A 57,229-nucleotide genomic window follows, 5' to 3' on the forward strand; every position below is an offset into this window, starting at 1 on the left:
AGGTGGATCTGGCCTCCCGGCCGGCCCAGGCGATCGAGGGGATCGCCTACTTCACGGTCTCCGAGCTGTTGCAGAACGTGAGCAAGCACGCACGGGCGACCCGCGCCTCGGTCGACGTGTGGCGGGCGGCTGACCGGCTGATGCTCCAGGTCACCGACGACGGACGCGGCGGCGCCGACGCGGCGGCGGGCAGCGGGCTCGCCGGGCTGACCGAGCGGCTGGACGCGGTGGACGGCGTGCTGGTCGTGGACTCCCCGCAGGGCGGTCCGACACGGATCACGGCCGAGCTGCCGTGGCGTGGCTGAGGACGGCCGGAATCCACAGGCAGGGAGACCGGAATCCACAGCGCGGGGAGAGAAAGTCCGCCCCCGGACGGGTGCGGACCGCGCGACGACACGCGGACTCCGGGTGACGGGCGGTCTCCGACCGTGAGATCCACCTGGGGGCGGGCAGGATCCACCCATGAAGTCCACCCGGCGGCCGAGGACACCGCACCGCCGATGCTGGGATGCTGGAGAGCGTACGGGCGGGACCAGCAAACAGTGGGGGAAACAGCTTCATGGTGGAGGACAGGGTGCGAGTAGTCATCGCCGAGGATTCGGTGCTGCTCCGGGAAGGGCTCACCCGGCTGCTGACCGATCTCGGGCATGACGTCGTCGCCGGAGTCGGTGACGCCGAGGCGCTGATCAAGACGGTGAGTGACCTGGCGGGGCAGGGCGAGCTGCCCGATGTGGTGGTCGCCGATGTGCGGATGCCTCCGACCCACACCGACGAGGGTGTCCGGGCGGCGGTGCGGCTGCGGAAGGACTACCCCGGGATAGGGGTCCTGGTCCTTTCGCAGTACGTCGAGGAGCAGTACGCGACCGAGCTGCTGGCCGGGTCCAGCCGGGGCGTGGGATACCTGCTGAAGGACCGGGTCGCCGAGGTCAGGGAGTTCGTGGACGCGGTGGTCCGGGTGGCTCAGGGCGGTACGGCGCTGGACCCGGAGGTGGTGGCTCAGCTGCTGGGCCGCAGCCGTAAGCAGGACGTCCTGGCCGGGCTGACCCCGCGCGAGCGCGAGGTGCTCGGCCTGATGGCGGAGGGGCGGACGAACTCTGCGGTGGCCAGGCAGCTGGTGGTGAGCGACGGTGCCGTGGAGAAGCACGTCAGCAACATCTTCCTGAAGCTGGGGCTGTCACCCAGTGACGGGGATCACCGCCGGGTACTGGCCGTATTGACCTACCTGAACTCCTGACGAACTGACACCCTGTCAGATATCTGATCGAGGTCGCCTCGGGAGCCGGTGACGGCTGTCGCGGCTGTCGCGGCGACCAGGTCCGGGGGTGGGTACACCCCCGGACCGGAGAGCACGGCCTAGCACCAAAGGATGAGTGCACAGCGTCTTCATCGAACGACTGGGGGGCTTGCAAAACATGACAAACCAGTATCAAATCGCGTCCCAAAATGGCGTCCACCATGTGATCGGTCCAGGGAAGGCGACCCTTACCGACGTAGGGTGGGCAGTGGGACCGTCGGCGGGCCGGCGGGACCAGAGCCGCCGCCCCGAGGGAGGTCCAGTTCAGTGACCAGCCAGGTCAGTAGCCCAGCCGAACAGGCCGATGAGGCCAGCGAGGCGCTCGTCGGGGGACAGCGTGCCCCCCGCTCCGATCATGCGGGCGCCGGCGAGAAGGAGATCCGTCGTCTGGACCGGGTGATCATCCGCTTCGCGGGTGATTCCGGGGACGGTATGCAGCTCACCGGTGACCGTTTCACTTCGGAGACCGCGTCGTTCGGGAACGATCTGTCCACGCTGCCGAACTTCCCGGCCGAGATCCGCGCCCCCGCAGGGACCCTGCCGGGGGTTTCTTCGTTCCAGCTGCATTTCGCGGACCATGACATCCTCACGCCGGGTGACGCGCCGAACGTGCTGGTCGCGATGAACCCGGCCGCACTGAAGGCGAACATCGGTGATGTGCCGCGTGGTGCGGAAATCATCGTGAACACCGATGAGTTCACCAAGCGGCCGATGGCGAAGGTCGGTTATGCGACCAGTCCGCTGGAGGACGGGTCGCTTCAGGCCTACAGCGTGCATCCGGTACCGCTGACGACGCTGACGATCGAGGCGCTGAAGGAGTTCGGGCTCTCCCGCAAGGAGGCCGAGCGGTCGAAGAACATGTTCGCGCTGGGTCTGCTGTCGTGGATGTATCACCGGCCGACCGAGGGGACCGAGGCGTTCCTGCGGGCGAAGTTCGCGAAGAAGCCGCAGATCGCCGAGGCGAACGTGGCGGCGTTCCGGGCGGGGTGGAATTTCGGGGAGACGACGGAGGATTTCGCCGTCTCCTACGAGGTGGCGCCGGCCTCGCAGGCTTTCCCGGCGGGCAGGTACCGCAATATCTCGGGGAACCTGGCGTTGTCGTACGGGCTGATCGCGGCGTCGCGGCAGGCGGACCTGCCGCTGTATCTGGGCTCCTACCCGATCACTCCGGCCTCCGACATCCTGCACGAGCTGTCCCGGCACAAGAATTTCGGTGTGCGGACGTTCCAGGCCGAGGACGAGATCGCGGGGATCGGGGCGGCGCTGGGTGCGGCGTTCGGGGGTTCCCTCGCGGTGACGACGACGTCCGGGCCGGGGGTGGCGCTGAAGTCGGAGACGATCGGGCTGGCCGTCTCCCTGGAACTCCCGCTCCTGGTGATCGACATCCAGCGCGGCGGCCCGTCCACGGGCCTGCCGACCAAGACCGAGCAGGCCGACCTCCTCCAGGCGATGTACGGGCGCAACGGTGAGGCCCCGGTCCCGGTCGTGGCGCCCCGCACCCCGGCGGACTGCTTCGACGCCGCACTCGACGCGGCACGGATCGCGCTGACGTACCGCACGCCCGTCTTCCTGCTCTCCGACGGGTATCTCGCCAACGGCTCCGAGCCGTGGAAGATCCCCCAGGCCGAGGAACTGCCCGATCTCCGGGTCCGGTTCGCCACCGGCCCCAACCACGAACTGGCCGACGGCACCGCCGTGTTCTGGCCCTACAAACGCGACCCGCACACCCTGGCCCGGCCCTGGGCGGTGCCCGGCACGCCCGGTCTCGAACACCGTATCGGCGGGATCGAGAAGCAGGACGGCAGCGGCAACATCTCCTACGACCCCGCCAACCACGACCTCATGGTCCGCACCCGCCAGGCCAAGATCGACGGCATCGAGGTCCCCGACCTCGAAGTCGACGACCCGGACGGAGCACGCACCCTCGTGCTCGGCTGGGGCTCCACCTACGGCCCCATCACCGCCGCCGTCCGCCGGCTGCGCGCCTCCGGACAGCCCATCGCCCAGGCCCACCTGCGCAACCTCAACCCCTTCCCGAAGAACCTCGGCGAAGTCCTCGGCCACTACGACAAGGTCATCGTCCCCGAGATGAACCTCGGCCAGCTCGCCACCCTCATCCGGGCCAAATACCTCGTCGACGCACACAGCTACAACCAGGTCAACGGCATGCCGTTCAAGGCCGAACAGCTCGCAACGGCACTCAAGGAGGCCATCGATGCCTGACACCAACGAGCTCCTGCACCTGGTGCCCAAGGCCGAGGCCAAGCAGTCCATGAAGGACTTCAAGTCCGACCAGGAAGTCCGCTGGTGTCCGGGTTGCGGTGACTACGCCGTCCTCGCGGCCGTGCAGGGCTTCATGCCCGAACTCGGCCTGGCGAAGGAGAACATCGTCTTCGTCTCCGGGATCGGCTGCTCCTCCCGCTTCCCGTACTACATGAACACCTACGGGATGCACTCCATCCACGGCCGCGCCCCCGCCATCGCCACCGGACTCGCCTCCTCCCGCCGCGACCTGTCCGTCTGGGTCGTCACCGGCGACGGCGACGCCCTCTCCATCGGCGGCAACCACCTCATCCACGCCCTGCGCCGCAACGTGAACCTCAAGATCCTCCTGTTCAACAACCGGATCTACGGCCTCACCAAGGGCCAGTACTCCCCCACCTCCGAAGTCGGCAAGATCACCAAATCCACGCCGATGGGCTCACTGGACGCGCCGTTCAACCCGGTCTCCCTCGCCATCGGAGCCGAGGCATCCTTCGTCGCCCGCACCATCGACTCCGACCGCAAACACCTCACCAGCGTGCTCCGCGCCGCCGCCGACCACCCCGGCACCGCACTCGTGGAGATCTACCAGAACTGCAACATCTTCAACGACGGCGCCTTCGAAGCCCTCAAGGACAAGGAACGCGCCCAGGACGCGGTCATCCGCCTCGAACACGGACAGCCCATCCTCTTCGGCACCGACCACACCAAGGGCGTCGTCCGCGACCCCGACACCGGCGACCTCCAGGTCGTGACCGTCACCGACGACAACCGCTCCCGCGTCCTCGTCCACGACGCCCACAACCCCTCACCCACCACCGCCTTCGCCCTCTCCCGCCTCGCCGACCCCGACACCCTCCACCAGACCCCCATCGGCGTACTGCGCGACATCGACCGCCCCGTCTACGACACCCTCATGGCCGAACAACTCGACACCGCCGTCGAACAACACGGCAAGGGCGACCTCGCCGCACTCCTCGCCGGCAACGACACCTGGACCGTCACCGGCTAGAGCCTGTCCGAGGGACCGGGCCGGATCGCACAAGCGCCGGACGGGCTGAATTTCGGCCCGTCCGGCGCTTGCGTCCCGGGCGGGCGGCCGACCGCCGCGCACGATGTGCCCATGACCCTGGACCGTCCCGCGTACCGCATCAAGAGGCATCTGCTCGGCAAGCCGCTCACCACCGAGCGCATCAGCGAGGAGAAGCTGAACAACCGGACGGCGCTCGGGGTGCTCGCCTCCGACTGCATCAGCTCGTCCGCGTACGGCTCCGAGGAGATGCTCCGGGTTCTCGTGCCCGTCGTCGGGGCCGCCGCCTTCACCCTGCTGATGCCGGTGACCGGCGCGATCCTGCTGGTGCTGCTGCTTCTGACGCTCTGTTACAGCGATGTCGTCATGATCTACACCCGGGCGGGCGGCTCCTACGTCGTCGCGCGGGAGAACTTCGGCCCGGACATCGCGCAGATCGCCGCCGTGGCGCTGCTCGTCGACTACATCGTCACCGTCGCCGTCCAGGTCTCGGCGGGCACCAACGCCCTGATCTCGCTGGCCCATCTGGTCGGCGGCGACTTCACCGGCCTCGACCACCTCCAGATCCCGGTCTCCGTCGGGGTCATCGTGCTGCTCGCGTACGGGAATCTGCGCGGGATCCGCGAGGCGGGCCGGGCCTTCGCGCTGCCCGCCTACCTCTTCATGGCCGCCGTCGGTCTCGTCCTCCTCGTCGCCGCGGTGCGCGGGCTCACCGGCGAGCTGCCGCACGCCGACCTGCACGCCGCCGGGGTCGTTCCGCTCGGCACCCCGGGCAACGGCTGGCTGTACGGCGCCTCGCTCTTCATCGTGCTGCGCTCGTTCGCCAACGGCGGCTCGTCCCTCACCGGGCTCGAAGCGATCTCCAACGGCATCTCCGCGTTCCGCGAACCGCAGGGCCGCAATGCCCGCCGCACCCTGATCACGATGAGCTGTGTGCTCGGCGTGCTGGTGCTCGGCGTCTCCACGCTGGCGCACTTCACCCATGCCGTCCCCTACGCCGACGGCACCCCGACGGTCATCGCGCAGGAGGCCCATCTGGCCTTCGGCGGCGGGATGCTCGGGACCGCCGGTCTGGTCTTCGTACAGCTGGCCACCGCGCTGGTCCTCTACACCGGGGCCAACACGCCGTTCACCGGCTTCCCGTTCCTCGCCAGTTTCGTCGCCGAGGACCGGTTCCTGCCGCGGCTGCTGACCCGGCGCGGGCACCGCCTCGCCTTCTCCAACGGCATCATCGCGCTGACCGTCGTCTCGCTGGCGCTGCTGCTGGTCACCGGAGCCAGCGTGGACAAGTTGGTGGCGCTGTACGCGATCGGCGTGTTCACCGCCTTCACCATGGCCGGGGCCGGTCTCACCGCGTACCACCTACGACGCCGCGAGCCGTACCGCCGGGTGAAGATCGCGGTCAACGGGCTCGCCGCGGTGATCTCGGCCGCCGTCGTGCTGATCTTCGCGGTCACCAAGTTCACCGAGGGGGCCTGGCTGGTCGTGGTGGTCTTCCCGCTCGGGGTGTGGGCGCTGATCCGGATCAACCGCGAGTACCGGCGCGAGGCGGCGGCGCTGCAGAGCCTCCAGCCGCCGGGGGCCGACCGGCCCCGGGACCTGCGCCATCTGGTCTTCGTCCTCGTCGAGACGCTGGACCTGGCGACGATCAAGGCGCTGCGGTACGCGCACGAGCTGCGCCCGGACGAGATCCGGGCCGTGCACTTCGCGATCGACGAGGCGTACGGCAGGCGGCTGGCCGCCCGGTGGGAGGCGACGGCCGCCACGTCCGTGTCCCTGGAGCTGGTGGAGTGCCCGGACCGGCGGCTGCGCCATGCGATGAAGGAGCTGGCCGCCCGCACCACCGAGGACGGCAGGACCTCGCTGACGGTGCTGGTGCCGCGGCGGATGTACACCAACGTGCTGGGCAAACTGCTGCACCGGGGGACGGGCGAGCAGATGGCGAAGGCGCTGGGGCAGCTGCCGCACGTGGCGGTGACGATCCTGCCGTTCGACGTGTCGCGTGCGCTGCGCGCGCTGGAGGAGGGCCGCGCGCCTCAGCCGGACTGACGGCGCGGTCGCTACGGGGTGTGCGCCTCCCGGGCGTCGTACGACTCACGCGCCGTGTGCACCGCCTCCAGGCGCCGCTCGGTCCAGCGGGCCAGCGCCCACACCTGTTCGCCGGCCTCCCGGCCGAGTTCGGTGAGCGAGTAGTCGACCCTCGGCGGGATCACCGGCTTGGCGTCCCGGTGCACGAAACCGTCGCGCTCCAGCGTCCGCAGGGTCTGGGCCAGCATCTTCTCGCTGACTCCGCCCACCTCGCGGCGCAGTTCGCTGAAGCGGTACGAGCGGTCCAGCAGGGCGGCCAGGACCAGGACGCCCCAGCGGCTGGTGACGTGCTCCAGCACCAGCCGGGACGGGCACATCGGCCGGTTCACGTCGGGCCGTCGATTCACGTCGGGCCGCCGGTTCACATCGGGCTGCGGGCCCGGGGCACTCACGTTCATGCCAGTACCTTACTTCAAAGTGGGTACTTTCGATTGGTTAGTGCACCCCCTACAGTGAGTCGTACGAGCCCGAACGCGAACAACTGTCACAAGTGCCACAAGCACCACAAGTGCCACCCAGGAGGAGAAACCCCATGAGCATCGTCGTCACCGGAGCCACCGGAGCACTCGGCCGTCTCGTCATCGAGGAGCTGCTGGCCACCGTGCCCGCGAGCGGGATCGCCGCCGTCGTGCGCGACGAGGCGAAGGCCGCCCCGCTCGCCGCCCGCGGCATCGAGCTGCGCGTCGCGGACTACGACCGCCCGGAGTCCCTCAAGGACGCCTTCCGGGCCGGCGACCGGGTCCTGCTCGTCTCCGGGAGCGAGGTCGGCCGGCGCGTGCCGCAGCACACCGCGGTCATCGACGCGGCGAAGGCGGCCGGCGTCGCCCAGCTCGCGTACACCGGCGTACTGGGCGGCCCCGACGCCGACTTCCAGCTGGCCGCCGAGCACAAGGTCACCGAGCAGCTGATCCTCGACTCCGGGCTGCCCCACACCTTCCTGCGCAACGGCTGGTACACCGAGAACTACACGGCGAACCTCGCCCCGGTCCTGGAGCACGGCGCCGTCGTCGCCAACGCGGGCGACGGCCGGGTCGCCTCCGCCACCCGGGCCGACTACGCCGCCGCGGCCGCCGCCGTACTGACCGGCGAGGGCCACATCGGCGCGGTCTACGAGCTGAGCGGCGATGTCGCCTGGTCGTTCGCCGAGTACGCGGCCGCGGTCGCCGCCGCCACCGGCAAGGAGATCGAGTACAAGAACGTCCCGGCCGCCGTGCACCAGGAGATCCTGGTCGGCGCCGGCCTGCCCGAGGGCTTCGCGGCGATCCTCGTCGACGTCGACGAGGCGATCGAGCGCGGTCTGCTCGGCACCACGAGCGGCGATCTGGCCCGGCTGATCGGCCGCCCGACGACGCCGCTCGCCGAGACGGTGGCCGCCGCGGTGGCAGCGGCGTAACACCGTCCCCTCCCGCCCCGGGGACCCCGTGTCATGACCGTATTGCGATACGGGCATGACACGGGGCCCTACCTGGAGCTACCTTCATGCAGTTGACACAGACATGCCTGGAGGGCCCGTGAAGGGGATCGACGAACAGCGGGCGGGACTTCTGTCCGGCATCGGCGCGTACGGACTGTGGGGACTCGTCCCGCTCTTCTGGCCCCTGCTGAAGCCCGCCGGCGCGATCGAGATCCTCGCGCACCGCATGGCCTGGTCCCTCGTGGTCGTCGCCATCGCGCTGCTGGCACTGCGCCGCTGGTCCTGGATCGGCGAGCTGATCCGGCAGCCGAGGAAGCTCGGTCTGATATCGGTGGCCGCGGCCACGATCACGGTCAACTGGGGTCTGTACATCTGGTCCGTGAACAACGGCCATGTCGTCGAGGCGTCGCTCGGCTACTTCATCAACCCGCTGGTCACCATCGCCATGGGCGTCCTGCTCCTGGGTGAGCGGCTGCGCCCCGTGCAGTGGGTGGCGGTCGGCACCGGCTTCGCGGCGGTGCTGGTGCTGGCGATCGGTTACGGACGGCCGCCGTGGATCTCGCTGGTCCTGGCGTTCTCCTTCGCGACGTACGGGCTGATGAAGAAGAAGGTCAACATGAGCGGCCTGGAGTCGCTCACCGCCGAGACCGCGGTGCAGTTCCTGCCCGCGCTCGGCTATCTGCTGTGGCTGGGCGCCCGGGGCGAGTCGACGTTCACCTCCGGCGGCGCCGGCCACGCGGCACTGCTCGCCTCGACGGGCCTCGTCACGGCCGTCCCGCTCGTGCTGTTCGGCGCGGCGGCGATCCGGGTGCCGCTCTCCACCCTGGGCCTGTTGCAGTACCTGGCGCCGGTCTTCCAGTTCGTCCTCGGCATCGTCTACTTCCACGAGGCGATGCCGCCGGAGCGGTGGGCCGGTTTCGCGCTGGTGTGGCTGGCGCTCACGCTGCTGACGTGGGACGCGTTGCGGACGGCGCGGCGGTCGAGCATCCAGGTGCGCGAAGCCCGCCGGGCGGCGCTGCGACAGGCACCGCGCCCGAATCCGTCGACCGACGAACCCGCCCCGCACGCACAGATTTAGTTACCCAGTTGCTTTTTTGACTTGGTTGCGTTTTCCTGGGAGCCCACGGAACCGCGACCGAGGAGCCCGCATGCCCGCAACACCGCCTGTCACCACGCCTGTCACCACGCCTGTCGCCACGCCCGTGCTGATCGTCGGCTCGGGCCCGACCGGTCTGACGCTCGCCTGCGATCTGGCGCGCCGTTCCATCGGCGTGCGGATCATCGACAAGTCCGCCGATTTCCCGCGCAGCTCACGGGCGAAGGGCCCGAACCCCCGCTCCCTGGAGGTACTGGAGGACCTGGGCGTCGTGGACAGGGTGCTGGCCGCCGGATCGGGACCGCTGCCCATGCGCAAGTACCGGAACGGGCAGGCGATCGCCGACACCGACCCGTTCGAGTCCGCGCACCCGACGCCGGACACCCCGTACGCCCACGGCCGGCTGATCGCCCAGTGGCAGCTGGAGGAGATCCTGCGGGACCGCCTCGCGGAGTACGGCGTGCGGGTGGAGCTCGGCTCCGAGGCGGTCGCCCTGTCGGAGGGCCCCGACTCCGTGACCGTCGCGCTCGCCGACGGCCGGAGCATCGAGGCGCGGTACGTGGTGGGCTGCGACGGCGGCCACAGCCCGGTACGCAAGATGCTCGGCGTCCCGTTCGAGGGGAAGACCGCCGAGGAGCAGTCGATGGTCTGCGGGGACGTGGAGGCGGACGGCCTCGACCGCGGGATCTGGCACCAGTGGTTCGACGAGGACGGCGCCGTGATGATGTGCCCGATCCCGGGGACACCTTCGGGCTGGTGGTTCCAGGCAGGGCCGGAGCGCGGCGCGGCGGGGGCCCTCGTACCGCCCTCCCTGGAGAGCTTCCGGCGGCTGTTCGCCAAGCACACCCGGCTGCCGGCCGGACTGCTGACGCGGGCCACGCTGCTGTCGACGTACCGGGTCAACGAGCGCATGGCCGACCGCTACCGGGTGGGCCGCGTGTTCCTGGCCGGGGACGCCGCGCATGTGCACTCCATCGCGGGCGGGCTGGGCATGAACACCGGTATCCAGGACGCGTACAACCTGGGCTGGAAGCTCGCCCGGGTGGTCGACGGCCGCTCGGACCCCGGCCTGCTGGACACCTACGAGGAGGAGCGGCTGCCCGTGGCCTCCTGGACCCTGGACATCACCGCCGAGCGGCTGCGGGAGACCCTGGACGCGATCCGGCGGCCGGGCGGCGGCCTGGACTCGGCGATGTCCGCCGACACGACGGGCCTGGGCCTCGGCCACCCCTGGAGTTCCCTTTCCGCCCCCGGCTCCACCCCCCGGCTGCGGGCGGGCGACCGGGCCCCCGACGCCCCCTGCCGCGACACCGCGACGGGCGCGCCGACCCGCCTGTTCGAGGCGTTCGCGGGCCCGCACTTCACCCTCCTGGGGTTCGGCCCGGACACAGCGGAGGCGCTACGGGCGACGGAGGCGGCGTACGGCGACACGGTGCGGGCGTACGGCGTGGACGCCGGCGGCCCTCACGACCTGACCGACGACGCGGGCCACGCCCACACGGCGTACGGGGTCACCCCCGCCACCGCCCTCCTCGTCCTGATCCGCCCCGACAACCACGTGGCCCTGATCGCCCCGGCGGCGGAGAGCGGCGCGATCGGCGACTACCTCGACCGCCTGGCCGGTACGGCCTGACGGCGGGGCGCCCCTACGGCCGCGGGCGCTGCGCGGGCTCCGGGTCGGTGGCCGGCCGGGCGTGCAGCTCGACGTCGTACCGCACACCGTCGTACGCGAGTTTCTGCCGCTGGAGCCCCTCCACCGCGAACCCCGCCGCGCGGGCGACCCGGCACGACGCCGGGTTGTCCGTACGGTGCCCCAGCTCCAGCCGGAACAGGCCCAGTTCCCGGAAGGCCCAGGGGACCAGGGCCCGCAGACCACCCGTCGCCGCACCCCGGCCCCGGGCCGGGGCCGTCGTCCAGTACGAGACCCAGCCCGTGCCGTGCGTACGGTCGAGCGCCGCCACCTGGACGTTGCCCAGCACCGCGCCATCGGCGCCGACCACGGCGAACGCGAAGGACGAGCCCGCCGCGCGGCTCGCCTCCCGTTCCTCCAGCCAGCGCTCCGCGTCGGCCGCCGATCCGACCGGCCGGGCCGCCTGACGCCGCATCACGGGCTCCGCGAACGCATTGAGCACCGCCGTCACGTCACGCGCGCACCACGGCCGCAGCAGCAGCCCCGAAGAAGTCTCGATCCGGTCCCTCACGCCACGAGTCTTCCAGCCGGTCCGCGTCGGTCCCGCAGGCATCACGCCTCCTTCGGGGCGTGCCGGGCGCGGTGCGCCCGTACCTTGTGGAGGTTGCCGCAGTGCTCCATCGCGCACCAGCGCCGCCTGCCCGGCCGGGAGGTGTCGACGAAGAGCAACTTGCAGCTGTCGGAGCCGCATTCGCGGATGCGGTCGGCGTACGGGCCGGTGAAGAGCTCCACCGCGTCACGGGCGACCGTCGAGAGCAGAGCCGTTCCGGTGGCGTCCGGGGCCACGGCGAGAGACCCGCTGCCGGGGTCGATACGGGGGACGAGCGGCGGCTCGGCCGCCACGGCGTTCACCACGGCGATATCGGACCGGGCGAGGGCGCGGCCGTGCGCCCGGTCGCCGGTCAGATTCCACAGCGCGGCGCGCAACTCGTGTGCCCGCGCCAGCTCTTCCTCGCTCACCACCGGCGACAGACCGTCCGGCAGCCGGCTCTCCCCCGCCCAGCGCACCAGGTCCTCGGGGGTGTGCAGCACCTCGTACGCCGCGTATCGCGCGTACCCGCCGGTGGGCAGCAGCTCCAGGCACAGGGCCCCGGGATCGAAGCGGTAGGGGCGGCCCTCCCGCGTGCGAAGGACCAGCCCCGGCGTGCCCGTTGACGGCTCACTCATGTAACCACTATAAACGGTTTCCATGACTCTGGACTGGAAAGTCGTCATCGACTCGACCGACCCGCACGCCCAGGCCACCTTCTGGGGCGAGGCCCTCGGCTACCTCGTCGAGGACCACAGCGTCCTGATCGAGCGACTGCTCGGCTTCGGCGCGGTGCCCGAGGACGTCACCCTCGTCGCGCACGACCGCCGCGCCTGGCGCGACCTCGCGGGGGTCCGGCACCCCGACGACCCCTACGACAAGGACAGCGGGGCGGGCCTCGGGCGCCGGTTCCTGTTCCAGCGCGTACCGGAGGCCAAGACGGTGAAGAACCGGCTCCACCTGGACGTGCACGCGGGCCCGGAGCGCCGCGAGGCCGAGGTGGAGCGCCTGGTGGGGCTGGGCGCGACGGTGCTCCGCGAGGTGGCGGAGCAGGGCGGCACGTGGGTGGTGCTCACCGACCCGGAAGGCAATGAGTTCTGCGTGCAGTGACGCCGACAAGCGCGCGGGCGGGCCCCGGCGGACGGGGCACGTGGCTCGTCGATCAGGCGGTCGGCCTCGCCGGGACCGAGAGCCCGGACGGCGAGGCCGTGCGCTCCGCGCTGCGCCGCGAGTGAACCCGGCCGCTCCCCGCGTCCGCGGCGGGCGGCCCGGCGCGGTGCGCACCCGGTCGGTCACTTCCCCACCACGCCCTGCGGATACCAGCGCGTCTCGACGGCGTTGCCGCCCGGGCCCCGGACGTACACGGACTGCGCCTCGCTCCGGGTGCCCGAGCGTTCTGCGTGGTCCCTGCGGTATCAGCCGGTGGCCGGGTAGACCGTCAGGTCCATGTCCAAGCCGCCGTATTCGTTCACTACGGCCGGACGGCCCGCGTCAAAGGTCGCGCGGTCCTTTCCGGTTGTCGCGTCGAGGAGGACGCCACCGCGGCCGGGTACGCCGCCGTAGACGACTCCGTGCCAGGCCGTGTAGAGGCTGGGCACCTCGCGCGCCGGATCGTCCTCGTCGAGCGTCCACAGCACCTTGTGCGTGCGGGCGTCCAGTGCGGCGAGTTCGCCGTCCACGCCGCACACGATGACCGAACGTTCGTCGTAGGAGCACGAACGGCCGGCGAAGGAGAAGGCCGCGGCGCTGTCCGCCGTCATTCCGGCCGGACGCCTGCCGGCCGCGCTGTCGAGGAGTTCATAGTCAGGGCGGTTCTCCTTGAACTCCAGGTTGATGCGGGCCGAGAACAGGCCGGCGCCCACGGTCTCGATCTTCAGCCCGAACAGGTCGCGGGGGTCCTTCCAGCTCACGGCCCCGTCCTTCACGGACCGGCCGGTGAGTGCGATGCCGCCCTCATCGGCGAACCACCGCTCGGAGTCGATCTCCGCGCCCTCGGGGAGCTGCGCTCCGACAACCACGCCGCCGGAGAGCATCCGCGCCCCGAAGCCGTCCGCCTGCCAGTCGACGTGGCGGGTGGTGAGGTTCACCCCGTAGGTGACCGCGCTTCTGACTCCGTCGGTTCCGTCCTCGGGAGCGGTGCGCAGGGTGACCACGGCCGTGTCGCCCTCGACGCCGACCACGGTCGGGCTGGAGTCGTCCCCGACGCCCATCCCCTTGGGGGTGGGCAGCGTGGCGGTCCAGACCTCCTTGCCGTCGGCCGCGTCCACCGCCCGCAGGTGCGAGGTCGACACGTCCTTGGCCGTGCCCTCCCCCTGCTGGTACTTCTGGAGCGCGAACAGCACGAGGGTCCGGCCGCCCTGCTTCGTCGCGGTCGGCGCCGTGGTCTCCCACACCCGCGCACGCTCCTCCACGCCGGTGGACATCCCATGGTCCCGCGAGGTCCACTGCCTGCCCCCGCCCCGGATGTCGTACGCCGCGAGACCGGTCTCCGTCAGGACATACGCGGTGGTCCCGCGCAGCGCGACCTCCGTCCGGTCGTCGTCCTCGACGGCCAGCCGCACCCCGCCCTCTCCGAACCTGAGCGGCGGGTCGTACGCCTTCGGCGCGGAGGCCGAGGCCTCCTCCCGTACCGGGCGCCCGTCGTCCGCACGCGGCGAGTCGTCACTTGAACAACCCGTGACCAGCGTCAGAGCCGCTGTCACGGTAACCACCAGACCTACGGCAGATTGCTGCGCTGTACGCACGAAAGAGCCCCCGCTTTCCGACGCGAATCCAAACACCATCAACTGTTCGATACCGCAATGTAGTTCATGTGTTTGACCTTCGCTTTGAAGATCAGCAGAACCGTGGAGCCGCCTCCACAGCGCGGGCGTATACGACAGGAAGGCCCGAGACCGCGCACCGCCCGACTCGACTTCACCCGATCGTGTACGCGATCCGTGACGTGTCCTGCTCGATGAACTCCGCCGCTCATGATCGGTGAGCGACCGGCGCCGCCCGAGGACGTGCCCCGTGTCCTTCCGCAGCCCGGCCGCCGGCCCTGTCCGCTCAAGAGAGATGGCTCATCGTGCATTTGACTCCGCATGAGCAGGAGCGCCTGCTGATCCATGTGGCGGCCGACGTGGCGCAGCGGCGCCGCAGCAGCGGGCTGCTTCTCAACTACCCCGAAGTGATGGCCCTGCTGACGGTGCACGTCTTCGAGCAGGCGCGGGCCGGCCGGACCGTCAGTGACGTCATGGACTCGGGCCGGCAGTTGCTGAGCCGGGACGAGGTGATGGACGGCGTCCCGGAGATGATCAAGAACGTTCAGGTGGAGGCCACTTTTCCGGACGGCACCAAGCTGGTCACCATCCACGATCCCTTCCCGGAGGCGGCGGAGGAGCCCGAGGTCCACCCGGGCAAGGTCGAGCACCCCCGGCCGCCCCGCAAGCCGGACTGCCCGGTCGACTGCGACGGCGGCGGTGGCGACGGTTCGCCGTCGTGCTGTGACAGGTGCCGGGACGCGGAGTCCTGGTACGAGGCGATCGCGTTCAACGCGGACCTGCAGGAGGACGCCACCACGCTGCCGGGTGCGGGCAGGACGAGGATCAGGGTGAGGAACATGTCGGACCGCCCCGTCCAGGTCGGTTCCCACTATCACTTCGCCGACGTCAACCCGGGGCTGAAGGTCCTCAAGGTCGAGGTCCCCGCCGGTCCGGAGCTGGAGTCGCCCCAGGAACTCAGGGACTGCGAGGCGGCGCGGATGCGGCGGCTGAACATCGCCGCGGGTACGTCCGTGCGCTTCGAGCCCGGCGACGAGTGCTGCGTCGAGCTGGTGGAGATCCAGGGCGATCGGCAGGTCAAGGGAGCGCGTGAGGTGGCACACCGGTGAGCGACGACAAATCCACCCCGCCGGGCAATGTGCTGAAGCGAGCCGATTACGCCGCTCTGTACGGGCCCACCGCCAAGGACCGCGTCCGCCTGGCCGACACCGCCCTGACCGTCGAGATCGAGGCGGACTGGAGCGGCGGCCCGAAGCACAGCGGCAACGAGATGATCTTCGGTGGCGGAAAGGTGATCCGGGAATCGATGGGGATGTCCCACATCCCCAGAGACGGGGACGCCGAAGGCCGCACGCCGGTGGACACGGTCGTCACCGGTGCGCTGATCCTCGACTGGTGGGGTGTCGTCAAGGCCGACGTCGGGCTCCGCGACGGTTCGATCGCCGCGATCGGCAAGGCGTACAACCCCGAGACGATGGACCCGGTCCCGGACGACGAGTTCGAGATGCCGGACCGTACGCCCCTGGGCGACGAGCTGCCGGAGACGGTGCGGCCGACGAACTTCGTGGTCGGGCCGAGCACCGAGGTCATCTCCGGCAACGGGCGGATCCTCACCGCCGGGGGCGTGGACACCCACGTCCACTTCATCTGCCCGGAGCAGATCCACGAGGCCCTCGCCTCGGGCGTGACCACGCTCATCGGCGGCGGCACCGGCCCCGCCGAGGGCAGCACGGCCACCACCGTGACCCCGGGCGCGTGGCACATCACCCGGGCCTTCGAGAGCCTGGACGCGTACCCGGTCAACATCGGCCTGCTCGGCAAGGGCAGCACGGTGAACACGGACGCCCTGAACGAACAGGTCGACGCAGGCGTCATCGGGTTCAAGGTCCACGAGGACTGGGGAGCCACGCCCGCCGTGATCGACGCGGCGCTGGACGTGTGCGAGAGCCGTCAGGTCCAACTGGCCCTGCATGCCGACTCACTGAACGAATCCGGCTTCCTGGACAGCACCCGCGACGCCTTCACGAGAGACGGCAAGAAGCGTTCCGTCCATATCTTCCACGTCGAGGGCGCGGGCGGTGGCCACGCCCCGGACATGATCGAACTGGTCAAGGAGAGCAATGTGCTGCCCGCTTCGACCAACCCGACCCGCCCCCTGACGGTGAACACCGTCAAGGAGCACGTCGACATGATGGTGGTCTGCCACCACCTCAATCCGGACATTCCAGCGGACATGGCCTTCGCCGACTCCCGCATCCGGCCGTCCACCATGGCCGCGGAGGACCTCCTCCACGACATGGGCGCCATCTCGATGATGTCCTCCGACGCCCAGGCGATGGGACGCATCGGCGAGATGGTCATGCGTACCTGGCAGACCGCACACGTCATGAAGTCCCGGTACGGCCCTCTGAAGGAGGACCTCGCCAACGCGAAGGTCCGCCCGATCGCCGACGACGCCGACCACTCCCACAACGCGGAGAGGCTGATCCCGAACGACAACTACCGGGCGCGCCGCTACGTCGCCAAGTACACGATCAACCCCGCGATCACTCACGGCATCGACGGTCATGTCGGTTCCGTGGAGACCGGGAAACTCGCCGACCTGGTGCTCTGGGAACCGAAGTTCTTCGGCGTCAAGATGCACATGGTCCTCAAGGGCGGGCAGCTCGCCTACGCGCAGGTGGGCGACGCCAACGCGTCGATCACGACCCCGCAGCCCTTCCTGCCGCGAGCGGTCTGGGGCTCCACCGGCCTTTCCCCCCGGAGCAACTCGTACAACTTCGTGGCACCGGGCGTGGCCGACGCGCTGAACCCGCGCGTCGTCACCGTCCAGGACAGCGGCGGGAACGCCACCGGGGTGGCGACCGGTGGGCTCGGCCTCGGCAAGAAGTTCATGGACATCTCGACGAGCATCCGGGACGTCACCAAGGCCGACATGAAGCTGAACGACACGGTGCCGGAGAGCCTCCACGTCGACCACAACAGCTTCGAGGTCACCATCGGCGGTGCCACCACGGGGGACGCCCGCACGGAACTCAACGGAATGACCGTGCCGCGGTCCTACGTCAACGAAGTCCCCATGGCTCAGCGGTACTTCCTCTTCTGACCGGCCTCCGTCCGGACGGCGAAGCCGTCACCGCAGCGGTGGTCCGGGCAGGCCCCCGTGCCTGCCCGGACCACCGCACCATCCGACCCCGCGAAAGGCAGCCGGATCGCCCATGAGCCGTGCCGCACTGCTCCTGCTGGCCGACGGACGCTTCCCCGCCGGCGGGTACGCCCACTCCGGCGGCGTCGAAGCCGCGGTCGCCCACAACGCCGTACACGACATCCACAGCCTCGAAGCCTTCTGCCGCGGGCGCCTGCACACCACCGGTCTGACCACGGCCGGCCTGGCTGCCGCGGCCGCCGCCGGATGCGACCCCCTGCTGCTGGACGACGCCGCCGACGCACGGACCCCCGTCCCCGCGCTGCGCGCCGTGGCCCGCAAACTCGGGCGGCAGATGATGCGCGCGGCACGCGCCACCTTCCCGTCCGCCGAACTCGACCGCCTGGCCGCCGAGCGACCCCAGGGCGCCCATCAGCCCATTGTCCAGGGCGTCGCCGCCCGGGCCGCCGGACTCACCCCTCGGGACGCCGCGTGTGCCGCGGCGTACGAGGCCGTCGGCGGTCCGGCCACCGCAGCGGTGCGCCTGCTCAGCCTCGATCCGCTCGCCGCCTCGTGGCTGCTGGCACGCCTGAGCACGGAGGCCGACGCCGTCGCTGCGAACGCCGCCGGGGCGGCGGCCCGCGTGGAGACCGAAGGTCCTGACGCCCTGCCGTCGGCGTCCTCTCCGCTGCTGGACATCACCGCGGAACAGCACGCCGCCTGGACCGTGCGGCTCTTCGCCTCCTGAACCCACCCCTGCCCCTGGAGCTCCCATGCACCTCGATCACCCCGTGACGATGCCCCACCGCCACACCTACAGCGCCGAGCCGCTGCGCGCGGACGGCAGCCCTCGCGCCTTCCGCGTCGGCCTGGGCGGTCCCGTCGGTTCCGGCAAGACCGCCTGCGTCGCCGCGCTCTGCCGCACACTGCGCGACAGACTCTCCCTCGCCGTCGTCACCAACGACATCTACACCCGTGAGGACGCCGAGTTCCTGCTGCGCGAGGCCGTGCTGCCGCCCGAGCGGATCACAGCGGTGGAGACCGGGGCCTGCCCGCACACCGCGATCCGGGACGACATCTCCGCGAACCTGGAGGCCGTCGAACACTTCGACGAGACCCTCGACCCCCTCGATCTCGTGCTCGTCGAGTCCGGTGGCGACAACCTCACCGCCACCTTCTCCAAGGGCCTCGTCGACGTGCAGATCTTCGTCATCGACGTCTCCAGCGGCGACGACATCCCCCGCAAGGGAGGACCCGGCATCACCACCGCCGACCTCCTCGTCGTCAACAAGACCGACCTCGCTCCGTACGTCGGTGCCGACCTCGCCACCATGGCCGCCGACGCCGAACGGCAACGCGGCGACCTTCCCGTCGTCTTCACCAGCCTCACCTCCGACGACGGCATCCGCGAGATCGCCGACTGGATCACCGGGCACCTGGCCCGGTGGCGCGCGAAGGCGGCGGCATGAGCTCCGGCTCCCGACTCGCCGAGCCAGGTACCCCGCCCGATCCCACCGTCCCCGCCACCGCCACCGCCACAAACACCGCCGCTGGCACCGATGCGTCCTGCGGACACCCGGACGGTGTGCATGCCACCGCCCGCATCCGTGCCACGTACAACGGACGCGTCACCACGCTCCCGCAGTTGCGCAGTGACGGCCCGTTCCATCTGCGCCGCATCCGCACCGGCGGACGGGGCGCCACGGTGGGGATCATCGGTGCGATGAGCGCCCCGCTCGGCGGCGACCGGCTCGCCCTCGACATCACCGCCGAGGACCGGGCCGAACTGGAGGTCACCACGGCCGCCGCCACGCTCGCCCTCCGCGGCCCCACCACGGCGCCGGCCACCTACGACGTACGGCTGACCGCCGGGGAGCACGCCTGCCTGCGCTGGCTGCCACAGCAGCTGATCAGCGCCGCCGGCAGCAATCTGCGCCAGACCTGCACCGTCAGCCTTGCCGCGACCTCGCGACTGCTGTTGCGCGAGGAGCAGATCCTGGGCAGGGCCGACGAGGAGCCGGGCCACCTCGTCAGCCGCATCCGGGTCCACCGCGCCGGCCGGCTGCTGCTCGACCAGCACACCGCCTACGGAGACCCGGCGCCCGGGTGGGACGGCCCCTCGGTCCTGGACGGACACCGCGCCGTCGGCCAACTCCTCGTCGTGGACCCGGAGCTGGATGCCGACCGTGCCCCCGTCCTGCTCCGCGAAGGGATCAAGGACGGCTGTGCGGTTCTCGCCCCGCTGGCAGGCGGCCCGGCACTGTTCGCCACCGCTGTCGCCCCGTCCTCCTCGGCTCTGCGGGAACTGCTCGACCAGGCGCTCGGACACGCCCTCGGCGAGTAGTGCGGCGGGCCCGGGGCCCGCCGCTCCCGCCCCCGCTCCCGCCCGGCCGGTCAGTCCGCCGCCGCGTCCTGCGGGTACCAGCGCAGTTCGACGGTGTTGCCGTCCGGGTCACGTACGTACACCGACTGCGCCTCGCCCCGGGCACCGGAGCGGGAGACCGGGCCCTCCAGCACGGTGAAGGTGCCCGCGTCGATGACCTCCTGCCAGTCCAGCGGCTCGACGACCAGGCAGATGTGGTCGACGTTCGACTCGTGGCGCGGCCGGCCCAGCAGGTCGATGATCATGCTCGGGCTGACCCGCACCGACGGGAACGGGAACTTCCCCGCCCGCCACTCCTCCACTTTGATCGGCTCCAGTCCGAGCGGACCGCAGTAGAAATCCAGGGAGCGTTCGACGTCCCGCACATTGAGCACCAGGTGGTCGAAGTCCTTCACTTTCACTCTCGCTTGCACTGCACAGCCTTTCAGTCGGTCGGGGCGGTCCGGTCGGTCGCCGGTGGCCAGGGGACACCGGCCAGCAGCGGCAGGATCTGTTCCTCCTCGTGGTCGAGGTGTGCGTTCAGCTCCGTGGACATCCTGTCCAGCTCGACGCGGAAGCGCTCGGGGTCGGTGCTGCCCATGTCCGCCAGCAGGGCCACCAGCTCGCCCTGGATGCGGGCGACCGTGCGGTGTTCCTCGGCGAGCCGGGCGAAGGTGTCCGTCAGGTGCGGGTGGTACCGGGCGATGCCGGGGAACAGATGGTCGTCCTCGCTGGTGTGGTGGAACTCCAGCGACTGGCAGAACGCCAGGCAGCGCTGCCTGATCTGGAGCCCGAGGCCCGGAGGGGGCGGGGCGCCGGGGCCCCGGTGGGCGGCCCTCGCGGCGAAGTGGGCGTCCACCTCCGCCTTCACCTGGCGCAACTGGCCCCGCAGCCAGGTGTGGACCTCCATCACCTTGTCCGCGAGGGTGCTGACGTCGCGGGGCGGCTCCCAGCCCTCCGGCTCGGCGCGCTCCAGCACCACGACCGGGAGGAGCCGGGAGGTACGGGCCTGGTAGTCGGCGTAACCGGGTGCCGCCTCCACGGCGTGCGCGAACAGTGCCTCGCGCCGCGCCCCCTGAGCGGGGACCGCGAGGGCCTGGAACGTACGGGTGCCGAGCTCCACCCGGACCACGGGGTGGGCGAGCAGGTTGTGGTACCAGGCGGGGTGGTGCGGGGCGCCGAGGCTGGATCCGATGACCAGCAGCGCGTCGCCGTGGCGTACGTAGCCGAGCGGTGTCGTGGTCTCCTTCCCCGACCTCGCGCCGGTGGTGGTCAGCAGGAGGAGGTCGCCGCCCTCGAAGGGGCCGCCGACCTTCCCGCCGTTGGCGCGGAACTCCTCGATGACGGATTCATTGAAAGGTGTGGGCATGCGTCTGTGTCTCCGTGGGAACGGGTGAGCGCGATGCGCGGGCCCATGACGGTGCACGGTGCCGGGGCATGCGGAGTGGAGGAGTGCGACTGGTGGTCGCGGCTGCGTCAGATGCAGGGCGCGGAGTGTGAACTCATGACGGGCCCCTCGGTGAAGGGTGTTCGCCCGAGCACCGGCCGGCCCACTGCTCTTTGGCCGGCGTCACGCGACACCGGGTTCATTACACGCACCCCGGCGGGCGCCTGTCAACGCGCGTCCGTCCGCACTGCGGACGCTAGGACCGGCCGACGATCGGGGGGTGGGAAAAGGAGCGGGGCTGGGTGCGTGCAGCTGCAAGGCGGAGGATTGAGGCATGGCGGAGCCATGGTGATTGACGACAACGCGGCAGATGCGCGCACCCAGCCCCGCGACGCCGCCCCCGATTGCCGGCCGGTCCTAGTCTGGTGCCATGCCCATCCCACCCGCATATGCCCTCGTCGCCACCGACCTGGACGGCACCCTGCTGCGCCGCGACGACACCGTGAGCCCCCGCACCCGCGCCGCGCTCGCCCTGGCCGCCCGCGCCGGGGCCCTGCATCTCGTGGTCACCGGGCGGCCCGTCCCCGGGATACGCGGGCTGCTCGCCGGACTGGGCTACCGGGGGCCGGCGGTGTGCGGGCAGGGGACCCAGTTGTACGACGCCGGGTCCGGGCGGCTGGTGCGGGCGCTCACCCTGGACCGGGAGGCGGCCGACACCGCGCTCGGCAAGATCGAGGCCCAGGTGGGGCCGGTCTTCGCGGCCGTGGACCAGGACGGGGCCGAGGGCCGGACCCTGATCGAGCCGGGCTATGCGATGCCCCATCCGACGCTGCCCGCCCAACGGACCCGGTACCGGCACGAGTTGTGGGCCGAGCCCGTCGTCAAGGTGCTCGTCCGGCACCCGGAGCTGACCGACGACGCGCTGGCCGAGGCGGCCCGCGGGGCCGTCGGCGATCTCGCCACCGTCACGCTCTCCGGCCCCGGCACGGTCGAACTCCAGCCGTACGGCGTCGACAAGGGGACCGGTCTCGCACTGGCCGCCGAGTACCTCGGGGTGGCCGCGGACTCCGCGATCGCCTTCGGGGACATGCCCAACGACCTGCCGATGTTCCGCGCCGCCGGGTACGGCGTGGCCATGGCCAACGCCCACCCGGAGCTACGGGCGGCGGCGGACGAGGTGACGACGTCGAACGAGGACGACGGGGTCGCGGCGGTGCTTGAGCGGGTGTTCGGGGCCGGACCGGGCCGCTCCGTACGGCGGCAGGCCGTTCAGAGCGACATCAGGCAGTAGAGCCGGTGCGGCTCGGGGCGGGCCCGCGCCTCCTCGGCCAGGTCCGCCAGGCGCGCGAGGAAGCCGGCCAGGTCGCCGGGCGGGCAGTCGCCGCCGAACTCCTCGATGCGCGACCAGGTTTCGGCCACCTCGGCGAACCCGCCGGGTATCTCGGCCACGAGCGCGTCGCGCAGCTCGTCGGTGAGCGTGACCAGCCAGCGGGATTCGTCGTCGGGCGAGCTGAGCAGCCGGTTGAAGCGCGGGAGCGAGGTGACGTCGTCGTACGGCGTGCCGGTGAGCATGCTCTCGGCCTGGCCCAACTGCACGTACGGGTCGATCCCCTTGACCGGGAGCAGCGGGAGGCCGGCCTCCTCGACGCCCTGGGCGAAGGCCGCCAGGGCCGCGGGGTCGTCCGGTGCGCTGAAGTAGTCGTACAGGTTTCCCATGTACCGCATGCTCGCACGCCCCTCTGACAGCCGCTCCGGCCTCACGGCTCCGGCGGCACTCCGATCGCCCGCAGCACATGCGTGACCAGGGCCGCGATCTCCTCCTCGTCCTGGATCGGCTTGCGCAGGACATGGCGGTAGTACATCGGGCCGTACAGCATCTCCACGGCCAGCGGAAGATTCGCGTCCGGCGGGATCTGCCCCTGCTCCTGGGCCCGGCGCAGGCGGGCGACCGCCTCGTCGCAGCGGGGGTCGACCAGCTTGGCCCGGACGGCTTGTGCGAGTGCGTCGTCGTGGTGCATCTCGGAGAGGATCCCGGCGTACGCGGGGCCGAACGGCGGCGTGGAGATGAGCTTCACCGCGCCGCTCAGATTGGCCCGCAGATCGGCGGCGATGTCACCGGTGTCGGCGAACGGCGTCGTGCCGACCAGCGCGTCGGTGAACGCTTCGAGGATCACCGCGCCCTTCGACGGCCACCAGCGGTAGATCGTCTTCTTGCTGACGCCCGCTCTGGCCGCGATGGCCTCGATGGTGACGCGGCCGTACCCCTTCTCCGTGCACAGTGCGAGAGCGGCCTCCAGGGTCGCTCTCCGTGATCTCTCGCTGCGGCGCAGTGAACTCGGCGATGTGATCATTCGGTGAGCATAGGCGTGTTCGAACCGGCCCTTGTTGACAGCCTGTCGCCAGAGGTCGAACAATACCCAGGCGGAAACGGAACGTGCCGTGTCGTGTCGTTCCGTCAATTCGCACCGTTCCGTGCCGTTCGTGCCGCGACGAGCCGATCGGGGGACGGCTCGCCCGGCCGACGGCGCGGGCGGGCGTTGCACCCCGTGCACCGGGGCTTCCCCGCTTCAGTCGGTGATGTCCTTCGTGGTGAACCGGGCCCAGGCCGCCGAGCCGAACACCGCCGCGTACAGGCCCTGAAGCCCCAGGTTCTTCACCACTTCGTCCCAGTAGACGGGGGCGCGCAGCAGGTCCGCGTACGACATCCAGTAGTGCGGGAAGAGATACGGGTGCATCGCGCTCAACTGCGGGATGCCGTCCACGATCTGTACGGTGATCAGCAGCCCGACGGTCGCCGCCATGGCCGCGATGCCGCTGCCGGTGAGGGTCGAGACGAACAGGCCGATCGCCGCGAACCCGGTCAGCGACGCCGCGACGACCACCGCGATCAGCCCGGCCCGCAGCAGCCCCTCGCCGAAGCCGATCCGCGTTCCGGAGATGGTGGTGACCTCACCGGCCGGGAAGAGCAGCAGACCCACGACGAGCGCGGACAGCGCCACGACCAGGGTCGCCACCAGACAGAACAGCAGCACCGAGGCGTACTTCGTCAGCAGCAGCCTGGTCCGTCCGGCCGGGGCGACCAGCAGATAGCGCAGGGTGCCCGCGTTCGCCTCGCCGGCGACGGAATCGCCCGCGACGACACCGACGGCCATCGGCAGGAAGACCGGGAGCGTCACCGCGAGGGCGGCGAAGACCAGGAAGAGTCCGTTGTTGGTGACCTGGGAGAGGAACGCCGGGCCTCCCCCGCCGCCGCCCGGTCCGGGCGAGGAGCCGTCGCCCGTCTCGATCCGCACCGCGATGCCGATGAGTACGGGCACGGCGGCCAGCACGCCGAGCAGCGCGAGGGTGCGCCAGCGGCGCAGCATGGTGGTCAGTTCGGAGCGGAGGATCCCGAAGGTCCACAGCGGGCTCGTCGCCCTTCCCGCCCCGGCGACTGCGGCTTCAGCCTGCGACATCGAAACCCTCTCCGGTGAGTGCGACAAAGGCGTCCTCCAGCGAGGCACGTTCGACGCCGAAGGACCTCAGGCGTACGCCGGCGTGCACCAGCGCCGCGCTGAGGTCGGCGAGTTCGACGTCGCCGGGCGGGGCCTCGGCGCTCACCCGGTCGCCGTCGGCCGTGATTCCGGTGACGCCCAGTTCCTTGAGGACCCGGGCGGCGTCGCCGGGGTCGGGGGTGGTGACGGCCAGCCGGCCGCGGGCGCCCGCCGCCAGTTCCGCGACCGGGCCCTGGACGATCAGCCGGCCCCCGGCCATCACCGCGGCGTGCGTGCAGACCTGCTCGATCTCGTCGAGGAGGTGCGAGGAGAGGAAGACGGTGGTGCCGTCCGCCGCCAGTTCCCTGACCAGGGTGCGGATCTCCCGCATGCCCTGCGGGTCCAGGCCGTTGGTCGGTTCGTCGAGTACGAGCAGCCGGCGCGGCTGGAGCAGGGCGGCGGCGAGACCGAGGCGCTGCTTCATGCCCAGCGAGTACGCCCTGGCCTTCTTGCCGGCCGCCGCGGCCAGCCCGACCCGGTCCAGCGCCTGCCCCACCCGGGCCCGGCGGGTGCGCGGATCGGCGGTCGGGTCGGCGGAGTCGTACCGCAGCAGATTGTCCCGGCCGCTCAGGAACCCGTACAGCGCGGGGCCCTCGATCAGCGCGCCGACCTGCGGGAGCACGGTGCGGGCGGCGGCCGGCACGGGGTGGCCCAGGAGTCGGGCGGTGCCGGACGTCGGATCGATCAGGCCCATCAGCATCCGGATGGTGGTGGTCTTGCCCGAGCCGTTGGGGCCGAGGAAGCCGAAGATGCTGCCGCCGGGGACGCTGAGGTCGAGGCCGTCGACGGCGAGCTGGCCGCCGCGGTACCGCTTGGTGAGGCCCCGTGTCTCGATCACGGCCCCGGGCTCGGGTTCGGTGACCGCCCGCGGCCCGGTCACGGTCCCGGACTCTGTCATGCGTACTCCCCATGGGTCGGACAGGGCCCGTCCGGCGGACCGGGGCCGGGCCCGTCGGCGGACCGCCCCGCCGTACGGAGCGTACGGCGGGGCGGCTCGGCGGTGCGGGAAAGCGCGGCGCGCCCCGGTGTCAGGAGGCGCTGTTCGCCGCCTTGACCAGCGCGTCCTTCGTTACCGCGCCGACGTACACCTTGCCGTCGTCCGTCATCAGAGCATTGACCACACGGGTCTTGAAGACCGTGCCCGAGCCGAACTTTCCGGTGACCTTGTCGCCCAGTGCGTCCAGGAACTGCTGGGCCTCGGCCGGGACGTCACCCGACGCCTTCGACGGGATTCCGGTGCCGCCCGGGGTGGTGATCTCGGCGATCGTGCTCCAGCCCTCGCCGATGATCTTCGTGTTCCCGGCGCCCTTCCCGCCGGCGCCCAGCTGCGCGGCGTCGGCGCCCGGGATCAGGTCGCCGAGGCCCTTGCCGGCCTTGTGCTCCGCCTTCGCGTCGTCGGCCTCGGTCACCTCGGTGCCCTTGGGCGGGGTGAACGTGAACGAGGAGGCGTCCGGCTTCGAGAAGTCGACCTTGGTGAACCCGGCGTCGACGATGGCCTTGCCGCCGCTGCTCGGGAGCATCGTGAACTTCAGCGGCACACCGTTCGCCGCGTCGACCGCGATCGTGACCGAACCGATCGTGGAGCCGCTCTGCTTCGGCTTGACGACCAGCTTGTACGCGTCGCGTCCGGCGACCTGCGCGGTGCCGTCGACCGTCACCGACGTGGTGGGGCCGGCGGCCTTCAGCACCTGCTCGGCGAGTGCCTTCGGGGTGGTGGGCACGCCCTCGGGAACGGGGTGCCCGGACTTCTTCCCGGCGTCCCGGCCCGCGTCCCGGCCGGCGTCCTTGCCCGCCCGGTCCTCGGTGGCGTGGTACGCCTGGTCGGACTTGCTGTCGTACGCCCAGACCTGGTCGCCGTTGTGGATCAGGCTGTACTCGGACGTGTCGTCGAGGATCGAGACGCGCTGCTTGTCGGGGCCGTCGGCGGCCACCCGGAGGGTGTGGGTGCCGGACGCCAGCTCCGTCATCCGCTCCTGCGGGTCGGCGCTGGAGCCGCCCTTGCCGCCCGCGCCGCCCGGGGCGAAGGATTCGGCCAGGCCGCCGAGCGACGGGATGCCGAGGTCCGTGCTGATCTTCACCATGCCGGAGAGCTGCTCGGTGTCCGAGGCGGCGATCTTCTCGATGAGTTTCTGTGCGCTGATCTTCGGCAGATCGGGGTCGCCGCTGCTCGCGAGCGCCGGGACGAGCCCGATCGTCGCGGCCGCCACACCCGCCACCGCGACCGGGACGATGTAGCGCGCCGCCTTGCGGCGGCCGGCGGCGGGGCCCCTGGTCCCGCCGTTGGTCCCGCCGTTGGTCTCTGCGCTGTCGTTCGGTGCCATCTGTGCCCTACCTCCGTGGTCGGCGGCTTCCGTCCGGTTGCACTCGTCCACTCCGTGCCGCCATTCTCACCCGGTTTGGTCAGGAGTGGTTGTTCTCCATCTGACCAAACCGGTGGCTCGGAAGCGTCAGCCCCCGGGAGCAACTCCGCGTACCTCTTCGGTATGACACCGCGGGACGGGCCCTACCCCGTTCGTCAGGGGTGGCCACTACGGGGCTCAGCCCGCGCGGTGCACCACCGCATCGCACAGCTCGCGCAGCGCGGACTTGGCGTAGCCCTCGGGCAGCGGTGTCAGCGTGGCGCGCGCCTCCTCCGCGTAGCGGACGGTGTCCCGCCTGGCCTGCTCCAGCGCCGGGTGGGCGCGCAGCCTGCGCAGCGCCTCGGCGTGCCGGGCGTCGTCGCTGAGGTCGCCGTCGAGCAGTTCGACGAGCTCCAGGTCGTCCGGCTTCCCGTCGGCCAGCGCCTGCGCCCGCAGGTGGAGCACGGGGAGTGTCGGGATGCCCTCGCGCAGGTCGGTGCCCGGGGTCTTGCCGGACTCGTGGGAGTCGGAGGCGATGTCGAGCACGTCGTCGGCAAGCTGGAAGGCGACGCCGAGCCGCTCCCCGTACTGGGTGAGGATGTCGACCGCGGACTCGTCGGCGCCGGCCATCATCGCGCCGAAGCGGCAGGCCACCGCGACCAGCGAGCCGGTCTTGCCGCGCAGCACCTCCAGGTAGTGCTCGACCGGGTCGACGCCCTCGCCCGGTCCTGCGGTCTCCAGGATCTGGCCGGTGACCAGGCGCTCGAACGCCTCCGCCTGGATGCGTACGGCCTCCGGGCCGAGGTCGGCCAGTATGCGCGAGGCACGGGAGAAGACGAAGTCACCGGTCAGCACGGCCACCGAGTTGCCCCAGCGCGCGTTGGCGCTGGGCACGCTGCGGCGCACGTCCGCCTCGTCCATCACGTCGTCGTGGTAGAGCGTCGCGAGATGCGTCAGCTCGACGACGACGGCCGCGGGCACGACGCCCGGCGCGTCCCGGTCGCCGAACTGGGCGGCCAGCATCGCCAACAGCGGCCGGAATCGCTTGCCCCCGGCGCGTACGAGATGCTGCGCGGCCTCCGTGATGAAGGGCACGCTGCTCTTGGTCGCATCGAGCAGCCCGGACTCGACAGCAGCCAACCCGGCCTGGACATCGGCCTCAAATGCCTGGTCCCGCGCGCTCAGCCCGAATGGCTCGACGACGGTCACGAGGGGATCTCCTGTCTGCTGACGATCACACGGAATGTCGATGTGTCGCTGTCATCACTCAAGTCAGCGTATCCGGTCCCCTTTGGATCACCGTGGGCGCCTTCCCGCCACCGCCGGTATGTTCGGGATCAGCTCATACGATCAGGAGTTATCCCTTTGTCCCACACGGCCACCGACACCGAACCGAGTCAGCCGCCACCCGAAGACGACCATGCCTTTTTCGGTCAGCCACGAGGGCTGATGACCCTGTCCGGCCTGGAGGTCTGGGAACGGTTCTCGTTCCTCGGCATGCAGGCGATCCTGGTCCTCTACTTCGCCGACACCGTCGCCCGCGGCGGCATGGGCATGGAGCCGGGTACCGCGGCCTCCGTCTCCGCCGCCTACGGCACCCTGGTCTACCTGGTCTCCGTCGCCGGCGGCTGGCTGGCCGACCGGATCCTCGGCTCCTACCGCGCCGTCCTGTACGGCGGAATCCTCATCGCCTGCGGGCATTACGCCATGGCGGTGCCCACCGACACCATGACGTGGGTCGGCCTCGGTCTGATCAGCGCCGGAACCGGTCTGCTCAAGCCCAATGTGGCGACCATGGTCGGCAAGCTCTACCGCACCGACGACGAGCGCCGCGACGCCGGCTTCGCCCTCTATTACATGGGCATCAACATCGGGGCGTTCCTCGGCCCGCTGGTCACCGGCTGGCTCGGGGACCACGCGAGCTGGCACTGGGGCTTCTCGGCCGCCGCCTTCGGCATGACGCTCGGTCTGATCCAGTACGTACTGGGCCGGCGTCACCTGGCCGGGCGAAAGCACAGCGCCGAATTCGCCCTGGCACCTGCACCCATGCGCCGCGCCATTCGGCTGATCGCCGTCGGCGCCGTCGTGGTCGCCGCCCTCGCCACCGCGCTCGCCCTGGCGGGCTGGCTCACCATGGACCGCTTCGTCGACCTGCTCACCCTGATCTCGGTGATCGCACCGGTCGTCTACTTCGCGGTGATGTTCCGCAGCCCACAGGTGACCGCGGAGGAGCGCGGCAGGCTGCGCCCCTACGTGGTGCTGTTCCTGGCCTCCGTCGTCTTCAACTTCATCCTCTTCCAGGCGTACTCGACGATGATGCTGCTCGCGTCGACCAACGCCCGTACCGAGATCTTCGGTTTCCATTTCCCGGCGAGCTGGTACGCCTCCGCGCTCGGCGCCTTCGAGGTCGCGCTCGCCCCGGTGGTCGCCACCGTCTGGGCCCGGATGGGGCCGCGCCAGCCGCACGCCTCCAACAAGATCGCGATCGGGGTGATCCTCGGCGGGCTGTCCTTCCTGCTGATGGTGCTGCCGACCTCCGGGCACTCCGGCGACACCTACAAGATGGCCGCCTGGTGGATCGTCGGCTCGTACCTGCTGCTCGGTCTCGGCGACATCCTGCTGGAGACCTCCGGCATGTCCGCGACCACCAAGCTCGCCCCGAAGGCGTTCGCCAGCCAGACGATGGCGCTCTGGTTCCTCTCGCTGGCCCTCGCCAACGGCATCCAGGCCCAAGTCGTGAAGCTGTACGGCGAGGTCTCCAACCCCGCCTACTTCGGTGTCAATGGCGCGATCGCGGTGGTGGCCGGTGTGGCCGTCATCGCCGCCGCACCCTGGCTCAAGCGCACCATGCACCCCGTCCACTGAGGTACCCCCATGCACATCCGCACCGCATTCCCGTACGAAACCACCCATGAGGACGTCCGCATCCCGCTGCCGGACGGCACCCGGCTGTACGCCCGGATCTGGCGGCCCGTCACCGACGAGCCGGTGCCCGCGCTCCTCGAATACCTGCCCTACCGGCTGAGCGACTGGACGGCGCCGCGGGACTGGCAGCGCCACCCCTGGTACGCGGGCCACGGCTATGCCTCCGTCCGGGTGGACGTGCGCGGACACGGCAACAGCGAGGGCCTTCCGGGTGACGAGTACGACGCGACGGAGCTGGCCGACGGTGTCGCCGTCATCCACTGGCTGGCCCAGCAGCCCTGGTGTTCCGGCCGGGTCGGCATGTTCGGCATCTCGTGGGGCGGCTTCAACTCGCTCCAGATCGCCGCGCTGGCCCCGGAGCCGTTGAAGGCGATCGTCACCGTCTGCTCGACCGACGACCGCTACGACAACGACGTCCACTACAAGGGCGGCTCGGTGCTCGGCGTCGACATGCACGCCTGGGCGGCCACCATGCTCGCCTTCGTCTCCCGGCCGCCGGACCCGGCGCAGGTCGGCGACGGCTGGAAGGACATGTGGCTGGAGCGGCTGGAGACCGTGGACCCCTTCATCCACACCTGGCTGGCGCACCAGACCCGCGACGACTACTGGAAGCACGGCAGCGTCTGCGAGGACTACTCCGCGATCCGGGCGAACGTCCTCGCGGTGGGCGGCTGGCACGACCCGTACCGCGACACCGTCCTGCGGCTGGTCGAGCACCTGGGCCCCGGAAAGGTGCGCGGGCTGATCGGGCCCTGGTCGCACCAGTACCCGGACCGCGGGCTGCCGCCGGGGCCGTCGATCGGCTTCCTCCAGGAGACGCTGCGCTGGTGGGACCAGCACCTGAAGGACAAGGACACCGGGGTCATGGCCGAGCCGCTGCTGCGGGCCTGGATCAGCAAGTCGCACCGTCCCGCGACGGTGTACGAGACGCTGCCGGGCCGCTGGGTCGGCGAGAACAGCTGGCCCTCCCCGAACGTCGCGCCGGTCGCGTACGCCCTCGGCGGCGGCCCGCAGATCGTCGACTCGCCGCAGCAGACCGGGCTGGACGCCGGGCGGTTCTTCCCGTTCGGCAACGACGCCGACCTGCCGCCCGACCAGCGCGACGAGGACGCCAAGTCGGTCTGCTTCGAGTTCCCGGTCGAGGACGCCCCGATCGAGATCCTGGGCCGCCCCCGGGTGAAGCTGCGGATCCGGATGGACGTACCGCGCGGCCAGGCGATCGCCCGGCTCTGCGACGTCGCACCGGACGGCTCATCCACCCTGGTCACCCGGGGCGCGCTCAACCTGTCGGCCCGGGGCGGCCGCGACCGCGCGGAGGACTGGCCGGTGGGCGCCACCGAGGCCGTGACCTTCGAGCTGAACGGCATCGGGCACACCTTCCCGCCCGGCCACCGGATCAGGCTCGCGATCTCCTCCTCGTACTGGCCGTGGATCTGGCCGCAGGCCGGTTCGGTGGGCTTCACCCTGGACGCCGACGGCAGCCTCGTCGAACTGCCGGTGCGCCGGCCCGTCGAGGACCCGGCGATCCGGTTCGAGGAGCCGGAGCAGTCGGAGCCGCTCGGCGTCGTGTACCCGGTGACGCTCGACGAACAGCGCCCGGAGCGGCTGGTGGTCCGCGATGTCGCCAAGGGCGAATGGCGGCTGGAGGTCGACCCGCGCTACGGCGGCACCCGCGTCTACCCGGACGGCCTTGAGTTCACCGAGGACGCCCTGGAGACGTACACGATCCAGGAGAACGACCCGCTCTCCGCACGCACCCGCTCCGACTGGGCGATCCGGCTGCACCGGCCGGAGATGGCGTGGGACGTACGGGTGGAGACCCGCTCGGAGATCGGTGCGGACGACACCGACTTCATCACCTCCAACGAGGTGGTCTGCAAGGAGGGCGGCGAGGTCGTCTTCCACCGCACCTGGGAGAAGCGGATCCCGCGCACGGCGGGCTGACAGCGCCCGCCGCCGCCCACCGCCGTGCCCCGGACACCGGGGCACGGCGGAACTTTCCGGGCATCACGGGCAGTTGGGGCTCTCCCGCGAGCAGGCGGCGCCGACGTAACGTGTCCCCCAAGCGACCTGGAAAGCGAGGCAGCAACACATGCCCGAGCAGAGCAGCCCGCTCGATCTGGCCGAGGGCGACCCCTTCGGTCCGCACAACCTTCCCTACGGAGTGTTCTCCACCCCCGATCACCCCGAGGACCGCCGGGTCGGCGTCCGCATCGGCGACCACGTACTGGACGCCGGAGCCGCGGCGCACGCGCTCGGTTCGCCCTACGCGCAGCTCCTCGCGCAGCCGGACCTCACCGCGCTGCTGTCGGCCGGCCGGACCGCCTGGCGGGACGTCCGGCGGGCGCTGACCGCGTGGGTGACGGTCCCGGCCCACCGCGCGGACGTCGAGCCCCTGCTGCACCCCGTCGATGCCGTGACGCTCCATCTTCCGTACGCGGTCGCGGACTACGTCGACTTCTACGCGAGCGAGAACCACGCCACCAACGTCGGGCAGATCTTCCGGCCGAACGCCGAGGCGCTGACGCCCAACTGGAAGCACCTCCCGATCGGTTACCACGGCCGGTCCGGCACCGTCGTGGTCTCGGGCACGGGCGTGGTGCGCCCGTCCGGCCAGCGCAAGGCACCGGCCGACGCGGCCCCCGTCTTCGGCCCCTCCGTGAAGCTGGACATCGAGGCCGAGGTCGGCTTCGTCGTCGGCGTGGGCTCCGAGCAGGGCCGCCCGGTCCCGCTCACCGACTTCCGCGACCACGTCTTCGGGCTCTGCCTGCTCAACGACTGGTCGGCGCGGGACATCCAGGCCTGGGAGTACGTGCCGCTCGGCCCGTTCCTCGGCAAGTCCTTCGCCACCTCCGTATCGGCCTGGGTGACGCCGCTGGAGGCCCTGGAGTCGGCCCGCATCGCGCCCCCGGCCCGCGACTTCCCGCTGCTCCCCTATCTGGAGGACGCCGACGAGGACGAGGACGGCGGCCTCGACCTGCGGATCTCCGTCGCGATCAACGGGCAGGTGGTCGCCGAGCCGCCGTTCGCCACCATGTACTGGACGGCGGCCCAGATGCTGGCCCAGATGACGGTGAACGGCGCTTCGCTGCGCACCGGCGATCTGTTCGGCTCCGGCACGGTCAGCGGCGCCGAGCCCGGACAGCGCGGCTCCCTCCTGGAGCTGACCTGGAACGGCCGTGACCCGCTGGACCTCCCGGACGGCAAGCGCACCTTCCTGGAGGACGGCGACACGGTGACGATGACCGCCTGGGCGCCGGGGCCGGACGGCACCCGGGTCGGCCTCGGCGAGGTCACCGGGCAGATCGTGCCCGCGTCATGACCCCGCCCGCCCTCGAACTCACGCTCCCCGAGGAACTGCTGCTGCTCGCGCTGGACCCGCTGCGCGGCAAGCCGTACTGCGCCGGCCGTTCCCTGGAGTACGGGACGGCGGGCGCGGTCCTGTGGGAGCTGGAGTTCCAGGGCCGGGTCACCGGTCAGGGCGGCCGGATACGGGTGCTGAACCCGCTCGCTCCCCCGGACCCGCTGCTCGCCCACGTCCTGGAGAGCCTGTCGGCCCCGGGCACGGGCGGGCCCGCGGGCGACACCGACACCCGGCGGTGGGTCCGGCAGACCGGCCGGTACGTCCAGGAACTGTGCCTGGAACACCTGGTGCGCCGCTCGGTCCTGCGCAGGGAGACCCACCGCTTCCTCGGCCTGCTGCCGTACCACCGGCACCCGGCGGCGGACCCGGCCCTGTCGCTCGCCGTCCGCGACCGCTTCACGGCCGCCGAGGCCGCCGGCTTCCCGGACCCGCGCGGCCGGACCCTGGCCGCCCTGGTCTCGGCGGTCGGCCTGTCGGGCGCGGTCGCCCGGGGCGGCCTGCGGCAGCGTTGGGCGATGTACAACCTGGTGACCGAGGAGTGGACCGCGGAAGCGGTGCACCGGAACGTCCGCCAGGACCGGGCCAACCGCAACCGCAGGATGAGATACAGCAGCGGCGGCGGGAGCTCCGGGGGCGACTGAGGGGGGCGGGTCAGCTTCGCACGGGCGTTCACACGTTCGGGGGAGCCCTCTCCCGTTCCCGGCGGATACGCTGGAAAGTCCCACGAGACTCTGCGTCATGGGAGCACTGATGAGCGTCGAACCCGAGGCCCCCGAGCCGCGGTGGGCGGTTCCGCCCGTGGGCGGCTGGACCGCCGATGACCTGGACACACTCCCGAATCTGCCTCCGCACACGGAGCTGATCGACGGGAGCCTTGTTTTCGTGAGTCCGCAGACCCTCTTCCACCTGCGAACGGTCGATTTCTTCAATTGGCAGCTGCAGTCGCTGGTGCCGCACGAATTCGAAGTCGTGCGCGAGTTCACCATCGACATCGACCGCTACAACCGGCCCGAGCCCGATGTGATCGTCGTGGACGGCGAGATCATCCAGGACCCGAACCAGACCCGCTTCCCCGCCGAGTCCGTACAGCTGGCCATCGAGGTCGTCTCCCCGGAATCCCTGACCCGGGACCGGGAGACCAAGCCCGTGAAGTACGCGCGGGCGAAGATCCCGCACTACTGGCGGGTGGAGAACCACGACGGCCGGGCGGTGGTCTACGTCTTCGAGCTGGAGCCGTCGACCGGGGCCTACACCTCCACCGGCATCTTCCACGACCGGATGAAGGTCTCCGTCCCCTTCCCCGTCGATCTCGACCTCACCGCGATCACCGCTCGCCGCCGGGCGGCGGACCCGGCCCCGGAGTAGACCGGTCCGCAGCGCCGCCCGGCCCCGCGCTCACTCGTACTCGGGCGGCTCCTCGTCCCAGCCGAACTCGGGGTCGGCTTCGGGGGCCGGCGGGTCGGCCGGAGCCGGGGCCGGGGCGGCCGCCTCCGGGGTTTTCGGGGCCGCCGGGGTGTCGCCGAACGCCGCCAGCACCTCCAGCACCCCCTCCCCGTACGTCACCAGCTTCTTCTCGCCCAGGCCGCTGATCCCGCCCAGCCCGGACACCGAGTCCGGCCGCACCGTGGCGATCTCGCGCAGGGTCGCGTCGTGGAAGATGACGTACGCGGGGACGCCCTGCTCCTTCGCCTGGGCACCCCGCCAGGCCCGCAGCGCCTCGAAGACCGGGACGGCCTCGGGGGTCAGCTCGGCGACGGCGGCCTGCGACTTCGACTTGCGTTCGGCCTTCGTGGCACGCGACGCGGGCTTCGGTGCCTCCTTGCGCAGCAGCACCTCGCGCTGCCGGCCGAGCACGGAGCCGCTCTCCTCGGTGAGCACCAGCGTGCCGTACTCGCCCTCGACCGCGATCAGCCCCTGGGCAAGCAGCTGCCGTACGACGCCCCGCCATTCGGCCTCGGCCAGCTCCTCGCCGATACCGAAGACCGAGAGCTGGTCGTGGTCGAACTGGATGACCTTGGCCGTCTTGCGGCCGAGCAGGATGTCGATGATCTGGCCCGCGCCGAACTTCTGCCCGCGCTCCCGCTTCAGCCGCACCACGGTCGACAGCAGCTTCTGCGCGACCACCGTGCCGTCCCAGCTCTCGGGCGGGGTGAGGCAGGTGTCACAGTTGCCGCAGTCCGCCGTGGTGGGCTCCTGGCCGAAGTACGTCAGGAGCTGGGCGCGGCGGCAGCGCACCGTCTCGCACAGGGCGAGCATCGAGTCCAGGTGGGAGGCGGCGCGGCGGCGGAACGCCTCGTCGCCCTCGCCGCCCTGGATCATCTTGCGCTGCTGGACGACGTCCTGGAGTCCGTACGCCATCCAGGCCGTGGACGGCTGCCCGTCACGGCCGGCGCGGCCGGTCTCCTGGTAGTAGCCCTCGACGGACTTCGGCAGGTCGAGGTGGGCGACGAAGCGTACGTCGGGCTTGTCGATGCCCATGCCGAAGGCGATGGTCGCGACGACGACCAGGCCCTCCTCGCGCAGGAACCGGGACTGGTGGACGGCGCGCGTGCCCGCGTCGAGCCCCGCGTGGTACGGGACGGCCTCGATGCCGTTGCGGCAGAGGTACTCGGCGGTCTTCTCCGTCGAATTGCGCGAGAGGCAGTAGACGATGCCCGCGTCCCCGGGGTGCTCGTCCTTGAGGAAGGAAAGCAGCTGCTTCTTCGGGTCGGCCTTCGGCACGATCCGGTACTGGATGTTGGGCCGGTCGAAGCTGGCGACGAAGTGCTTGGCGTCGGGCATGCCCAGACGCTGGGTGATCTCCTGGTGCGTGGCGTCGGTCGCGGTCGCCGTCAGGGCGATGCGCGGCACGTCGGGCCAGCGCTCGCCGAGGACGGAGAGGGTCAGGTAGTCCGGGCGGAAGTCGTGACCCCACTGGGCGACACAGTGCGCCTCGTCGATCGCGAAGACGGAGATCTCTGCGCGCGAGAGCAGCGCGAGCGTGGAGTCCAGGCGGAGCCGCTCCGGGGCCAGGTAGAGCAGGTCGAGCTCACCGGCGACGAACTGGGCCTCCATCGAGCGGCGCTCGTCGAAGTCCTGCGTGGAGTTGATGAAGCCGGCCCGCACGCCGAGCGCCCGCAGTGCGTCCACCTGGTCCTGCATCAGGGCGATCAGGGGCGAGACGACGATGCCCGTACCCGCTCTGACCAGGGCGGGGATCTGGTAGCAGATGGACTTGCCACCGCCGGTCGGCATGAGCACGACGGCGTCGCCGCCGGCCACCACATGGTCGACGATCGCTTCCTGCTCGCCGCGGAACGCGTCGTACCCGAATACCTTGTGCAGCGTCCGCCGTGCGTCGCTCTCGGTCACATCCATGGTCCCGCCCGTCGTGCCCATCGCTCTGTCCCCCGGGTCCGTCCCGCTCTGGTCCGTGTTGCCGCCGTCCCCTGCCACGATAGGCGCCGCGTACGACAACGCCGGACGGGCTTGACTTCTCAAGCCCGTCCGGCGGCGGTCGCTGCTGTGCGTCGGTGCGCTACCTCACGAAGACTCCCGCCTGGCTCGCCAGGTCCAGGAAGTACTGCGGGGCCAGGCCCAGCACCAGCGTGACCGCGACACCCACCGCGATCGTCGTCATCGTCAGCGGGGACGGGACGGCGACCGTGGGGCCGTCCGCCTTCGGCTCGCTGAAGAACATCAGCACGATGACCCGGATGTAGAAGAACGCGGCGATCGCCGAGGAGATCACACCGACCACGACCAGTCCGCCCGCGCCGCCGTCCGCCGCCGCCTTGAACACGGCGAACTTCCCGGAGAACCCGGAGGTGAGCGGGATACCGGCGAAGGCCAGCAGGAACACCGCGAAGACCGCGGCGACCAGCGGCGAGCGCCGGCCGAGCCCGGCCCACTTCGACAGGTGCGTCGCCTCGCCGCCCGCGTCCCGCACCAGGGTGACGACGGCGAACGCGCCGACCGTCACGAAGGAGTACGCGCCCAGGTAGAAGAGGACCGACGAGATGCCGTCCGGGGTCGTCGCGATCACACCGGCGAGGATGAATCCGGCGTGGGCGATCGAGGAGTAGGCCAGCAGCCGCTTGATGTCGGTCTGGGTGATGGCGACGATCGCCCCGCCCAGCATCGTGACGATCGCGACGGCCCACATGACCGGACGCCAGTCCCAGGCGAGGCCCGGCAGCACCACGTACAGCAGGCGCAGCAGCGCGCCGAACGCGGCGACCTTGGTGGCCGCGGCCATGAAGCCGGTGACCGGGGTCGGGGCGCCCTGGTAGACGTCCGGGGTCCACATGTGGAACGGGACGGCGCCGACCTTGAAGAGCAGCCCGGTCAGGATCATCGCGCCGCCGATCAGGAGCAGCGCGTCGTTGCCCATGGTGTCGGCGAGCGCGGGGTCGATCTTGGTGACGGCGCCGTCGACCACGTCGGCGATGGCCGCGTACGAGACGGAGCCCGCGTACCCGTAGAGCAGGGCGATCCCGAAGAGCAGGAACGCCGAGGAGAAGGCGCCGAGCAGGAAGTACTTCACCGCAGCCTCCTGCGACATCAGCCGCTTGCGGCGGGCGACGGCGCACAGGAGGTAGAGCGGGAGGGAGAAGACCTCCAGGGCCACGAAGAGCGTCAGCAGATCGTTGGCCGCGGGGAACACCAGCATGCCGGCCACCGAGAAGAGGACCAGCGGGAAGACCTCGGTGGTGGTGAAGCCGGCCTTGACCGCGGCCTTCTCGCTGTCGCTGCCGGGGACCGAGGCGGCCTGGGCGGCGAAGGAGTCGACGTGGTTGCCGTGTGCGGCGGGGTCGAGCCGCCGCTCGGCGAAGGTGAAGACGGCGACCAGTGAGGTCAGCAGGATGGTGCCCTGAAGGAAGAGCGTCGGCCCGTCGATCGCGACGGCGCCCATCGCGGCGATGTGCGCCTTCGTCGTGCCGTATCCGCCGGCCGCCAGTCCGACGACCGCGGCGAACGCGGCGGCCAGGGCGACGACCGTGAGGAAGACCTGCGTGTAATACCGGGCCCGGCGCGGCACGAAGGCCTCGACGAGTACGCCCACGACGGCGACACCGATCACGATGAGGACCGGGGCCAGCTGGGTGTACTCGATGACCGGGGCCTTGAACTTCTCGACCGGGGCGGCCGATGTCACCCCGCCCGCCATTGTCCACAAGCTGTGGACAGCTGTTGCGCTCACTTGGCGGCCTCCACCTCAGGCTGGGGGTCCTTCTTCTGGACGTCCGACATGGTGTGCTGCACCGCCGGGTTGACGATCTCCGTCAGCGGCTTCGGATAGACACCCAGGAAGAGCAGCAGCGCGATCAGCGGCAGGACCACCGCCAGCTCCCGGACCTTGAGGTCCGCCATGCCCTGGACCTCGGCCTTCACCGGGCCGGTCATCGTCCGCTGGTAGAGGACGAGGACGTAGAGCGCGGCGAGCACGATGCCGGTCGTGGCGATGATGCCCGCCGCCGGGTACGCGCTGAACGCGCCGACCAGGACCAGGAACTCACTGACGAACGGGGCGAGTCCGGGCAGCGACAGGGTGGCCAGACCGCCGATCAGGAAGGTGCCGGCCAGGATCGGCGCCACCTTCTGCACCCCGCCGTAGTCGGCGATGAGCCGCGAACCGCGCCGGGTGATCAGGAAGCCCGCCACCAGCATCAGCGCGGCGGTCGAGATCCCGTGGTTGACCATGTAGAGCGTGGCACCGGACTGGCCCTGGCTGGTCATCGCGAAGATGCCCAGGATGATGAAGCCGAAGTGCGAGATCGACGCGTAGGCGATCAGGCGCTTGATGTCTCGCTGGCCGACGGCGAGCAGCGCCCCGTACACGATGCTGATCAGCGCCAGGACGATGATCACCGGCGTCGCCCACTTGCTGGCCTCCGGGAAGAGCTGGAGGCAGAAGCGGAGCATCGCGAAGGTGCCGACCTTGTCGACGACCGCGGTGATCAGGACGGCGACCGGGGAGGTCGCCTCGCCCATCGCGTTGGGCAGCCAGGTGTGCAGCGGCCACAGCGGGGCCTTCACCGCGAAGGCGAAGAAGAACCCGAGGAACAGCCAGCGCTCGGTGCCGGTCGCCATGGAGAGCGAGCCGTTGGCGCGGGCCTCGGCGATCTCGGAGAGCGAGAACGTCCCCGCGACCACGTAGAGCCCGATCACGGCGGCCAGCATGATGAGCCCGCCGACCAGGTTGTAGAGCAGGAACTTCACCGCGGCGTAGGAGCGCTGCGCCGCCGCGTTCTCGTCGCTGCCGGTGTGCGCCCGGTCCCCGAAGCCGCCGATGAGGAAGTACATCGGGATGAGCATGGCTTCGAAGAGGATGTAGAAGAGGAAGACGTCGGTGGCCTCGAAGGAGAGGATCACCATCGCTTCGACCATCAGGATCAGGGCGAAGAAGCCCTGGGTCGGGCGCCAGCGCGAGGACTTCGTCTCCAGGGGGTCGGCGTCGTGCCAGCCGGCCAGGATGACGAAGGGGATCAGCAGGGCGGTGAGCGCCATGAGCGCCACCCCGATGCCGTCCACGCCCAGTTCGTACCGGACGCCGAAGTCCTTGATCCAGGCGTGCGATTCGGTGAGCTGGTAGCGGTCGCCGCCGGGCTCGAAGCGGGCGAGCGCGATGCCCGCCAGGACGAGGGTGGCGAGCGAGAAGACCAGCGCCAGCCATTTGGCGGTGGTGCGCCGGGCGGCCGGGACGGCGGCGGTGGCGACCGCGCCGATCGCCGGGAGCGCCGCCGTCGCTGTCAGGAGGGGAAAGGACATGGTGATCAGACCGCCCTCATCAGCAGGGTCGCGGCGATGAGGACCGCCGTACCGCCGAACATCGAGACCGCGTAGGAGCGGGCGTAGCCGTTCTGCAGCTTGCGCAGCCGACCGGAGAGCCCGCCCATCGAGGCCGCCGTGCCGTTGACGACGCCGTCGACCAGGGTGTGGTCGACGTACACCAGGGAGCGGGTGAGGTGCTCGCCGCCGCGGACCAGGACCACGTGGTTGAAGTCGTCCTGGAGGAGATCGCGGCGGGCGGCCCGGGTGAGCAGCGAGCCGCGCGGGGCGACGACGGGCACGGGCTTGCGTCCGTACATCGCCCAGGCGATGGCGACGCCGATGACGAGCACCACCATGGTGGCGGCGGTGACCGTCGTGGCGCTGACCGGGGCGTGTCCGTGGCTGTGGCCGGTGACCGGCTCCAGCCAGTTGAGGAAGCGGTCGCCGATGGAGAAGAAGCCTCCGGCGAAGACCGAACCGAACGCCAGGACGATCATGGGGATGGTCATCGACTTCGGGGACTCGTGCGGATGCGGCTCGTGGCCCTCCGCGTCGGGCTGCCAGCGCTTCTCGCCGAAGAACGTCAGCAGCATCACGCGCGTCATGTAGAACGCGGTGATCGCGGCGCCCAGCAGGGCCACCGAACCGAGGATCCAGCCCTCGGTGCCGCCCTTGGCGAAGGCCGCCTCGATGATCTTGTCCTTGGAGAAGAAGCCGGACAGACCGGGGAAGCCGATGATCGCCAGATAGCCGAGGCCGAAGGTGATGAAGGTGACCGGCATGTACTTCCGCAGGCCGCCGAACTTCCGCATGTCGACCTCGTCGTTCATGCCGTGCATGACCGAACCGGCGCCGAGGAAGAGCCCGGCCTTGAAGAAGCCGTGGGTCACCAGGTGCATGATCGCGAAGACGTAGCCGATCGGGCCGAGCCCGGCGGCCAGGATCATGTAGCCGATCTGCGACATCGTCGAGCCGGCGAGGGCCTTCTTGATGTCGTCCTTCGCGCAACCGACGATCGCACCGAAGAGCAGCGTGACCGCTCCGACGACCACGACGACCAGTTGCGCGTCCGGCGCGGCGTTGAAGATCGCGCCGGACCGGACGATGAGGTAGACGCCCGCGGTCACCATGGTCGCGGCGTGGATGAGGGCCGAGACCGGGGTCGGGCCCTCCATCGCGTCACCGAGCCAGGACTGCAGCGGCACCTGGGCCGACTTGCCGCAGGCCGCGAGCAGCAGCATCAGGCCGATCGCCGTCAGCTTGCCCTCGCCGGTCTCCCCCGTCGCTTCGAGGACGGGGCCGAAGGCGAAGGTGCCGAAGGTGGTGAACATCAGCATGATCGCGATCGACAGACCCATGTCGCCGACGCGGTTGACCAGGAACGCCTTCTTGGCGGCCGTGGCCGCGCTGGGCTTGTGCTGCCAGAAGCCGATGAGCAGGTACGACGCCAGACCGACGCCCTCCCACCCGACGTACAGCAGCAGGTAGTTGTCGGCGATGACCAGGATCAGCATCGCCGCGAGGAACAGGTTCAGATAGCCGAAGAAGCGGCGCCGGCGCTCGTCGTGCTCCATGTAGCCGATCGAGTAGATGTGGATCAGGGTGCCCACACCGGTGATCAGCAGCACGAACGTCATCGACAACTGGTCGAGCTGGAAGGCCACATCGGCCTGGAAGCCCTCGACCGGGATCCAGCTGAACAGCTTCTGGTGCAGCGCCCGGTCCTCCGCGCCCTTCCCCAGCATGTCGAGGAAGAGCACGACGCCGACGACGAACGACGCGGCGGCGAGCAGGGTGCCGATCCAGTGTCCGGCGCGGTCCAGCCGTCGGCCGCCGCAGAGCAGGACCGCCGCTCCGAGCAGGGGCGCCGCGACGAGCAGCGCGATCAGGTTCTCCACGATTCAACGTCCCCTTACAGCTTCATCAGGCTGGCGTCGTCGACCGAGGCCGAGTGGCGGGAACGGAACACCGACACGATGATCGCGAGCCCGACCACGACCTCGGCGGCGGCGACGACCATCGTGAAGAAGGCGATGATCTGGCCGTCGAGATTGCCGTGCATCCGGGAGAAGGTCACGAACGCGAGGTTGCAGGCGTTGAGCATCAGCTCCACGCACATGAACACCACGATCGCGTTCCGCCGGATCAGCACCCCGGCCGCACCGATGGTGAACAGCAGGGCTGCGAGATAGAGGTAGTTGACCGGATTCACTTGGCGACCTCCTCTTCTTCGTTGTCACGGCCGAGCCGTTCCCCGGAGCGCTGCTCCAGCGCCTTGAGCTGGTCCAGCGACTCGTTCGAGACGTCGCGGATCTGGCCGCGGTTGCGCAGCGTCTGCATGACGGTGAGCTCGGAAGGCGTGCCGTCCGGGAGCAGACCCGGGATGTCCACGGCGTTGTGCCGGGCGTAGACACCGGGGGCGGGCAGCGGCGGAAGCTGCTTGCCGCGTACGCGCTCCTCGGACATCTCCCGCTGGTTCTTGGCCCGTTCGGTGCGCTCCCGGTGGGTGAGCACCATCGCGCCGACCGTCGCCGTGATCAGCAGGGCACCGGTGATCTCGAAGGCGAAGACGTACTTGGTGAAGATGAGGCTGGCCAGCCCCTCCACGTTTCCGCCGTGCTCGGTGTTTGCGGTGCCGAGCCCGTTGAAGCTGTTGAGCGAGGCGTTGCCGATGCCGGCGATCAGGAGGACGCCGAAGCCGAGCCCGCAGCCCGCGGCCAGCCAGCGCTGGCCCTTCAGGGTCTCCTTCAGCGAGTCGGCCGCGGTGACACCGACGAGCATGACCACGAAGAGGAACAGCATCATGATCGCGCCGGTGTAGACGACGATCTGGACGATGCCCAGGAAATAGGCGCCGTTGGCGAGGTAGAACACCGCCAGGACGATCATGGTCCCGGCGAGGCTCAGCGCGCTGTGCACGGCCTTCTTCATCAGCACGGTGGACAGTGCGCCGATCACGGCGACGATGCCGAGCAGCCAGAACTGGACGGCCTCGCCGGTCGAGGTCTGGGAGGCCGCGGCGGCCAGGCCGGTCATGCGCCCACCTCCTGCGCCGAGCCGTTGTTCTCGCTGTGCCCGTCGGCCGGCTTCTCGCCCTTGGAGACGGCGACCTGGGGCTCCGTACCGGGCGCCGCCTCGGTGACGAGGCCCCGGTAGTAGTCCTGTTCGTCCATCCCGGGGAAGATCGCGTGCGGGGTGTCGACCATGCCCTCCTCCAGGCCCGCGAGCAGCTCGTCCTTGGTGTAGATGAGGCTCTCGCGGGTGGTGTTGGCGAGCTCGAACTCATTGGTCATCGTCAGCGCCCGGGTCGGGCAGGCCTCGATGCACAGTCCGCAGAGAATGCAGCGCGCGTAGTTGATCTGGTAGACGCGGCCGTAGCGCTCACCCGGGGAGTAGCGCTCCTCCTCGGTGTTGTCCGCGCCCTCGACGTAGATCGCGTCCGCCGGGCAGGCCCAGGCGCACAGCTCGCAGCCGATGCACTTCTCCAGACCGTCCGGGTGACGGTTGAGCTGGTGCCGGCCGTGGAAGCGCGGCGCCGTCACCTTCGGCGTTTCCGGATACTGCTCGGTCAGCCGCTTCTTGAACATGGCCTTGAAGGTCACGCCGAAGCCGGCGACGGGGTTCTGGAACTTCTCCTCCGAGGACCCCGAGGACCCCGAGGCTCCCGAAGTCCCCGAGGACTCTGGTGACTCAGACACCGTCAGCCTCCTTTCCGTCACTCGAATTTCCGTCACTCTGAGTATCCGGCCCGCCACTGACAACGAGCTCCCGCTCGCCCCGCGGCCTGCGGCGCGGCACCGGCGGCAGGGTCTGTCCGGGCAGCGGCGGCACCGGGAATCCGCCCGCCATCGGGTCGAACGCCGGCTCCGGTCCGGCCTCCGCCTCGGCAGCCCGGCCCTTCTTGTCGCGGAAGATGTCGACGACGAAGGAGATCAGCAGGATCGCGATCACGGCCCCGGCCACGTACAGCACGATCTTCGAGAAGTCGTAGCCCTCGTTGCGCAGCGCCCGCACCGTCGCGACCAGCATCAGCCAGACCACGGAGACCGGGATCAGGACCTTCCAGCCGAGCTTCATCAGCTGGTCGTAGCGGACCCGGGGCAGCGTGCCGCGCAGCCAGATGAAGAAGAACAGCAGCAGCTGGACCTTGACGACGAACCAGAGCATCGGCCACCAGCCGTGGTTCGCGCCCTCCCAGAAGGTGCTGATCGGCCACGGGGCCCGCCAGCCGCCCAGGAACAGGGTCGTGGCGACCGCGGAGACGGTGACCATGTTGACGTACTCGGCGAGCATGAACATCGCGAACTTGATCGAGGAGTACTCGGTGTTGAAGCCGCCGACCAGGTCGCCCTCGGACTCCGGCATGTCGAACGGGGCGCGGTTGGTCTCGCCGACCATCGTGACGATGTAGATGATGAACGAGACCGGCAGCAGCAGGATGAACCAGCGGTCCTGCTGCGCCTCCACGATCTTCGAGGTCGACATCGACCCGGAGTAGAGGAAGACCGAGGCGAACGCGGCGCCCATGGCGATCTCGTAGCTGATCATCTGCGCGCAGGAGCGCAGACCGCCCAGGAGCGGGTACGTCGATCCGGACGACCAGCCGGCCAGCACGATGCCGTAGATCCCGACCGAGGCGACCGCGAGGATGTAGAGCATCGCGATCGGCAGGTCGGTGAGCTGCATCGTGGTGCGGTGGCCGAAGATCGAGACCTCGTTGCCGGACGGGCCGAACGGGATCACGGCGATCGCCATGAAGGCCGGGATGGCCGCGACGATCGGCGCGAGCACGTACACGACCTTGTCGGCCCGCTTGACGACGAGGTCCTCCTTCAGCATCAGCTTGATGCCGTCGGCGAGCGACTGGAGCATGCCCCAGGGACCGTGCCGGTTGGGGCCGATGCGCAGCTGCATCCAGGCGACGACCTTGCGCTCCCACACGATGGAGAAGAGCACGGTCACCATCAGGAACGCGAAGCAGAACACCGCCTTGATGACGACGAGCCACCACGGGTCGGTGCCGAACATCGACAGGTCCTCGGCGGCGAGTACGGCACTGTGCGGTGCCGCGGCCAGTTGAGCGAAGGCACTCACGCCCCCACCTCCGGTGTGACGTCGGGAGTACCCGGTGCGGCGGGGCCGATCCGGACCAGACCGCCGGGCCGGGCACCGGTGTCGGCCGGCACGCCCCGCCCGGCGGAGTTCAGCGGCACCCAGACCACCCGGTCCGGCATGTCGGTGACCTTCAGCGGGAATGCGACGCTGCCCGCCGGGCCGGTGACGGCCAGCAGATCGCCGTCCTTCACGCCCGTCTCGGCGGCGGTGGCCGCGGAGAGCCGGGCGACCGCGGCGTGCCGGGTGCCGGCCAGCGCCTCGTCGCCCTCCTGGAGCCGGCCCAGGTCGAGCAGCATCCGGTGGCCCGCGAGGACCGCCTCGCCGTCGCCCGGCCTGGGCAGCGGCCGGGCCGGCTCGTTCGGGTCGGTGGCGTGCGTACCGCTCCAGCCGCCGAGCCGGTCCAGCTCACGTCGTACGGACTTCAGGTCCGGCAGCGCGAAGCGGCCGGCCTCATCGGCGGCCATCTCGTCGGCCAGCATGTGCAGCACCCGGGCGTCGCCCGGCGCGAGCGCACGCGTCATCTGCTCCGGCTTCAGCGCGGCCTCGAACATCCGCGCCCTGCCCTCCCAGTTGAGGAAGGTGCCGGACTTCTCGGCCACCGCGGCGACCGGGAACACCACGTCGGCGCGCTCGGTCACCTCGTTGGGCCGCTGCTCCAGGGAGACCAGGAAGCCGACCTGGTCCAGGGCCTCCAGGGCCCGTGCCGGGTTCGGCAGGTCCACGGTCTGGACCCCGGCGACGACCAGCGCGCCCAGTTCGCCGGTGGCCGCGGCCTCCACGATCTGGTCGGTGTCGCGGCCGAAGCGGGACGGGAGTTCGGCGACGCCCCAGACGGCCGCCACCTCGTCCCTGGCCCGCGGGTCGGTCGCCGGACGGCCGCCGGGCAGCAGCGACGGGAGCGCGCCCGCCTCCACCGCGCCGCGCTCGCCGGCCCGGCGCGGGATCCACACCAGCGCGGCCCCGGTCGCGGTGGCCGTGCGTACCGCGGCGGTGAGCCCGCCCGGCACCGCGGCCAGCCGCTCACCGACCACGATCACGGCGCCGTCGCTCCGCAGCGCCTCGGCCGCCGCGGCTCCGTCGCCGTCGAGGCCGACACCGCCCGCGATCGCGTCCAGCCACTCGGTCTCGGTGCCGGGGGCCGCGGGCAGCAGCGTGCCGCCCGCCTTGTCGAGACCGCGGGTGGCGTGCGAGGCGACGGCGAAGGTGCGCTGTCCGTGCTTGCGGTTGGCCTTGCGCAGCCGCAGGAAGACGCCGGGCGCCTCCTCCTCCGACTCGAACCCGACCAGCAGTACCGTCGGGGCCTTCTCCAGCGAGGTGTACGTGACCCCCGTGCCGTCCAGGTCCCGGCCGCGTCCGGCCACGCGGGCGGCCAGGAAGTCGGCCTCCTCGCTGCTGTGGACCCGGGCCCGGAAGTCGATGTCGTTGGTGTCCAGGGCGATCCGGGCGAACTTGCTGTACGCGTAGGCGTCCTCGACGGTCAGCCGGCCGCCGGTGAGCACCCCGGTCCGGCCGCGTGCGGCGGAGAGGCCGGCGGCCGCGGCGGCCAGCGCCTCGGGCCAGCCCGCGGGCTCCAGGACACCGTCCGCGTTGCGTACCAGCGGAGTGGTGAGCCGGTCCCGCTGCTGCGCGTAGCGGAAGCCGAAGCGGCCCTTGTCGCAGACCCACTCCTCGTTGACCTCGGGGTCGTTGGCGGCGAGCCGCCGCATGACCTTGCCGCGCCGGTGGTCGGTGCGGGTCGCGCAGCCGCCCGCGCAGTGCTCGCACACCGACGGCGAGGAGACCAGGTCGAAGGGGCGGGAGCGGAATCGGTACGCCGCCGAGGTCAGTGCCCCGACCGGGCAGATCTGGATGGTGTTCCCGGAGAAGTACGACTCGAACGGGTCGCCCTCGCCGGTGCCGACCTGCTGGAGCGCGCCGCGCTCGATCAGCTCGATCATCGGGTCGCCCGCCACCTGGTTGGAGAACCGGGTGCAGCGCGCGCAGAGCACGCAGCGCTCGCGGTCCAGCAGCACCTGGGTGGAGATCGGGACGGGCTTCTCGAAGGTCCGCTTCTTGCCGTCGAAGCGGGAGTCGGAGCCGCCGTGCGACATCGCCTGGTTCTGCAGCGGGCACTCGCCGCCCTTGTCGCAGACCGGGCAGTCCAGCGGGTGGTTGATGAGCAGCAGCTCCATCACACCCTTCTGGGCCTTCTCGGCGACCGGCGAGGTGAGCTGCGACTTCACCACCATGCCGTCGGTGCAGGTGATGGTGCAGGACGCCATCGGCTTGCGCTGGCCCTCGACCTCGACGATGCACTGGCGGCAGGCGCCGGCCGGGTCGAGGAGCGGGTGGTCGCAGAAGCGGGGGATCTCGATGCCGAGGAGTTCGGCGGCCCGGATGACCAGGGTGCCCTTGGGCACGCTGATCTCGATGCCGTCGATGGTCAGCGTGACCAGGTCCTCGGGCGGGATGGCCGCCTCGCCGCCCCCGGAGGGCGCACTCGTGGTGACTGTCATGCGTTCACCCCCTGGTGAGCGTTCTTGTCGTCGGCCCAGACGGTGGACCTGGCGGGATCGAAGGGGCAGCCCTTGCCCGTGATGTGCTGCTCGTACTCCTCGCGGAAGTACTTCAGCGAGGAGAAGATCGGCGAGGCGGCGCCGTCGCCGAGGGCGCAGAAGGACTTGCCGTTGATGTTGTCGGCGATGTCGTTCAGCTTGTCGAGGTCGGACATCTGGCCCTTGCCCGCCTCGATGTCGCGGAGCAACTGGACGAGCCAGTAGGTGCCTTCGCGGCAGGGCGTGCACTTGCCGCAGGACTCGTGGGCGTAGAACTCGGTCCAGCGGGTGACGGCCCGCACCACGCAGGTGGTCTCGTCGAAGCACTGGAGCGCCTTGGTGCCGAGCATGGATCCGGCGGCGCCGACGCTCTCGTAGTCGAGCGGTACGTCGAGGTGCTCGTCGGTGAACATCGGGGTCGACGAGCCGCCCGGGGTCCAGAACTTCAGCCGGTGGCCGGGGCGCATGCCGCCGCTCATGTCGAGCAGCTGGCGCAGGGTGATGCCGAGCGGTGCCTCGTACTGGCCGGGGCCGGCGACGTGCCCGCTGAGCGAATACAGCGTGAAGCCCGGGGACTTCTCGCTGCCCATCGACTTGAACCAGTCCTTGCCCCGGTTCAGGATCGCGGGAACCGAGGCGATGGACTCGACGTTGTTCACCACAGTGGGGCAGGCGTACAGACCGGCGACCGCGGGGAAGGGAGGTCGCAGCCGGGGCTGGCCACGCCGTCCTTCGAGAGAGTCGAGCAGCGCGGTTTCCTCACCACAGATGTACGCGCCGGCACCGGCGTGCACCGTGAGTTCCAGATCGAGCCCCGAGCCCAGGATGTTCGTCCCCAGATAGCCCGCCTCGTACGCCTCTCGTACGGCCTCGTGCAGACGTCGCAGCACGGGGACGACCTCACCGCGCAAGTAGATGAACGCGTGCGACGAACGGATCGCGTAACAGGCGATCACCATGCCCTCGATGAGGCTGTGCGGGTTGGCGAACAGGAGCGGGATGTCCTTGCAGGTGCCCGGTTCCGATTCGTCGGCGTTGACAACCAGATAGTGCGGTTTGCCGTCGCCCTGCGGGATGAACTGCCACTTCATCCCGGTCGGGAAGCCCGCGCCGCCGCGGCCGCGCAGGCCGGAGTCCTTGACGTAGGCGATCAGGTCGTCCGGCGCCATGGCGAGGGCCTTGCGCAGTCCCTCGTATCCGTCGTGGCGCCGGTAGGTTTCCAGGGTCCAGGATTCCGGCTCGTCCCAGAAGGCGGAGAGGACGGGGGCGAGCAGCTTCTCGGGGCTGCCCCCGTTCCCGTTGCCGCTTCCGTTGTCGTTGATCTCGGTCGCCAACGTCATCACTCCCCCTCCTCGGCGATCGGGCCGGCCGGGTGGTCCGGGTCGGAGGCCGAGGTCTGCTGCGGTGCGTCGTGCGAGCTGAGGTGCTCGGACGGCGACGGGTCGTGGGGCTGGGCGCCGCCGGGGCGTTCGCCGCGCGGGGCGACGACGCGCGGGTGCGGTTCCTCGCCCTTGGCGAGGCGGAGGCCGATCAGCGAGGCGGGGCCCGCACCGCCGGACGCCTCGACGGCGCCGGGGCGCTCGTCGGGGAAGCCGGCCAGGATCCGGGCGGTCTCCTTGTACGAGCAGATCGGGGCGCCGCGGGTGGGTTCGACGGTGCGCCCGGCGATCAGGTCGTCGACCAGGCGGGTCGCGCTCTCGGGCGTCTGGTTGTCGAAGAACTCCCAGTTGACCATCACCACGGGGGCGAAGTCGCAGGCCGCGTTGCACTCGATGTGTTCGAGGGTGACCTTGCCGTCCTCGGTGGTCTCGTCGTTGCCGACGCCGAGGTGCTCCTTGAGCCGGTCGAAGATCGCGTCGCCGCCCATCACCGCGCACAGCGTGTTGGTGCAGACGCCGACCTGGTAGTCACCGCTCGGCTTGCGCCGGTACATCGTGTAGAAGGTGGCGACCGCGGTGACCTCGGCGGTGGTGAGGCCGAGCAGCTCGGCGCAGAACGCCATGCCCGTACGGGATACGTAGCCCTCCTCGGACTGCACCAGGTGCAGCAGGGGAAGCAGGGCGGAGCGGCTGCCGGGGTAGCGGGCGATCACCTCCTTCGCGTCCGCTTCGAGCCTGGCGCGCACCTCGGCCGGGTAGGCGGGGGCGGGGAGCTGCGGCATCCCCAGACTGACTTCCTGACGTGCTTCGGTCACCGGTCGACGCCTCCCATCACGGGGTCGATGGACGCGACGGCGACGATGACGTCGGCGACCTGGCCGCCCTCGCACATCGCCGCCATGGCCTGGAGGTTGGTGAAGGACGGGTCGCGGAAGTGGACCCGGTAGGGGCGGGTGCCGCCGTCCGAGACGACGTGCACGCCGAGTTCGCCCTTGGGCGATTCGACGGCGGTGTACGCCTGCCCGGCCGGGACCCGGAAGCCCTCGGTCACCAGCTTGAAGTGGTGGATCAGGGCCTCCATGGAGGTGCCCATGATCTTCTTGATGTGGTCGAGCGAGTTGCCGAGTCCGTCCGGGCCGAGCGCGAGCTGGGCCGGCCAGGCGATCTTCTTGTCGGCGACCATCACGGGACCGGGGGCGAGCCGGTCGATGCACTGCTCGACGATCCGCAGCGACTGGCGCATCTCCTCCAGGCGGATGAGGAAGCGGCCGTAGGCGTCGCAGGTGTCGGCGGTGGGGACGTCGAACTCGTAGTTCTCGTACCCGCAGTACGGGTCGGTCTTGCGCAGGTCGTGCGGGAGTCCGGCGGAGCGCAGCATCGGTCCGGTGACGCCGAGGGCCATGCAGCCGGTCAGGTCGAGATAGCCGACGTCCTGCATGCGGGCCTTGAAGATGGGGTTGCCGGTGGCGAGCTTGTCGTACTCCGGCAGGTTCTTCTTCATGGTCTTCACGAACTCGCGGAGCTGGTCGATCGCGCCGGGCGGCAGGTCCTGGGCGAGTCCGCCGGGGCGGATGAACGCGTGGTTCATGCGCAGGCCGGTGATCAGCTCGAAGAGGTCGAGAACGAGTTCACGATCTCGGAAGCCGTAGATCATGATCGTGGTGGCGCCGAGCTCCATGCCGCCGGTGGCGATGCACACCAGGTGCGAGGAGATCCGGTTGAGCTCCATCAGGAGCACGCGCAGGATGGTGGCCCGGTCGGGGATCTGGTCCTCGATGCCGAGGAGCTTCTCGACGCCCAGGCAGTACGCCGCCTCGTTGAAGAAGGGCGTCAGGTAGTCCATGCGCGTGACGAAGGTGGTGCCCTGCGTCCAGTTCCGGAATTCGAGGTTCTTCTCGATGCCGGTGTGGAGGTAGCCGATGCCGCAGCGGGCCTCGGTGACGGTCTCGCCGTCGATCTCCAGGATCAGCCGCAGAACACCGTGCGTGGACGGGTGCTGGGGGCCCATATTGACAATGATGCGCTCATCGTCCGATTTGGCCGCGGACTCGACGACCTCGTCCCAGTCGCCGCCGGTGACTGTATATACAGTCCCCTCGGTCGTCGCCCGGGGCGTTGCGTGGGGAGTAGACATCAGGAGTACGACCTCCGCTGGTCCGGAGCCGGGATCTGGGCGCCCTTGTACTCGATGGCGATGCCGCCGAGCGGGTAGTCCTTGCGCTGCGGGAAGCCCTGCCAGTCGTCCGGCATCATGATCCGGGTGAGGGCGGGGTGCCCGTCGAAGACGAGCCCGAAGAAGTCGTAGGTCTCGCGCTCGTGCCAGTCGTTGGTCGGGTAGACCTCGACGAGGGACGGGATGTGCGGATCGCTGTCCGGGGCCGACACCTCCAGCCGGATGAGCCGGCCGTGCGTGATCGAGCGCAGGTGGTAGACGGCGTGCAGCTCGCGGCCCTTGTCGCCGAGGAAGTGGACGCCGCTCACCCCCGTACAGAGCTCGAAGCGCAGCGCCGGGTCGTCGCGCAGGGTCCGGGCGACCCGGACGAGGTGTTCGCGGGCGATGTGGAAGGTGAGCTCGCCGCGGTCGACGACGGTCTTCTCGATGGCGTTGGCGGGAAGCAGGTCCTGCTCCTCCAGGGCCCCTTCGAGCTCGTCGGCGACTTCGTCGAACCAGCCGCCGTACGGGCGGGAGGTGGCGCCCGGCAGGGTCACGGTGCGGACGAGGCCGCCGTAGCCGGAGGTGTCACCGCCGTTGTCGGCGCCGAACATGCCCTTGCGTACGCCGATGACCTCGCCGGTGTCCGCGCGCGGGGCGGGCACACCGTTGTTGTTGCTCTGTTCGTCGTGGTTGTCGTTCCCGCTCATCGCAGCAGCCCCTTCATCTCGATCAGGGGCAGTGCCTTGAGTGCCGCGTCCTCCGCCTCGCGGGCTGCCTCCTCCGCGTTGACCCCGAGCTTGGAGCCCTGGATCTTCTGGTGGAGCTTGAGGATCGCGTCCATCAGCATCTCGGGCCGCGGCGGGCAGCCCGGCAAATAGATATCAACCGGGACAATGTGATCAACACCCTGAACAATGGCGTAATTGTTGAACATCCCGCCCGATGATGCACAAACCCCCATGGAGATCACCCACTTGGGGTTGGGCATCTGGTCGTAGACCTGACGCAGGACGGGAGCCATCTTCTGGCTGACCCGTCCTGCGACGATCATCAGATCCGCCTGTCGCGGCGATCCGCGGAAGACCTCCATGCCGAAACGGGCCAGGTCGTAGCGCCCGGCCCCGGTCGTCATCATTTCGATGGCGCAACAGGCGAGGCCGAAGGTGGCGGGGAAGACGGAGGACTTCCGTACCCAGCCGGCGGCCTGCTCGACAGTGGTCAGCACGAAGCCGCTGGGCAGCTTCTCTTCGAGTCCCATGGTGTGCCCCTCAGCCCCTCAGTCCCATTCCAGGCCGCCGCGACGCCACACATACGCGTAGGCGACGAAGACGGTGAGCACGAAGAGCAGCATCTCCACGAGCCCGAAGATCCCCAGGGCGTCGAAGGTGACCGCCCAGGGATAGAGGAAGACGATCTCGATGTCGAAGACGATGAAGAGCATCGCCGTCAGGTAGTACTTGATGGGGAAGCGGCCGCCTCCGGCCGGCGTGGGTGTGGGTTCGATACCGCACTCGTACGCTTCGAGCTTTGCCCGGTTGTAGCGCTTGGGGCCGATAAGCGTGGCCATGACCACGGAGAAGATCGCAAACCCTGCCCCGAGGGCGCCGAGCACGAGGATGGGCGCGTAGGCATTCACGCTCCTCGCTCCTTCCAGTCGTCCTTGACCGTTGGACCGCATCGGGCGACCGGCTCACCGCCTCACCAAGATCGTGCACATGTGAGGCAGTTCACAAGCCCGACTGCCCCGCATCCTATGCCCGCCATCCTGTGATCTGCGACACGGGGTACGACAACGCCTTTGTGATCTCCACCACCTGACGAAGGATCATGAAGTCGGATGAGCGGTGATCTTCACACGCGAAGCGGCCGAGTGATCACGAGACGTGACATCTGATGCTGTTACCGCTGGTCAAACGGCTGTCGCCCTATCAAGAGATGGCCATGCCAAGCAAATTGGCGATGGACAACCCGGGGTGATAGAGGAATCCACTCGATCTTGATCCCTCCGGGCCGGCTCCCCGCGAACCCCACCCCCTCCGGCGGCCCCACGCCCTCCCGGTCGCCCGAACCTCACCCGGGAGGGGGGATCGGGGGGATCAAAGTGGACGCACGAGACCATTTCCAATCTTCGGCATGAACGGGACATCTCCCTCCACCCGGCGCCACCTTGAGCGCGTGGCGCATATCCGCCCCTCACCCCGCAGTCACACTGTGACCTGCGTCACTCCATCAAGGCCCCGACAAAAGCGGGCTTGGCCATCGGTGTGAACGGATGGTAAGTGGCGGGCAATTCGGGCGTATTGCCGAAAGCCCGTGATCACAGCCGTGATCAGGCATGCCCGCTATGCCCGTTACGGCGTCAATAAGGGTCCGCGGAAAGCGGATTCACAGATTCCGTACGTAACTGTGTCGCAACACACGTTTCTTGATGGGAGCCCCGAGGCCCTGATAGCGCTAGTACTCATGTCCCACACCGCTCACATACCCAGCCACCGGAAGCCCCGCCGAAACGCCTCGAAGACGGCGCTGCGGGCCGGAGTTGCCGGTGGCGTCCTCAGCACCATCGCGGTCGCAGGTGCCGCCGGTCCGGCCCAGGCCGAGCCGGTGACCCAGACCATCGAGATGCCCACCATCACCTCCGGGCTCTCCACCGCCGTCGCCGCGTCCGCCCAGGCCACGCAGCAGGTCGCCCAGGACCTGCAGACGCAGGCCCAGGAGGACGCCGCAGCCGCCACCGCGGCCAAGACCGCCAAGAAGGCCAAGGCCGAGGCGGTCCGCAAGGCAGAGGCCAAGAAGAAGGCGGAGGCGGCCGCCAAGGCCAAGGCGGAGGCCGCCGAGCGCGCCTCCCGCTCCACCGCCCGCACGACGCTCAGCGCGACCTCCGGCTCCAACACCGGTACCGCCGCGTCCACGTACTCCTCTTCTTCCTCCTCCTCGAACGCGACCGGCTCGGCCGCCGCGGTCATCGCCTTCGCGCAGGCCCAGGTCGGCGACGCGTACGTGCCCGGCGGCACCGGCCCCAACTCGTGGGACTGCTCCGGCCTCGTCCAGGCCGCGTTCCGTTCGGTCAACATCGACCTGCCGCGCGTCTCGCAGTCCCAGTCCACCGCCGGCACCCAGGTCTCGCTGAGCAACCTCCAGCCGGGCGACATCCTGTACTGGGGCGGCGCGGGCAGCGCGTACCACGTCGGGATCTACGTGGGTAACGGCCAGTTCGTCGGCGCGCAGAACTCCAGCACCGGTGTGGTGCAGCGTCCGCTGTCCTACGACCCGCCGTCCGGCGCGGTCCGCGTTCTCTGATTCGGCGCGACTTCTGGGTTCACGGATTCACAAGCGCCTTCCCGGCGCCCGTTGAAGGGCCGTCACTCCCCCGCTCGGGAGCGACGGCCCTTCAACGTTTCCGGTCGTCCGGCGAGAAGCACCCGGCTTCCAGCGCCCTGCCTCCAGTGCGTGGCCCCCAGCGCCCGGCCTCCGGCGAAAAACCGACGTCGACCCCGGCCGAAGCCGTTGACGTCGCGAACCTGCCGGACACCGTCCACCGCCGCTTGTGAACTGGGGCGAACAGCCCTCGCGTCACCGAGCACAGGACGGCATCCGCCATGAACCCCACCGCGGCCACCACCCCCTCCGAACACACCACCCTCCCGGCCCGCACCCCTTTACGCGGCCGGCTCGCCGTCCTCTCCGTCATGCTGGGCATCTTCGCGATCGTCACCACCGAGATCCTGCCCATCGGCCTGCTCACGTCGATCGGGTCCGACTTCGCCGTCTCGGACGGCACGGCGGGCCTGACGATGACCGTGCCCGGACTCCTCGCCGCCGTCTCCGCGCCCTTGGTCACGGTGGCGACGGCGCGCGTCGACCGGCGTCTGATGCTCGGTGCCTTCATGCTCCTGCTGACCCTGGCCGACTTCCTCGTCGCCGCCGCGACCGACTACCGCCTCGTCCTGGTCTCCCGGGTGCTGGTCGGGATCACCATCGGCGGCTTCTGGTCCATCGGGGCCGGACTGGCGGGCCGGCTGGTCCGCCCGGCGTCGGCCGCCCGCGCGACAGCGGTGATCTTCTCGGCCGTCCCGCTGGGCTCCGTACTCGGCGTCCCCGCCGGTACGTTCATCGGCGGCCTGGCCGGCTGGCGGACGGCCTTCGTGGTCCTGGGGACGCTCGGCGTGGGCGTACTGGCCCTGATGCTCCTGGTGGTTCCGCCCCTTCCGCCGGCCCGGGTCACCCGCGCGAGCCTGCTGCGCACCGTGCTCGCCCGACCCGACACCCGGTTCGCCCTGCTCATCACCTTTCTCATCGTTCTGTCCCACTTCGCGACGTACACCTATGTCACCTCCTTCCTGGAACGGGTCACACACGCCGGTCCGGGGCTGATCACGGTGTTCCTGCTGATCTACGGCGCCGCCGGGATCGTCGGCAACTTCGTCGGCGGCGCACTCGTGACGCGCCGCCCGCGCCTCGCGGTCTCCCTGGCCGCGGGCCTGATCGCCACCGCGACCGCGCTGCTCCCGGTCCTGGGCAGGTGGGAGGCCGGGGCCGTCGCGCTGCTGATCGTCTGGGGTGTCGCCTACGGTGCGGTGCCGGTCTGCTCGCAGACCTGGTTCGCCGGGGCCGCACCCGACGCACCCGAAGCGGCGTCCGTCCTGTTCACCGCTTCCTTCCAGGCGACCTTCGCCCTCGGCGCCCTGACGGGCGGAGCCGTCCTGGACCACGTGTCCGTGTCGGCGGTCATGGTGCTCGGCGGCGCGGTCGCGGCTCTCGCGGTTGTCACGGTGGCCGTGGCGGGACCACGCTCCGGGAGCCTCGGTGTCCGGGGGCGGCGATGAACGCACCGTCCTCAAGCGGAGGCCATGCCCCGTACGTGGTGGGGAGAACCCCACCACCGCGTGCGGTGCTGGCACCCCGATGGATCAGGGGGGCCGCTTTACTGTGCGTATCACCTGCTGACGTCACGATGTTTACATGCAGCAAACCCACGCTCATTCGCCCGGTCGCGGTCGCGATTCATTCATAGACGTCATCAGAGCGCTATGCGTGCTGGCCGTGATTTCCCAGCACTGGCTCATGCCCGTACTGGCCTACGAGAATGGGCATTTGAGCACCGGGAATGCGCTCGCGAGCCCCGGCTGGTGGATTGTCACCTGGCTGACGCAGGTCATGCCGATGGTTTTCTTCGCCGGCGGCGCCGCCAATTTCTTCTCGTTCCGATCTGTGAAATCGGTGAACACCTGGCTCCGGAGCAGAATCGCGCGGCTCCTGGTGCCGGTCGTCCCCCTTGCAGCCGTGTGGCTGTTGCTGCCCCACGTGTTGATCGGCGCGGGGCTGCCGGAGCAGCCGGTGCTGATGGCGGGCAAGATAGCCGGCCAACTGCTCTGGTTCCTCGCCGTCTATGTGCTCGTGGTGGCGCTCACCCCGGTGATGTTCAAGTTGTACCGCCGGTACGGCTGGCGTGTGATCGGAGTCCTCGGCGCCTGTGCCCTGCTCGTCGATGTGCTGCGCTTCGAGTTCAGCCCCGCGATCGGTTTCCTGAACGCCCTGTTCGTCTGGCTGGCGGCCCACCAGTTCGGGTTCCACTACGCCGACGGCGGCCTGCGCATGCGGAGCGCGTGGGTGTCGTCGGGTCTGGCCGCGGTCGGCTTCGGACTCACCGCGGCCGCCGTGTTCTTCGGCCCCTACCCGGCGTCCATGATCGGGATGCCCGGGGCCCCGGTCTCCAACATGAGCCCGCCGACCGCGTTGATGATGTCGCTGACCATCGGCCAGCTCGGACTCTGGCTTACGCTCAAGCCGGCGATAACGCGATTCGCGGAACGCCCCATGGCCACCTCCGTACTTCAGTGGTGCGGGGCCCGTTTCATGACGCTGTATCTCTGGCACATGCCCGCGCTCGTGATGACGGCGGGAATCGCAATTGTCGGACTCGGATTCGCGACGCCGACGCCCGGCAGCCCGATGTGGTTCGCGGTGGCACCGCTGTGGGTCGGCGTTTCGGGATTCTTCCTGGTCAGCTTCACTCGAATTTTCGGCCGGTTCGAATTCCGTCGCCCCTCCGGTGCGGCATCGGAAATGAGCC

Annotated in this window: 50 protein-coding genes and 2 pseudogenes (1 of these 52 cut by a window edge); 25 read left to right on the plus strand and 27 right to left on the minus strand. The window is 70.3% G+C overall.

Features of this window, described 5'->3' with window-relative positions; all coding sequences use genetic code 11:
- From EES42_RS05945 to EES42_RS05965, 5 genes are all read left to right on the plus strand, one after another.
- The coding region (locus EES42_RS05945) for an ATP-binding protein (protein ID WP_346775372.1) at positions 1-305 on the plus strand (305 nt) is incomplete at its 5' end.
- Positions 306-559: 254 nt separating this feature from the next.
- Positions 560-1,234: a response regulator transcription factor gene (locus tag EES42_RS05950; protein WP_277426103.1), complete on the plus strand. Its 675-nt coding sequence runs from the start codon at positions 560-562 to the stop codon at positions 1,232-1,234.
- A gap of 327 nt (positions 1,235-1,561) precedes the next feature.
- Positions 1,562-3,517 carry a 2-oxoacid:acceptor oxidoreductase subunit alpha gene (locus tag EES42_RS05955; protein ID WP_124716980.1) on the plus strand — a complete coding sequence of 652 codons (1,956 nt, stop codon included), beginning with the start codon at positions 1,562-1,564 and terminating at the stop codon, positions 3,515-3,517.
- Complete coding sequence (locus tag EES42_RS05960; protein WP_124716981.1) at positions 3,510-4,568, plus strand: 2-oxoacid:ferredoxin oxidoreductase subunit beta; 1,059 nt, start codon at positions 3,510-3,512, stop codon at positions 4,566-4,568. Before EES42_RS05955 ends, EES42_RS05960 begins: the two co-directional genes overlap by 8 nt.
- A 111-nt stretch (positions 4,569-4,679) precedes the next feature.
- Positions 4,680-6,635 (plus strand): APC family permease, encoded by a 1,956-nt coding sequence (locus EES42_RS05965; protein ID WP_124716982.1) that lies wholly within the window; start codon positions 4,680-4,682, stop codon positions 6,633-6,635.
- An 11-nt stretch (positions 6,636-6,646) separates the two neighbouring features.
- Here EES42_RS05965 and EES42_RS05970 read toward each other — a convergent pair whose 3' ends face one another.
- The gene (locus EES42_RS05970) at positions 6,647-6,991 is read right to left on the minus strand and encodes a winged helix-turn-helix transcriptional regulator (RefSeq protein WP_206433407.1); all 345 of its coding nucleotides are present in this window, start codon (positions 6,989-6,991) and stop codon (positions 6,647-6,649) included.
- Between the two features lie 215 nt (positions 6,992-7,206).
- Between EES42_RS05970 and EES42_RS05975 the strand changes: the two genes are divergently transcribed.
- From EES42_RS05975 to EES42_RS05985, 3 genes are all read left to right on the plus strand, one after another.
- Positions 7,207-8,067: an SDR family oxidoreductase gene (locus EES42_RS05975; protein WP_124716984.1), complete on the plus strand. Its 861-nt coding sequence runs from the start codon at positions 7,207-7,209 to the stop codon at positions 8,065-8,067.
- Between the two features lie 118 nt (positions 8,068-8,185).
- Entirely contained in the window at positions 8,186-9,166 is a 981-nt protein-coding gene (gene rarD / locus EES42_RS05980; protein ID WP_124716985.1) for an EamA family transporter RarD, read from the plus strand.
- A 70-nt stretch (positions 9,167-9,236) separates the two neighbouring features.
- Positions 9,237-10,817, plus strand: a complete 1,581-nt coding sequence (locus EES42_RS05985) for an FAD-dependent monooxygenase (RefSeq protein ID WP_124716986.1) — start codon at positions 9,237-9,239, stop codon at positions 10,815-10,817.
- Positions 10,818-10,830: 13 nt separating this feature from the next.
- Here the strand turns inward: EES42_RS05985 and EES42_RS05990 are convergent, their stop codons facing one another.
- Both EES42_RS05990 and EES42_RS05995 read right to left on the minus strand, forming a co-directional pair.
- Entirely contained in the window at positions 10,831-11,385 is a 555-nt protein-coding gene (locus tag EES42_RS05990; RefSeq protein ID WP_241196248.1) for a GNAT family N-acetyltransferase, read from the minus strand.
- Between the two features lie 41 nt (positions 11,386-11,426).
- Positions 11,427-12,041, minus strand: coding sequence for a CGNR zinc finger domain-containing protein (locus EES42_RS05995; protein ID WP_241196249.1), 615 nt, complete (start codon positions 12,039-12,041; stop codon positions 11,427-11,429).
- A 22-nt stretch (positions 12,042-12,063) separates the two neighbouring features.
- On the opposite strand from EES42_RS05995, the gene EES42_RS06000 reads away from it, so the two are divergent.
- A complete protein-coding gene (locus EES42_RS06000; protein ID WP_124716989.1) occupies positions 12,064-12,513 on the plus strand; it encodes a VOC family protein in 450 nt (149 codons plus the stop codon).
- Positions 12,510-12,638 (plus strand): hypothetical protein, encoded by a 129-nt coding sequence (locus EES42_RS47240; protein ID WP_277426104.1) that lies wholly within the window; start codon positions 12,510-12,512, stop codon positions 12,636-12,638. The genes EES42_RS06000 and EES42_RS47240 overlap by 4 nt, the downstream gene beginning before the upstream one ends.
- 180 nt (positions 12,639-12,818) lie before the next feature.
- Here the strand turns inward: EES42_RS47240 and EES42_RS06005 are convergent, their stop codons facing one another.
- The gene (locus tag EES42_RS06005) at positions 12,819-14,105 is read right to left on the minus strand and encodes a PQQ-binding-like beta-propeller repeat protein (RefSeq protein WP_164495168.1); all 1,287 of its coding nucleotides are present in this window, start codon (positions 14,103-14,105) and stop codon (positions 12,819-12,821) included.
- 365 nt (positions 14,106-14,470) lie between these two features.
- Here EES42_RS06005 and EES42_RS47560 point away from each other — a divergent pair.
- The 6 genes and pseudogenes from EES42_RS47560 to EES42_RS06030 form a co-directional block, all read left to right on the plus strand.
- Positions 14,471-14,764: pseudogene (locus tag EES42_RS47560) on the plus strand (urease subunit gamma); the annotation flags it as partial.
- 204 nt (positions 14,765-14,968) lie between these two features.
- A pseudogene (locus tag EES42_RS47565) lies at positions 14,969-15,274 on the plus strand (urease subunit beta); the annotation flags it as partial.
- Positions 15,271-17,271, plus strand: coding sequence for an urease subunit alpha (locus EES42_RS06015; RefSeq protein WP_124716992.1), 2,001 nt, complete (start codon positions 15,271-15,273; stop codon positions 17,269-17,271). The pseudogene EES42_RS47565 and the gene EES42_RS06015, both read left to right, overlap by 4 nt.
- A gap of 112 nt (positions 17,272-17,383) precedes the next feature.
- Positions 17,384-18,058, plus strand: a complete 675-nt coding sequence (locus EES42_RS06020) for an urease accessory protein UreF (protein WP_124716993.1) — start codon at positions 17,384-17,386, stop codon at positions 18,056-18,058.
- A 25-nt stretch (positions 18,059-18,083) separates the two neighbouring features.
- A complete protein-coding gene (gene ureG, locus EES42_RS06025; RefSeq protein ID WP_124716994.1) occupies positions 18,084-18,779 on the plus strand; it encodes an urease accessory protein UreG in 696 nt (231 codons plus the stop codon).
- Positions 18,776-19,654 (plus strand): urease accessory protein UreD, encoded by an 879-nt coding sequence (locus EES42_RS06030; RefSeq protein ID WP_164495169.1) that lies wholly within the window; start codon positions 18,776-18,778, stop codon positions 19,652-19,654. The genes ureG and EES42_RS06030 overlap by 4 nt, the downstream gene beginning before the upstream one ends.
- A gap of 50 nt (positions 19,655-19,704) precedes the next feature.
- Here EES42_RS06030 and EES42_RS06035 read toward each other — a convergent pair whose 3' ends face one another.
- Together EES42_RS06035 and EES42_RS06040 are read right to left on the minus strand one after the other, a co-directional pair.
- Positions 19,705-20,094, minus strand: a complete 390-nt coding sequence (locus EES42_RS06035; protein ID WP_124716996.1) for a VOC family protein — start codon at positions 20,092-20,094, stop codon at positions 19,705-19,707.
- Positions 20,095-20,117: 23 nt separating this feature from the next.
- Positions 20,118-21,041, minus strand: coding sequence for a nitroreductase/quinone reductase family protein (locus tag EES42_RS06040; protein WP_124716997.1), 924 nt, complete (start codon positions 21,039-21,041; stop codon positions 20,118-20,120).
- 448 nt (positions 21,042-21,489) lie between these two features.
- On the opposite strand from EES42_RS06040, the gene EES42_RS06045 reads away from it, so the two are divergent.
- On the plus strand, positions 21,490-22,350 hold the full coding sequence (locus EES42_RS06045) for an HAD family hydrolase (RefSeq protein ID WP_124716998.1): 861 nt from the start codon (positions 21,490-21,492) through the stop codon (positions 22,348-22,350).
- On the opposite strand, the gene EES42_RS06050 is transcribed toward EES42_RS06045, so the two are convergent.
- The 6 genes from EES42_RS06050 to EES42_RS06075 form a co-directional block, all read right to left on the minus strand.
- On the minus strand, positions 22,329-22,775 hold the full coding sequence (locus EES42_RS06050; protein WP_124716999.1) for a hypothetical protein: 447 nt from the start codon (positions 22,773-22,775) through the stop codon (positions 22,329-22,331). The two genes, EES42_RS06045 and EES42_RS06050, sit on opposite strands and share 22 nt — an antisense overlap.
- Positions 22,776-22,816: 41 nt before the next feature.
- Entirely contained in the window at positions 22,817-23,410 is a 594-nt protein-coding gene (locus EES42_RS06055) for a TetR/AcrR family transcriptional regulator (RefSeq protein WP_124717000.1), read from the minus strand.
- Between the two features lie 216 nt (positions 23,411-23,626).
- Complete coding sequence (locus EES42_RS06060) at positions 23,627-24,514, minus strand: ABC transporter permease (RefSeq protein ID WP_124717001.1); 888 nt, start codon at positions 24,512-24,514, stop codon at positions 23,627-23,629.
- Entirely contained in the window at positions 24,501-25,490 is a 990-nt protein-coding gene (locus EES42_RS06065; protein ID WP_124717002.1) for an ABC transporter ATP-binding protein, read from the minus strand. Before EES42_RS06065 ends, EES42_RS06060 begins: the two co-directional genes overlap by 14 nt.
- 130 nt (positions 25,491-25,620) lie before the next feature.
- Positions 25,621-26,913, minus strand: a complete 1,293-nt coding sequence (locus tag EES42_RS06070; protein WP_124717003.1) for a LolA family protein — start codon at positions 26,911-26,913, stop codon at positions 25,621-25,623.
- A 216-nt stretch (positions 26,914-27,129) separates the two neighbouring features.
- Positions 27,130-28,140, minus strand: a complete 1,011-nt coding sequence (locus EES42_RS06075; protein ID WP_124717004.1) for a polyprenyl synthetase family protein — start codon at positions 28,138-28,140, stop codon at positions 27,130-27,132.
- A gap of 156 nt (positions 28,141-28,296) precedes the next feature.
- On the opposite strand from EES42_RS06075, the gene EES42_RS06080 reads away from it, so the two are divergent.
- From EES42_RS06080 to EES42_RS06100, 5 genes are all read left to right on the plus strand, one after another.
- Positions 28,297-29,796, plus strand: a complete 1,500-nt coding sequence (locus tag EES42_RS06080; RefSeq protein WP_124717005.1) for a peptide MFS transporter — start codon at positions 28,297-28,299, stop codon at positions 29,794-29,796.
- 9 nt (positions 29,797-29,805) lie between these two features.
- On the plus strand, positions 29,806-31,800 hold the full coding sequence (locus EES42_RS06085; RefSeq protein WP_124717006.1) for a CocE/NonD family hydrolase: 1,995 nt from the start codon (positions 29,806-29,808) through the stop codon (positions 31,798-31,800).
- 148 nt (positions 31,801-31,948) lie between these two features.
- Complete coding sequence (gene fahA / locus EES42_RS06090) at positions 31,949-33,178, plus strand: fumarylacetoacetase (protein ID WP_124717007.1); 1,230 nt, start codon at positions 31,949-31,951, stop codon at positions 33,176-33,178.
- The gene (locus EES42_RS06095) at positions 33,175-33,861 is read left to right on the plus strand and encodes a GOLPH3/VPS74 family protein (RefSeq protein ID WP_124717008.1); all 687 of its coding nucleotides are present in this window, start codon (positions 33,175-33,177) and stop codon (positions 33,859-33,861) included. Before fahA ends, EES42_RS06095 begins: the two co-directional genes overlap by 4 nt.
- 109 nt (positions 33,862-33,970) lie before the next feature.
- Positions 33,971-34,585, plus strand: a complete 615-nt coding sequence (locus EES42_RS06100) for a Uma2 family endonuclease (RefSeq protein ID WP_124717433.1) — start codon at positions 33,971-33,973, stop codon at positions 34,583-34,585.
- A 30-nt stretch (positions 34,586-34,615) separates the two neighbouring features.
- Here EES42_RS06100 and recQ read toward each other — a convergent pair whose 3' ends face one another.
- From recQ to EES42_RS06175, 15 genes are all read right to left on the minus strand, one after another.
- The gene (gene recQ, locus EES42_RS06105) at positions 34,616-36,577 is read right to left on the minus strand and encodes a DNA helicase RecQ (RefSeq protein WP_124717434.1); all 1,962 of its coding nucleotides are present in this window, start codon (positions 36,575-36,577) and stop codon (positions 34,616-34,618) included.
- 160 nt (positions 36,578-36,737) lie between these two features.
- Positions 36,738-38,402, minus strand: coding sequence for an NADH-quinone oxidoreductase subunit NuoN (gene nuoN, locus EES42_RS06110; protein ID WP_206433376.1), 1,665 nt, complete (start codon positions 38,400-38,402; stop codon positions 36,738-36,740).
- Positions 38,399-39,970: an NADH-quinone oxidoreductase subunit M gene (locus EES42_RS06115; RefSeq protein ID WP_124717009.1), complete on the minus strand. Its 1,572-nt coding sequence runs from the start codon at positions 39,968-39,970 to the stop codon at positions 38,399-38,401. Before EES42_RS06115 ends, nuoN begins: the two co-directional genes overlap by 4 nt.
- A 5-nt stretch (positions 39,971-39,975) precedes the next feature.
- A complete protein-coding gene (gene nuoL, locus EES42_RS06120; protein WP_124717010.1) occupies positions 39,976-41,871 on the minus strand; it encodes an NADH-quinone oxidoreductase subunit L in 1,896 nt (631 codons plus the stop codon).
- 14 nt (positions 41,872-41,885) lie between these two features.
- Positions 41,886-42,185 (minus strand): NADH-quinone oxidoreductase subunit NuoK, encoded by a 300-nt coding sequence (nuoK, locus tag EES42_RS06125; protein WP_093543641.1) that lies wholly within the window; start codon positions 42,183-42,185, stop codon positions 41,886-41,888.
- The gene (locus tag EES42_RS06130) at positions 42,182-43,009 is read right to left on the minus strand and encodes an NADH-quinone oxidoreductase subunit J (protein WP_124717011.1); all 828 of its coding nucleotides are present in this window, start codon (positions 43,007-43,009) and stop codon (positions 42,182-42,184) included. The genes nuoK and EES42_RS06130 overlap by 4 nt, the downstream gene beginning before the upstream one ends.
- The gene (gene nuoI / locus EES42_RS06135) at positions 43,006-43,671 is read right to left on the minus strand and encodes an NADH-quinone oxidoreductase subunit NuoI (protein ID WP_124717012.1); all 666 of its coding nucleotides are present in this window, start codon (positions 43,669-43,671) and stop codon (positions 43,006-43,008) included. The genes EES42_RS06130 and nuoI overlap by 4 nt, the downstream gene beginning before the upstream one ends.
- On the minus strand, positions 43,664-45,001 hold the full coding sequence (nuoH, locus tag EES42_RS06140; RefSeq protein ID WP_241196293.1) for an NADH-quinone oxidoreductase subunit NuoH: 1,338 nt from the start codon (positions 44,999-45,001) through the stop codon (positions 43,664-43,666). The genes nuoI and nuoH overlap by 8 nt, the downstream gene beginning before the upstream one ends.
- Positions 45,002-45,063: 62 nt before the next feature.
- The gene (locus EES42_RS06145) at positions 45,064-47,583 is read right to left on the minus strand and encodes an NADH-quinone oxidoreductase subunit G (protein WP_124717014.1); all 2,520 of its coding nucleotides are present in this window, start codon (positions 47,581-47,583) and stop codon (positions 45,064-45,066) included.
- Positions 47,580-48,962 (minus strand): NADH-quinone oxidoreductase subunit NuoF, encoded by a 1,383-nt coding sequence (gene nuoF / locus EES42_RS06150; protein WP_124717015.1) that lies wholly within the window; start codon positions 48,960-48,962, stop codon positions 47,580-47,582. The genes EES42_RS06145 and nuoF overlap by 4 nt, the downstream gene beginning before the upstream one ends.
- Positions 48,962-49,783 carry an NADH-quinone oxidoreductase subunit NuoE gene (gene nuoE / locus EES42_RS06155; RefSeq protein ID WP_124717436.1) on the minus strand — a complete coding sequence of 274 codons (822 nt, stop codon included), beginning with the start codon at positions 49,781-49,783 and terminating at the stop codon, positions 48,962-48,964. The genes nuoF and nuoE overlap by 1 nt, the downstream gene beginning before the upstream one ends.
- Before the next feature lie 29 nt (positions 49,784-49,812).
- Positions 49,813-51,135 (minus strand): NADH-quinone oxidoreductase subunit D, encoded by a 1,323-nt coding sequence (locus EES42_RS06160; RefSeq protein ID WP_124717016.1) that lies wholly within the window; start codon positions 51,133-51,135, stop codon positions 49,813-49,815.
- A complete protein-coding gene (locus EES42_RS06165; RefSeq protein ID WP_124717017.1) occupies positions 51,135-51,863 on the minus strand; it encodes an NADH-quinone oxidoreductase subunit C in 729 nt (242 codons plus the stop codon). Before EES42_RS06165 ends, EES42_RS06160 begins: the two co-directional genes overlap by 1 nt.
- Positions 51,860-52,414, minus strand: coding sequence for a NuoB/complex I 20 kDa subunit family protein (locus EES42_RS06170; RefSeq protein ID WP_030926341.1), 555 nt, complete (start codon positions 52,412-52,414; stop codon positions 51,860-51,862). Before EES42_RS06170 ends, EES42_RS06165 begins: the two co-directional genes overlap by 4 nt.
- 18 nt (positions 52,415-52,432) lie before the next feature.
- Positions 52,433-52,792, minus strand: coding sequence for an NADH-quinone oxidoreductase subunit A (locus tag EES42_RS06175; protein WP_003992243.1), 360 nt, complete (start codon positions 52,790-52,792; stop codon positions 52,433-52,435).
- 827 nt (positions 52,793-53,619) lie between these two features.
- Between EES42_RS06175 and EES42_RS06180 the strand changes: the two genes are divergently transcribed.
- The 3 genes from EES42_RS06180 to EES42_RS06190 all read left to right on the plus strand — a co-directional run.
- Positions 53,620-54,456, plus strand: a complete 837-nt coding sequence (locus EES42_RS06180) for a C40 family peptidase (protein ID WP_124717018.1) — start codon at positions 53,620-53,622, stop codon at positions 54,454-54,456.
- 299 nt (positions 54,457-54,755) lie between these two features.
- Positions 54,756-55,982, plus strand: a complete 1,227-nt coding sequence (locus EES42_RS06185; RefSeq protein ID WP_124717019.1) for an MFS transporter — start codon at positions 54,756-54,758, stop codon at positions 55,980-55,982.
- Positions 55,983-56,118: 136 nt separating this feature from the next.
- Positions 56,119-57,229 carry the 5' portion of an acyltransferase family protein gene (locus EES42_RS06190; RefSeq protein WP_124717020.1) on the plus strand. 248 nt of this gene lie beyond the right edge of the window, so only the first 1,111 of its 1,359 coding nucleotides appear in the window; it begins with the start codon at positions 56,119-56,121; the stop codon falls past the right edge of the window.

The sequence above is a fragment of the Streptomyces sp. ADI95-17 genome (genome assembly GCF_003846175.1).
Taxonomy (GTDB): domain Bacteria; phylum Actinomycetota; class Actinomycetes; order Streptomycetales; family Streptomycetaceae; genus Streptomyces; species Streptomyces sanglieri.

Bases quoted from the DNA above. Each gene is read 5' to 3' on its own strand.
- EES42_RS06165 (WP_124717017.1), bottom strand. From the start codon at position 51,863: ATGAGCGGGAACGACAACCACGACGAACAGAGCAACAACAACGGTGTG.
- EES42_RS06065 (WP_124717002.1), bottom strand. From the start codon at position 25,490: ATGACAGAGTCCGGGACCGTGACCGGGCCGCGGGCGGTCACCGAACCC.
- EES42_RS06050 (WP_124716999.1), bottom strand. From the start codon at position 22,775: ATGGGAAACCTGTACGACTACTTCAGCGCACCGGACGACCCCGCGGCC.
- EES42_RS06115 (WP_124717009.1), bottom strand. From the start codon at position 39,970: ATGTCCTTTCCCCTCCTGACAGCGACGGCGGCGCTCCCGGCGATCGGC.
- EES42_RS06020 (WP_124716993.1), top strand. From the start codon at position 17,384: ATGAGCCGTGCCGCACTGCTCCTGCTGGCCGACGGACGCTTCCCCGCC.
- EES42_RS05985 (WP_124716986.1), top strand. From the start codon at position 9,237: ATGCCCGCAACACCGCCTGTCACCACGCCTGTCACCACGCCTGTCGCC.
- EES42_RS05965 (WP_124716982.1), top strand. From the start codon at position 4,680: ATGACCCTGGACCGTCCCGCGTACCGCATCAAGAGGCATCTGCTCGGC.
- EES42_RS06100 (WP_124717433.1), top strand. From the start codon at position 33,971: ATGAGCGTCGAACCCGAGGCCCCCGAGCCGCGGTGGGCGGTTCCGCCC.
- EES42_RS06040 (WP_124716997.1), bottom strand. From the start codon at position 21,041: ATGCCCACACCTTTCAATGAATCCGTCATCGAGGAGTTCCGCGCCAAC.
- EES42_RS06060 (WP_124717001.1), bottom strand. From the start codon at position 24,514: ATGTCGCAGGCTGAAGCCGCAGTCGCCGGGGCGGGAAGGGCGACGAGC.
- nuoH (WP_241196293.1), bottom strand. From the start codon at position 45,001: ATGTTCGGCACCGACCCGTGGTGGCTCGTCGTCATCAAGGCGGTGTTC.
- EES42_RS06000 (WP_124716989.1), top strand. From the start codon at position 12,064: ATGACTCTGGACTGGAAAGTCGTCATCGACTCGACCGACCCGCACGCC.
- EES42_RS06095 (WP_124717008.1), top strand. From the start codon at position 33,175: ATGACCCCGCCCGCCCTCGAACTCACGCTCCCCGAGGAACTGCTGCTG.
- EES42_RS06145 (WP_124717014.1), bottom strand. From the start codon at position 47,583: ATGACAGTCACCACGAGTGCGCCCTCCGGGGGCGGCGAGGCGGCCATC.
- EES42_RS06160 (WP_124717016.1), bottom strand. From the start codon at position 51,135: ATGTCTACTCCCCACGCAACGCCCCGGGCGACGACCGAGGGGACTGTA.
- EES42_RS05970 (WP_206433407.1), bottom strand. From the start codon at position 6,991: ATGTGCCCGTCCCGGCTGGTGCTGGAGCACGTCACCAGCCGCTGGGGC.
- EES42_RS06185 (WP_124717019.1), top strand. From the start codon at position 54,756: ATGAACCCCACCGCGGCCACCACCCCCTCCGAACACACCACCCTCCCG.
- EES42_RS06180 (WP_124717018.1), top strand. From the start codon at position 53,620: ATGTCCCACACCGCTCACATACCCAGCCACCGGAAGCCCCGCCGAAAC.
- EES42_RS05950 (WP_277426103.1), top strand. From the start codon at position 560: ATGGTGGAGGACAGGGTGCGAGTAGTCATCGCCGAGGATTCGGTGCTG.
- EES42_RS06055 (WP_124717000.1), bottom strand. From the start codon at position 23,410: ATGATCACATCGCCGAGTTCACTGCGCCGCAGCGAGAGATCACGGAGA.
- ureG (WP_124716994.1), top strand. From the start codon at position 18,084: ATGCACCTCGATCACCCCGTGACGATGCCCCACCGCCACACCTACAGC.
- nuoF (WP_124717015.1), bottom strand. From the start codon at position 48,962: ATGACGTTGGCGACCGAGATCAACGACAACGGAAGCGGCAACGGGAAC.
- EES42_RS05995 (WP_241196249.1), bottom strand. From the start codon at position 12,041: ATGAGTGAGCCGTCAACGGGCACGCCGGGGCTGGTCCTTCGCACGCGG.
- EES42_RS06085 (WP_124717006.1), top strand. From the start codon at position 29,806: ATGCACATCCGCACCGCATTCCCGTACGAAACCACCCATGAGGACGTC.
- EES42_RS06070 (WP_124717003.1), bottom strand. From the start codon at position 26,913: ATGGCACCGAACGACAGCGCAGAGACCAACGGCGGGACCAACGGCGGG.
- recQ (WP_124717434.1), bottom strand. From the start codon at position 36,577: ATGGATGTGACCGAGAGCGACGCACGGCGGACGCTGCACAAGGTATTC.
- fahA (WP_124717007.1), top strand. From the start codon at position 31,949: ATGCCCGAGCAGAGCAGCCCGCTCGATCTGGCCGAGGGCGACCCCTTC.
- EES42_RS06045 (WP_124716998.1), top strand. From the start codon at position 21,490: ATGCCCATCCCACCCGCATATGCCCTCGTCGCCACCGACCTGGACGGC.
- EES42_RS05975 (WP_124716984.1), top strand. From the start codon at position 7,207: ATGAGCATCGTCGTCACCGGAGCCACCGGAGCACTCGGCCGTCTCGTC.
- EES42_RS06130 (WP_124717011.1), bottom strand. From the start codon at position 43,009: ATGACCGGCCTGGCCGCCGCGGCCTCCCAGACCTCGACCGGCGAGGCC.
- EES42_RS06030 (WP_164495169.1), top strand. From the start codon at position 18,776: ATGAGCTCCGGCTCCCGACTCGCCGAGCCAGGTACCCCGCCCGATCCC.
- nuoE (WP_124717436.1), bottom strand. From the start codon at position 49,783: ATGCCGCAGCTCCCCGCCCCCGCCTACCCGGCCGAGGTGCGCGCCAGG.
- EES42_RS06170 (WP_030926341.1), bottom strand. From the start codon at position 52,414: ATGGGACTCGAAGAGAAGCTGCCCAGCGGCTTCGTGCTGACCACTGTC.
- EES42_RS05960 (WP_124716981.1), top strand. From the start codon at position 3,510: ATGCCTGACACCAACGAGCTCCTGCACCTGGTGCCCAAGGCCGAGGCC.